Below are 47,398 nucleotides of genomic sequence, written 5' to 3'. Positions count from 1 at the left end.
GCCGGGGTGCGGCCGCGTTCACGACGCCACGGCGCCGCCCTTGAGGAGTGCGGCTCCCAGCGGGGTCACGGTGTGCAGGACCGCATTGCCGCGACGCAGGGTGGTCACCAGGCCCGCCTCGCGCATCACGCAGGCGTGCTGGCTCGCGGAGGCCAGTGAGACCCCTGCCCGGCGGGCCAGCTCGCTGGTGGTCGCACCGTCCCCTATGGCCCTCAGCACGACCGAGCGGGTGTGCCCGACCAGCTTGCCCAGGGTGCGCTGGCGCTGCTCCTCCACGGGGCGTGCCACCTCGCCGCTGCCCGGCGCGGAGGCCAGCTGCGCGGCCGCCGGGTAGACGAGCACCGGCGGCAGTTCGGGGTCGTGCAGGGTGACTGCGGTGCGCCGGCAGAAGAAGGAGGGCTGGAGGAGCAGCCCGCGCCCGCGCAGCCGTACGTCGCGGTCCACCGGGTAGTCGCACTCCAGCACCGGGGCCTGCCAGCGCAGCATGGGCGGCAGCGAGGCCAGCAGCTCGTCGGCGCCGCCGTCGAGCAACGCGCGGCCGCGTGCCGCCCGTTCGGCTTCTATCTGGGCCTGTATGTGGGTCCAGTACGGCTCCACGGCCGCCCGATGGTAGGCGCGCAGCTCGCCCATCAGCCTCGGGAGCTGCTGGGTGCCGCCCTCCATGAAGTCCCGCAGCCGTGGTGTCACGGGCGCTCCGGCTCCCAGCAGCTGGAGCTCGCGGCGCATCCGCTCGGGGCGGATCCCGCGCAACGCGTCGAGGCCCACGTCCCACCCGTACTGCCCCTCCACAGGGGTCAGGAAATCGGGGAAATAACCGCGACTCGGTATGAGCATACCGAGCGTGCGTGTTTCACTATTCAACCTGCTCCGGGTTTCCGTACGCCATTCACCGAACAACCGGGCATCGCGCCGGTCTCTTAAGCGGTGAAAGCTGAGAATCGTTTCCCACAACGCATCGGGACGCCCTGCCATCCGTACGCGTGCCAGGTCCACTCCAGTGAAATGGATACGCAGCACCGAACCCCCACCTGTGCAACCGCAATCCCCCCGCCCCATGAGTATGCACGCAGTCACACGTGGTCACCACGCCCTTTCGGCCACAGTTGAAACCCCTTTCGGCAGGGGCGTGACAACCGAAATGCTGTACTCCGCCGGGCACACTCCGGTGCGACCGAAACGCTCCGCGAAGGCCGTGGGGGGCTTTGCGGGGCCTGGCGGTCGGTCGCACCGGGAAGCGCCGACGTGCCCGGCAGAATGACAGCGGCGGTGGACGGGTGGGGATCCGTCCACCGCCTGCTGGCGTAAAGGTTTGTTGAACAACAAAACTGAGGCGCGCCCGCCCCCGGGCAGTCAGGGAACCCGGGGACAGGCGCGGTTCATGGGGCCCCGGCGCGGGGCCGGAGGGTCAGCGGCTGTCGCTGCCCTTCGCCTCGGCGGCGGCACGGCCGGCCTCCAGGCGCGCCACCGGAATCCGGAAGGGCGAGCAGGAGACGTAGTCGAGGCCGACCTCGTGGAAGAAGTGGACGGACTCGGGGTCACCGCCGTGCTCGCCGCAGACGCCGAGCTTGAGGTCGGGACGGGTGGCCCGGCCCTGCTTGACCGCGTGACGCACGAGGGAGCCGACGCCGTCCTTGTCGATGGTCTCGAAGGGCGAGACCCCGAAGATGCCCTTCTCCAGGTACGCGGTGAAGAAGCTGGCCTCGACGTCGTCGCGGGAGAAGCCCCACACCGTCTGGGTCAGGTCGTTCGTGCCGAAGGAGAAGAACTGCGCCGCCTCGGCGATCTGGGCGGCCGTCAGGGCGGCGCGGGGCAGCTCGATCATGGTGCCGATGGAGAGCTTGAGGGTGGTGCCGGTGGCGGCCTCGACCTCGGCGATGACCGCGTCGGCCTCCTCGCGGACGATCTCCAGCTCCTGGACGGTGCCCACGAGCGGGATCATGATCTCGACGCGGGGGTCGCCCTTGGCGTTCTTACGCTCGGCCGCGGCCTCGGCGATGGCCCGGACCTGCATGGCGAACAGGCCGGGGATGACCAGGCCCAGGCGGACGCCGCGCAGGCCCAGCATCGGGTTCTGCTCGTGCAGCTTGTGGACGGCCTGGAGCAGGCGCAGGTCGTTCTCGTTGGCGTCCTTGCGGGACTCGGCGAGAGCGACGCGCACCGACAGCTCGGTGATGTCGGGCAGGAACTCGTGCAGCGGCGGGTCGAGCAGGCGGACGGTGACGGGCAGGCCGTCCATCGCCTCGAAGAGCTCGATGAAGTCCTTCTTCTGGAGCGGCAGGAGGGCACTGAGTGCCTCGTCGCGCTCGCCGTCGGTGTCGGCGAGGATCAGGCGCTCGACCATCTCGCGGCGTTCACCGAGGAACATGTGCTCGGTGCGGCACAGGCCGATGCCCTGGGCGCCGAAGCGGCGGGCGCGCAGCGCGTCCTCGGCGTTGTCGGCGTTGGCGCGGACCCGCAGGCGGCGGACTCGGTCCGCGTACGCCATGATCCGGTGCACGGCGGCGACGAGCTCGTCGGCGTCGTCGGCGCCGGCGTGCATGCGGCCCTCGAAGTACTCGACGACCGGGGACGGCACGACGGGTACCTCACCGAGGTAGACCTTGCCGGTGGAGCCGTCGATGGAGACGACGTCGCCCTCTTCGATGACCGTCTCGCCGACCGTCATGCGGCGGCGCTTGGTGTCGACGTCGAGCTCCTCGGCGCCGCAGACGCACGTCTTGCCCATGCCGCGGGCGACGACGGCCGCGTGGGAGGTCTTGCCGCCGCGCGAGGTGAGGATGCCCTCGGAGGCGATCATGCCGTCGAGGTCGTCGGGGTTGGTCTCGCGGCGGATCAGGATGACCTTCTCGCCGGAGCGGGACCACTTGACGGCCGTGTAGGAGTCGAAGACGGCCTTGCCGACCGCCGCGCCCGGGGAGGCGGCGATGCCGCGGCCGAGCAAGGTGGTCCCCTTCTTGCCGCCGGCCCCCTCGTCGAAGCGCGGGAACATCAGCTGGGCCAGCTGGTGTCCGCTGACGCGCTGGAGGGCCTCGGCCTCGTCGATCAGGCCCTGGTCCACGAGCTGGGTGGCGATGCGGAAGGCGGCCCCGGCGGTGCGCTTGCCGACACGGGTCTGGAGCATCCACAGCTGGCCGCGCTCGATGGTGAACTCGATGTCGCAGAGGTCCTTGTAGTGCGTCTCCAGCGTCGTCATGATCGTCATGAGCTGGTCGTACGAGGCCTTGTCGATGGCCTCCAGGTCCGCGAGCGGCACGGTGTTGCGGATGCCCGCGACGACGTCCTCGCCCTGGGCGTTCTGCAGGTAGTCGCCGTAGACGCCCGCGTGGCCGCTGGCGGGGTCGCGGGTGAAGGCGACGCCGGTGCCGGAGTCCGGGCCCAGGTTGCCGAAGACCATGGAGCAGACGTTGACCGCGGTGCCCAGGTCGCTCGGGATGCGCTCCTGGCGGCGGTAGAGCTTGGCGCGGTCGGTGTTCCACGAATTGAAGACGGCCTCGACGGCGAGGTCCATCTGCTCGCGGGCGTCCTGCGGGAACTCGCGGCCGGCCTCCTTCGCCACGATCTTCTTGAAGGCCTTGACGAGCTTCTTGAGGTCGGCGGCGTCGAGGTCGGTGTCGACGGTGACCTTCTTGGCGGCCTTGGCCTCGTCGAGGGCGTCCTCGAAGAGCTCGCCCTCGACGCCGAGGACGGTCTTGCCGAACATCTGGATCAGGCGGCGGTAGGAGTCCCACGCGAAGCGCTCGTCACCGGCTTGGGCGGCGAGGCCGGCGACCGACTCGTCGGAGAGGCCGATGTTCAGGACGGTGTCCATCATGCCGGGCATGGAGAACTTGGCGCCGGAGCGTACCGAGACCAGCAGCGGGTCGTCCGACTGCCCGAGCTTCTTGCCCATCTTCGACTCGAGGGCGGCAAGGTGGGCGCTGACCTCGTCGCGCAGCGCGGCCGGGGCCGAGCCGCTCTCGAGGTAGACCTTGCAGGCCTCGGTGGTGATGGTGAAGCCGGGAGGGACCGGCAGCCCCAGGTTGGTCATCTCGGCGAGGTTGGCTCCCTTGCCGCCGAGAAGGTCCTTGAGGTCCCGGTTGCCCTCGGTGAAGTCGTAGACGAACTTCTGATCTTTGTTTTCCGACACGGGTCTCGACTCCTCGAGGCTCGGTGGCTGCCCTGACGGCCAGGAACATACCCAGATCGAAGGCTTCTGGGTACGTCCACTTGGCCGTCATACGGCTGTAACCACCCGTGCGCCAGCAGATCGAAAGTAACTCAAGGGTAACCAGAAAGTACGAAGAGCGTTCAGATCCCGAAGAGTGAAGGGACCCCTGAGGCCTATTCACGCTCGGATGAGCGATCATCGATACATTTGCGTTCAACTCTTGAACACACAAAGGGTGGCACCCAGTGCCACCCTTTGAAAGTCTTACCCGTGACTTACGTGCTCATCTGAGCGAAACCCCTCCCATGCGTGGCGTATATCACGCACCACGGAGGGCGATTTGTCAGCCTCCGGAGGTGTCCAGTTCGGCGTCCTCACTCACGCCCGCGCAGTCGTACGGGTCCTTCAGCCAGCCGTCCGGCAGGACAACTCGGTTGTTTCCGGACGTCCGGCCGCGCGGGCCGTCGGCACTCTCCGGCCACGCCTGATCCAGATCGAGCTCGCTCAGATGAGCGTTCAGCTCGGCCAGCGACGAGGTCACCGCGAGCTTCTTGCGCATCTCGGACCCGACCGAGAAGCCCTTTAGGTACCAGGCGACGTGCTTACGGAAGTCGATCACGCCACGCGTCTCGTCCCCGATCCACTCCCCCAGCAGCTGGGCGTGCCGGTGCATGGTCTGCGCGACCTCGCGCAGCGCCGGCCGATGGAAGTCCTCGGGTCGCCCCTCGAAGGCCGCCACCAGGTCGTTGAACAGCCACGGCCGCCCCAGGCAGCCGCGGCCCACGACCACGCCGTCGCAACCGGTCTCGCGGACCATGCGCAGCGCGTCCTCGGCGCACCAGATGTCGCCGTTGCCGAGGACCGGTATCTCCGGGACGTGCTCCTTGAGCCGCGCGATGGCGTCCCAGTCGGCGGTGCCGCCGTAGTGCTGCGCGGTGGTCCGCCCGTGCAGGGCGATGGCCGTGACCCCCTCCTCGACGGCGATGCGGCCGGCGTCGAGGTAGGTGAGGTGGTCGTCGTCGATGCCCTTGCGCATCTTCATGGTCACCGGCAGGTCGCCGGCCCCGGCGACGGCCTCGCGCAGGATCGCGCGCAGCAGGTGGCGCTTGTACGGCAGCGCCGAGCCGCCACCCTTCCGGGTGACCTTGGGGACCGGGCAGCCGAAGTTGAGGTCGATGTGGTCGGCGCGGTCCTCTTCGACGATCATGCGGACGGCTTTGCCGACCGTCACCGGGTCGACCCCGTACAGCTGAATCGACCGGGGCTTCTCGGTCTCGTCGAAGTGGATCAGCTGCATGGTCTTCTCGTTGCGCTCGACCAGGGCGCGGGTGGTGATCATCTCGCTCACGAACAGGCCCTTGCCGCCCGAGAACTCCCGGCAGAGGGTGCGGAACGGGGCGTTGGTGATGCCGGCCATGGGTGCGAGCACCACGGGGGGCTGCACGGTGTGCGGGCCGATCGCGAGGGGCGGGGGGAGCGTGGTCATCCGCCCATTGTCCCGCATGCCGAGGGGGTCGTGCGGACGTAGCATCGGCGCATGATCGAGCCGAGTCACCGGCAGCGCAGGATCGTCCTGGCGATCTGCTGCATGAGCCTGCTCATCGTCAGCCTCGACAACACCGTGCTCAACGTCGCCCTCCCGTCGATGCGCCGCGAGCTCGACGCCTCGGTCGCGGGACTGCAGTGGACCATCGACGCGTACACGCTCGTCCTGGCCTCGCTGCTGATGCTCGCGGGCTCCACGGCCGACCGGATCGGCCGCCGCAAAGTGTTCGTCGCCGGTTTGCTCGCCTTCGGTCTCGGCTCGCTGCTGTGCTCCCTCGCCCCGAGCCTCGACTGGCTGATCGTCTTCCGGATGGTGCAGGCGATCGGCGGTGCGATGCTCAACCCGGTCGCGATGTCGATCATCACCAACACCTTCACGGATCCGGCCGAGCGAGCCCGGGCCATCGGGGTGTGGGGCGCGGTCGGTGGCGTCTCCATGGCGGCCGGCCCCCTGATCGGCGGAGTGCTGGTGGACTCCGTGGGCTGGCGCTCGATCTTCCTGATCAACCTGCCGATCGGCCTGGCGGCGCTCGTACTGACCCTGCGCCACATCCCCGAGTCGCGGGCGGCCCGGCCGCGCCGTCCCGACCCGCTGGGCCAGGTGCTGGTGATCGCGCTGCTCGGCAGTCTGACGTACGGAATCATCGAGGCGCCCGCCGCCGGCTGGCGCTCGCCGCTGATCATGGGCTGCGCGGTGGTGGCCGCCGCGTCCTTCGTCGGGCTGCTGGTGCACGAGCCCAGGCGCACGGAGCCGTTGATCGACCTCCGGTTCTTCCGGAGCGCTCCGTTCAGCGGCTCGACGATCATCGCGATCAGTGCCTTCGCGGGGCTGGCCGGCTTCCTCTTCCTCAACACCCTCTACCTGCAGGACGTACGGGGGCTCAGCGCCCTGCACGCCGGGCTGTACATGCTGCCGATGGCCGGGCTGACCGTGCTGTTCGCTCCCCTGGCTGGACGGCTGGTGGGCAGCCGGGGGCCGCGGATCTGCCTGCTGATCGCCGGAGTGGCGATGGCGTCGAGCGGCCTGCTGTTCGCCCTGTTCGAGGCCGAGACGTCCAACCCGCTCCTGTTCACCGGATACGTGCTGTTCGGACTCGGCTTCGGCATGGTGAACGCGCCGATCACCAATACCGCGGTGTCCGGGATGCCGCGGTCCCAGGCGGGTGTCGCGGCCGCCATCGCCTCCACCAGTCGGCAGACGGGCGGCACGCTGGGGGTCGCGATCATCGGCTCGGTCCTGGCGGCCGGACTCGCGGGCGGCGCCGACTTCTCCGGGGCGGCCCAGCCGGCCTGGTGGATCATCACGCTGTGCGGGCTGCTCGTCCTCGTCGTAGGCGCGGCGACCAGCGGGAGCTGGGCACGGGCGACGGCGGAACGCACGGCCCGCACCCTGGAGGGCTCCGCCGAGCCCGCGGCGGCCGTGGGGTCTCCGCGCGGCTGAGGCCCGAGGGCTGCCCCGGCACGGGCGACGCGGGGAGGCGGCCGCCCCGGGCGGACGCGCGCCGCGGTCGAAGTCCTCGTTCGAGGCGCCGCCCGGCCCCGAGGGGGCTCGGGGGCGCGTCCCTTGAGCCTGCGGGCTCGCCGACACGCCGTCCGGGCCTCGTCGAGGGCGGAGGCGGTGTCACGCCCGGGACGCCGCTCCGGTCGGAGTGACGCCCACGTTCCACCCACCTCGGGCCCGCCTCGCGGCGACGGCCTCTGAGGGGCAAGGGTCGGCGTCCGTTCGGCAGGGCCTTCGCCCGCCAGGTCGTCCGCGACCGGGGCGAGCACGCTCGGGCCGCCCCGGTCAGCGGGCGATCGCCGGCGGTCCTGCACGCCCACCCGACCCCAACGGGTGACAGATATTGAAATCTGTCACCCGTCATGCCATTCTCGTTCCATGACGAAGAACGAGAGCACCGACACGACCACCGCCCCCGCTTCCCGGCGCCTGGGCACCACCGGCCCGTCCGTCTTCCCTCTCGGGCTGGGCTGCATGGGGATGTCCGCCCTCTACGGAGAGGCCGACCGCGCCGAGTCCATCGCGACCATCCACGCGTACCTGGAAGCCGCCCCCGAAGGCACCGACACGCTGCTCGACACCGGCGACTTCTACGGCATGGGCCACAATGAACTGCTGATCCACGAAGCCCTGCGGACAGCTCCGACCGCGGCCCGCGACCGGGCGCTCACCAGCGTCAAGTTCGGCGCGCTGCGCACGGTCGAAGGCGGCTTCACCGGTTACGACGGCCGCCCCGAGGCCGTCAGGAACTTCCTCGCCTACTCGCTCCAGCGGCTCGGCCGGGACCACATCGACGTCTACCGGATCGCCCGCGTGGACCCGGACGTCCCCATCGAGGAGACCGTCGGAGCCATCGCCGAAGCCGTCCAGGCCGGGCACGTGCGCCACATCGGTCTCTCGGAGGTCGGCGCCGACACCCTGCGGCGAGCCGCGGCCGTGGCCCCGATCTCCGACCTCCAGATCGAGTACTCCCTGGTCTCCCGCGGGATCGAGGCGGAGATCCTCCCGGCCGCGCGCGAGCTCGGCATCGGCATCACGGCATACGGCGTGCTGTCGCGCGGCCTGATCAGCGGCCACTTCACCCGCGACCGCGCCCTGGCCCCCGGCGACTTCCGCGGGATGAGTCCCCGCTTCCAGGGCGAGAACCTCCACCGGAACCTGGACCTTGTCGACGCCTTGCGCAAGGTCGCCGAGGACAAGGGCGTGAGCGTCGCCCAGACCGCCATCGCCTGGGTGCTCTCGCGCGGTGCGGACATAGTGCCGCTGGTCGGGGCCCGGCGCCGGGACCGCCTCGGCGAGGCACTGGGTGCCATGGACGTCACCCTCAGCCCTGCCGACCTGGCCGCCATCGAGGAGGCGGTGCCCGTGGGCGCGGTGGCGGGCGAGAGGTATCCGGCGGCGCAGATGGCCCACCTCGACAGCGAGCACTGAGCTGGCGGTACGGTCGTACCCATGCCACCCGCTGCCGCCGAGCCCCTCACCCCCGAGCGCATCCTCGAGACCACCGAGGAGGTGCTGCGCCGTTTCGGCCCGGCCAAGGCGACCGTGGTGGACGTGGCGCGGGCCCTGGGCGTCAGCCACGGCAGCGTCTACCGGCACTTCCCCTCGAAGGCCGCGCTGCGCGAGGCGGTCACCGACCGCTGGCTCGCCAAGAGCGTCGTCATGCTGGAAGAGATCACCGCGGCTCCGGCCGGGAGCGCACCCTCGAAGCTGGAGGCGTGGCTGGAGGCGCTGTTCGAGGCCAAGCGGCACAAGGCGGGCGGCGATCCCGAGCTGTTCGCCACGTACACGGTCCTCCTCGCCGAGAACAGCGGGACGGTGGAAGACCATCTGACCCAGCTGATCGGCCAGTTGACCCGGATCATCGCCCAGGGCGTCGCCGACGGTTCGCTCGCGGCCCCCGACGTACCGGCCGCGGCCCGTGCGGTCTTCGACGCGACCGGCCGTTTCCACGACCCGCAGTACGCGGCCGAGTGGTTCTCCCCCACCATCGTCGCGGAGTTCGAGGCGGTCACCGCGCTGGTGATCCGGGGCCTGCGCGCCTGAGGCGGGCCGGGATCATCCCGATCAGGCCGCCTCGCTCGGCTTTGTGATCATTTTGGACACGGCGCGCTTGTTTGAGTGCAGTCAAGATTCATACGGTTCCCCTACCGACCCATCAGGCACTTCACGGGGGAACCATGTCCACGCAAGAAGTTCAAACGGAGCGGCCCGAGCCTCCGGCACGCAAGGGCGGCGCGGCCGCCCTTGGCTGGATCCTGACCATTGGGCTCAACGTGGTCGCGCCGATCATCACCTACAACCAGCTGCGCGACCACGGCTGGAGCGAGTTCGCAGCGCTCCTGCTCAGCGGCGCGTGGCCCGTGGTCGACAGTGCGATCAGCCTGGCCTGGCGCCGCAAGCTCGACGAGTTCGCCGTCGTCACCCTGGTCTTCCTGGTGATCACGGCGGTGGTCTCGCTGACCGGCGCGCACTCGGCCCGCGCTCTGCTGATCAAGGACTCCGGGGTGACCGGGCTGTTCGGCCTGCTCTGCCTGGCCACCCTGCTCGCGCCCCGGCCCCTGATGTTCTACTTCGGGCGCACGTTCGCCACCGACGGCACTCCCGCGAGCACGGCCTGGTGGAATGACCTGTGGCAGTACGAGGGCTTCCGTCGGACGATGATCGTGATGACCACCGTCTGGGGCGTGGCCTACCTGTTCGAGGCAGGGGTGCGGATCGCCCTGGCCTATCTCCTGGACACCGACACGATGGTCGTGGTCAGCCCGATCATGATCTACACGGTTCTGGGCTGTCTGGCCGTGTGGACCGCGCTGTACGGCAAGCGTTCACGGGCCGAGGGCGAGAGGCGGGCCGCCGCCGCGGCCCAGGCCGCTGCCGGGGCGTCGGCCGGCACCGGGACCGCCTCGGCCTGACCGCGGCCGGCACGACAACGACCGGTGGCCCGGTGCGCGCTGTGCGCACCGGGCCACCGGTCGTCGTACGGCGCTCGTCAGCAGCCGAGCAGACGGCTGCCCAGGTAGGCCTGGATCTGGTCCAGGGAGACGCGCTCCTGCTTCATGGTGTCGCGCTCGCGCACGGTCACCGCGTTGTCGTCCAGGGTGTCGAAGTCGACGGTGACGCAGAACGGCGTGCCGATCTCGTCCTGGCGGCGGTAGCGGCGGCCGATGGCACCCGCGTCGTCGAACTCGATGTTCCAGAACTTGCGCAGGTCGGCGGCGAGGCCCTTGGCCTTCGGCGACAGCTGCGCGTTGCGGGACAGCGGCAGGACGGCGACCTTGATCGGGGCCAGGCGCGGGTCGAGGCGCATCACGGTGCGCTTTTCCATGACGCCCTTGGCGTTGGGGGCCTCGTCCTCGTTGTAGGCGTCGAGCATGAAGGCGAGCATGGCGCGGTTGACACCGGCCGCCGGCTCGATCACGTACGGGGTGTAGTGCTCACCGGCCTCCTGGTCGAAGAAGCGGAGGTCCTGGCCGGAGGCCGCGGAGTGCGCCTTGAGGTCGTAGTCGGTGCGGTTGGCGACGCCCTCCAGCTCGGAGAACTCGCTGCCGCCGAAGTTGAAGCGGTACTCGATGTCGGCGGTGCGCTTCGAGTAGTGGGACAGCTTCTCCTTCGGGTGCTCGTACCAGCGGATGTTCTCCTCGCGGATGCCGAGGTCGCGGTACCAGTTCCACCGCTCCTGCATCCAGTACTCCTGCCACTGCTCGTCCTCGCCGGGCTTGACGAAGAACTCCATCTCCATCTGCTCGAACTCGCGGGTGCGGAAGATGAAGTTGCCCGGGGTGATCTCGTTGCGGAAGGACTTGCCCATCTGCGCGATGCCGAACGGCGGCTTCTTGCGCGAGGTGACCTGGACCTGGGCGAACTGCGTGAAGATGCCCTGGGCGGTCTCGGGGCGCAGGTACGCCTTGGAGCCGGTGTCCTGGGTCGGGCCGAGGTGGGTCTCCAGCATGCCGGAGAACTGCTTGGGCTCGGTGAACTGGCCCTTCACACCGCAGTTGGGGCAGTTGACGTCGGCCAGGCCGTTGGCGGGGAGGCGGCCGTGCTTGGCCTCGTACGCCTCTTCCAGGTGGTCGGCGCGGTGGCGCTTGTGGCAGGAGGTGCACTCGGTCAGCGGGTCCGAGAAGGTCGCGACGTGGCCGGAGGCCACCCAGACCTCGGGGGCCAGGATCACGGACGAGTCGAGACCGACGACGTCCTCACGCCCGGTGACCATCGCCTTCCACCACTGGCGCTTGATGTTCTCCTTGAGCTCGACACCCAGCGGACCGTAATCCCAGGCGGCCTTGGAGCCGCCGTAGATCTCACTGCACGGGAAAACGAAGCCACGGCGCTTGCTCAGGCTGACGATGGTGTCGATCTTGTCGGCGGCCACGGTGCTCTCTTCATTACGAGGACGAACGGCGAAGCCCTTAGGTTACCGGCGCCCGCACCCCCCCTTTCAAATCGGTTCCCCTTCCCTGCCTGGCCACCCGCCCCATCCCACCTGGGTTTTTGACAATCGTTTCCATCTTTGATGAAAATGGATGTCATGAACGTACGACGCCTCATACCCACCGCCGCCCTCGCCGGCGCCGTCGCCCTCGGCGCCACGGCCCTGACCGCCTGTTCCGGAGCGGGGGCCGCCGGCGGCGAGGACGGCAGGCTCGGCGTGACGGCGTCGTTCTACCCGCTCCAGTTCCTCGCCGAGCAGATCGGCAAGGACCACGTGAAGGTCGACGGCCTGACCAAGCCCGGCGTCGAGCCGCACGACCTGGAGATCACCCCCCGGCAGACCGCGCAGCTCGGCGAGGCCGACGTGGTCCTCTACCTCAAGAACCTGCAGCCCGCCGTCGACAAGGCCGTCGCCCAGTCCGGCGTGAAGAACGTCGTCGACGCCGCCACCCTCACCACGCTGGAGACCCACGGCACCGAGCCGGGCCACGGCGAGGAGGGCCACGCCCACCAGGAGGGCGACGAGCACGCCGAGGACCACGCAGGCGAGCACGAGGGCCACGACCACGGCGGCAGCGGCACCGACCCGCACGTCTGGCTCGACCCGGTCAAGTACGCGGAGATCGCCAAGGGCGTTGGCGCAGCCCTGGAGAAGGCCGACCCCGGCCACGCGGCGGACTACCGGAAGAACACCGACGAACTGGTCGGCAAGCTCGGCGCGCTGGACACCGAGTTCCGGGACGGCCTGAAGAACACGGCCTCCCGCACCTTCATCACCACCCACTCCGCCTTCGGCTACCTCGCCGAGCGCTACGGCCTCGACCAGGAGGGCATCGCCGGCGTCGACCCCGAGTCCGAGCCCAGCCCGGCCCGGATGAAGGATCTTCAGGCCGTCGCGAAGAAGGACAATGTCACCACCGTGTTCTTCGAGACGCTGGCCAGCGACAAGACGGCGAAGACCCTCGCGACGGACACCGGCCTGAAGACCGACGTCCTCGACCCGATCGAGGGCATCACCGAGAAGTCCCAGGGCGCCGACTACTTCGAGGTCATGCGGTCCAACCTGAAGAACCTCCAGAAGGCACTCGGAGCCAAGTGATGACAGCAGCAACGGAGGCACGAGCCATGCAGTCCCCGCTCCGGCCGGCCGACGATCGGCCCGTCATATCCCTGCGCGGGGCCAAGGCCTCGCTCGGCTCGCGCCCCGTGCTGCGCGGAATCGACCTCGCCGTCCACCGCGGCGAGGTCGTCGCCCTGCTCGGCGCCAACGGCTCCGGCAAGTCCACCGCGGTCCGCGCCGTGGTCGGCCAGGTCCCGCTCACCGACGGCTCCCTCAGCCTCTTCGGCACGGACTTCAAGCGCTTCCGCGACTGGTCGCGCATCGGGTACGTCCCGCAGCGCACCACCGCCGCCGGCGGCGTCCCGGCCACCGTGCGCGAGGTCGTCTCCTCCGGCCGGCTCGCCCGCACCCGCTTCGGCCTCCTGCGCAAGGCCGACCGGGCCGCCATCGAGCACGCCCTGGCCCTGGTCGGCATGGACGCGCACGCCGACGTCTCGGTGGACGCCCTCTCCGGCGGCCAGCACCAGCGCGTCCTCATAGCCCGGGCACTCGCCGTCGAACCCGAACTGTTGATCATGGACGAGCCGATGGCCGGCGTGGACCTCGCCAACCAGGAGGTCCTGGCGAACGCGCTGCGTGCCCAGGTCGCGGCGGGGTCCACCGTCCTGCTGGTCCTGCACGAGCTGGGCCCGCTGGAGCCCCTGATCGACCGCGCCGTCGTCCTGCGCGACGGCTGCGTCGTCCACGACGGCCCGCCGCCGGAGGCCGTGGGCCAGCACGCCCTGCCCGGCCACGACCACGTACACCCTCACGCGGCGCACGACGCCGAGCCCCTGCGGACGGGACTGCTGAGCTGATGGACATCCTCGACTACGCCTTCATGCAGCGAGCGCTGATCGCGGCCGCCCTGGTCGGCATCACGGCCCCCGCCATCGGCACGTACCTCGTCCAGCGCCGCCAGGCGCTCATGGGCGACGGCCTCGGCCACGTCGCCATGACCGGTGTCGCCCTCGGCTTCGTGCTCCAGACCAGCCCGGTCTGGATGGCCACCCTCGTCGCCGTCGTCGGCGCCGTCGGCATGGAGCTGATCCGCGCCCGCGGCAGGACCAGCGGGGACGTCGCCCTCGCCATGCTCTTCTACGGCGGCCTCGCCGGCGGCGTCATGATCATCAATCTCGGCGGCGGCCAGACGGCCAGCCTCCTGGGCTCCATGTTCGGCTCGATCACCACGGTCGCCGCCGAGGACGTGACCGCGATGGCGCTCCTCGCCGCCTTCGTCCTCGCCGTCGCCATCGGCCTGCGCAGGCAACTCTTCGCCGTCTGTCAGGACGAGGAGTTCGCCCGGGTCACCGGGCTGCCCGTGCGCGCCCTGAACCTGCTGATCGCGGTCACCGCCGCGGTCACCGTCACCGTCGCCATGCGCATCGTCGGCCTGCTGCTGGTCAGCGCGATGCTCGTGATCCCGGTCGCCGCCGCCCAGCGGCTGACGCGCAGCTTCGCCACCACGCTGGGACTGGCCATGGCCATCAGCGTGACCGTCTCCCTGACCGGCACCGCAGCCACCTACTACATCAACGTGCCCTCGGGCGCGACGATCGTGCTGCTCGCGATCGGCGTCTTCATGGTGCTGACCGCCCTCTCCGCTCCGCTCGCCCGCCGGCGGGCCAGAGCCGCACTGGCGGCCGAAGAGGTCTGCACGCGCGACGATGTGAAGGTCTAGCGGGCTGGCACAATGGCCGCAGGCCTACACGAGGAGGAACCGGTGGCGACTGCGCCTGGCGAGACGAATACCGCGCCAGTACGAGGACGATCCACCCGCCAGCGGGCCGCAGTGGCGGCGGCGCTGGACGAGGTGGACGAGTTCCGCAGCGCCCAGGAACTCCACGACATGCTCAAGCACCGTGGCGACTCCGTGGGCCTGACCACCGTCTACCGCACTCTGCAGTCCCTGGCGGACGCAGGCGAGGTCGACGTCCTGCGCACCAGCGACGGCGAGTCCGTCTACCGCCGCTGCTCCACCGGTGATCACCATCACCACCTCGTCTGCCGCAAGTGCGGCAAGGCCGTCGAGGTGGAGGGCCCGGCGGTGGAGAAGTGGGCGGAGTCCATCGCCGCCGAACACGGCTACGTGAACGTCGCCCACACGGTGGAGATCTTCGGCACCTGCGCCGACTGCGCCAAGGCCTGAGCTCCGGCGCCAGCGGCCAGGACGCTGCCGGCCCGGACCCGCGGCCGACAGCTGGTGCCGCCGACCCGGCGGACCCCGCCGCCGCGCCGAAGCCGTTCCTCGATCCCGATACGGCGGATCCCCGCCCGTGGTGTCCGCGAGCGGGGATCCGGGGCGCAGGGTGTCAGGAAGCCGTGCCCGGGCCGTCGGGCTGGTTGGGCACGGCGCCGCCGAAGCGGCGGTCGCGCTGGGCGTACTCCAGGCACGCCGCCCAGAGGTTGCGCCGGTCGAAGTCCGGCCACAGCACGTCCTGGAACACCATCTCGGCGTAAGCGCTCTGCCAGATCAGGTAGTTGGACGTGCGCTGTTCGCCACTCGGGCGCAGGAACAGGTCCACGTCCGGCATGTCCGGGTAGTAGATGTACTTGGCGAAGGTCTTCTCGTTGACCTTCGCCGGGTCCAGTTTGCCGGCCGCCACGTCACGCGCGATGGCCTGCGCGGCGTCGGCGATCTCCGCGCGGCCGCCGTAGTTCACGCAGAAGTACAGGGTCATGGCGTCGTTGTCGACGGTCTGCTCCTGCGCGACCTGGAGCTCCTGGACGACCGACTTCCACATCTTCGGCATACGGCCCACCCAGCGGATGCGGATGCCCAGCTCGTTCATCTCGTCGCGGCGACGGCGGATGACGTCGCGGTTGAAGTTCATCAGGAAGCGGACCTCGTCGGGCGAGCGCTTCCAGTTCTCCGTCGAGAAGGCGTACAGGGAGAGGTTCTTGACGCCCATCTCCAGGCAGCCCTTGAGCACGTCGAGCACGACGCCCTCACCGACCTTGTGCCCCTCGGTGCGGGGCAGGCCGCGCTCCTTGGCCCAGCGGCCATTGCCGTCCATGACGACCGCGACGTGGTTCGGGATCAGCTCGCCGGGGATCTTCGGCGGGACCGCACCGGAGGGGTGCGGCTCGGGAATCTTGTACTCCCGGCGAGAGCGTCCCAGAATCCCGCGTCGTGCCATGTGCCCAGCTCCTATTTCTCGACGTATCGCAGGGAGCGTAGCCCGCGCTCCAGATGCCAGTGCAAATAGGCGGAGACCAGCCCACTACCCTCCCGCACGTGACGCGCCTCACACGCGTCGGCATGCCCCCAGTCGCCCGTCAGCAGGGCGCTGAGCAGGGCGATGGCCTCCGACGAGGGTACGACGCTTCCTGGCACCCGGCAGTCCCCACAGACGACCCCGCCGGCCGCGACGGAGAAGTGCCGGTTGGGGCCGTGGATCCCGCACTTCGCGCAGTCCTCGAAACTGGGCGCGTAGCCGTTGACGGCGAGCGAGCGCAGCAGGAAGGCGTCCAGGACGAGGTTCGGTTCGTGTTCGCCGCGCGAGAGCGTGCGCAGGGCCCCCACCAGCAGCAGGTACTGCTGCACCGAGGGCTCGCCCTCGTTCTCGGTGAACCGCTCGGCGGTCTCCAGCATGGCGGTGCCGGCGGTGTAGCGGGCGTAGTCGGTGACGATGCCGTTGCCGTACGGGGCGATGATCTCGGTCTGGGTGCAGAGCGGGAGGCTGCGGCCGACCAGTTCACTGCCCCGGGCGAAGAACTGCACGTCGGCATGGGAGAAAGGTTCCAGCCGGGCGCCGAACTTGGACTTCGTGCGGCGCACCCCGCGGGCCACGGCCCGCACCCTTCCGTGCCCCCGGGTCAGCAGCGTGATGATGCGGTCCGCCTCACCCAGCTTCTGGGTGCGCAGCACGATGCCGTCGTCGCGGAACAGACTCATGCGCCCATTGTCCCGTACGGGGACCGGGCGGCGGGGCCCGGCACAGCGCCGACCCCTCGCCCGGACCGGGGTCCGGGCGAGGGGTCGGCACCCCTTGGGAGGGTCAGGGAGCGGACGGGGACGGCGAGGGGTCGGCGTCGTCCGCCTTCTCGGCCGCGGCGGCTGCGGCTGCCGGGGCCGCCGGGGCGGCGGCCTGGGCCGGCACCGCCGCGGGAACGTCGGCGGGGACATCGGCGGGGACCTTGGCGGCAACCTCGTCGGCCGCGGCGCCGGTGCCGGGCGCCGTGTCGGCCGCGGCCTCGGCGAGGGCCACGGCCCCGGCGGCCGGGACGTCGTGGGCGTTGTCCTTCGCCAGGCCGTTGAAGACGAGGTTGAGCACGATCGCGGCCGTGGCGCCGAGCGTGACACCGCTGTTGAGCAGCGAGGAGAGGTCCGCGTCCATGTGCTGGGTGAAGAAGACCGGCACGGTCGCGGGGAGCAGGGCGAAGGCGAGGGAGACGCCCACGATCAGCGCGTTCTTCTCCTCCTTGAGGTCCACCTTGGCCAGCGTCTGAATGCCGGCCAAGGCGACCATGGCGAACATGACGGTCGCGGCGCCGCCGAGGACGCCGTGCGGGACGGAGGCCACGATCGCGGCGGCCTTGGGCAGCAGACCCAGGATGATCATGAAGACACCGGCGGCGACGACCACGAACCGACTCTTCACCTTGGTCATCCGCACCAGGCCGACGTTCTCGGCGAAGGCGACGTACGGGAAGGAGTTGAGGACACCACCGAGGGCGGTGGCGGCGCCGTCGGCGCGCAGGGCGCGGGCCACGGTCTCGCTGTCGACCTCCTTGCCGACGATGTCGCCGACGGCGTAGGTGTCGCCGGTCGTCTCGACCATGGTGATCAGCATGACGATGAGCATCAGGACGATCGGGAACCACTCGAACTTCGGGACACCGAAGTGGAAGGGGGTGGTGACACCGATCCAGTCGGACGTGCCCACGTCGCCGAACTTCGCGTCGCCCAGGAGGAAGGCGACGCCGGTGCCGGCCACCAGGCCGAGCAGGATCGCGATGCTGGAGAGGAACGGCCTGCCGAGCTTCATCAGGATCAGGATGAAGAGCATCGTGCCGCCGGCGTAGGCGAAGTTCTTCGGCTCGCCGAAGTCCGGGCTGCCGAGACCGCCGGCCGCGTCGTTGAGGCCGACCGGGATCAGGACGATGCCCAGAACGGTGATCACCGTACCGGTGACGACGGGCGGGAAGAGCCGCATGACCATGCGGAACGCCTTGGCGGGCAGCCAGGCGAAGGCGAAGGTCGCGATACCGGCGGTGATGACCGCGCCGTAGATGACCAGCAGGGCGGCCGTTCCACCGCCCGCACCGAGGCCGATGGCGATCATCGGGGACACGGCGGTGAAGGTAACGCCCTGGATCAGCGGCAGCCGCGCGCCGATCCGGCCGATGCCCCAGGCCTGGATGATCGACGCGATGCCACAGGTGAAGAGGTCCGCGTTGATCAGGTAGACCAGCTGTTCAGGGCTCAGCTTGAGCGCGCTGCCCACGATGATCGGGACGATCACCGCGCCGGCGTAGAAGGCGAGTACATGCTGGAAGCCGTACAGCGCGAGCTTGGGGACGGGGAGCACCTCGTCGACCGGGTGCGTGCTCTGCTTTCCTTCGGTGGAAAGCCGGGCGGCGACACGTGCCATCTCAGCCTTGCCCTTCAAGGTAGGTAAGTGAGAGGAGATCTGGTTATCCCTGGGCGAAGTGGGTCGTTAACCCGTTGGTTCGCCAGGGTTTTCAGTACGTTCACGTGGGTCGAAGTCCCGCTGTGCGGGGCGGCGGCTTCTCGGCGTGTGACCGGAATTGAACGCCTGTGGGTGGCCTCACAGATATCGTCGACTTCTACAAACTGTTGACCCTCATCGCCTCCAGATCTGTAGATTTCTCCAGTGGTGGAGGAGTGGCCGCAGGGGTATGAGCCAAGCCTCCCGGGCGACGCCTTCTCCCTTACGCGACCGCGAAGCACACGGGCATTGAGCTGCCACGACATGCTTCACAAGTCTTCGCGTAAGCAAAAAAGAAGGGCCCGTTCCGCCACCCTCACGGGCGGCCCGAACGGGCCCGGAGCTGTTGGCTCCGCTGTTCACAACGTGTTCACCAGGCGAGATTTCGCCCCTCGTGAGGCCGGATCGTTACGTCGGCCCCGGGCGTTCCGGACGGCTCCGCGGCGGTGGAGGCTCCGCTCAGGGCGCGCGCACCGCCGACAGCAGCCGCGCCACCTCGTCGGCGCCGATCCGCAGTGCCGATCCGACGGTGGCGAGCACCTCGCGCTCGGCCGGGATGTACGGGCCGTCGGCGAGGGCGATCCGGGCGCCCTGGAGCAGGATCGACTCGCGGCCCGGACCGGCCAGGTGCGGGGCGAGCGGCTCCAGTGCCTCGTGGAGCTCTATCGACAGCGCGGCCCCGCAGCACTCCGGGATGTCGTACAGCCCGAGTCGACCCTCGTCCGAGGACAGCGCCTCCACGAGGGACTCCAGCTGTTCCTCGGTGCAGTCCTGGAAGCCGGCGGCCCGTACGGCGCACACGGCGGCCTCCAGCGCGCTCCGCGAGGCCGTCCCTCCCGCCGTGAGCACCGCCAGCGCCACGGTGTGCACGGCGTCCCGCAGGAGGGCCGTGAACCGGGTGGTGGTGAGGTGGTCGAGGACCTCGGTGCCGAAGCGCTCGCGGCAGCAGTGGCACTCGACGACGGGCCCCGCCTGCCCGCGCGGCAGCAGTGGCACCCCGAGGACGGTGAACCGGCGGCGGCCGGTGCGCTTGCGGTAGTTGCGGTCCCCACCGCAGTCCGGGCAGAAGAACTCCCCGTCACCCACGGTGCTCCAGGTGGTACGGATGCCCCAGACCGTTAGCTTCCGGCCGTCCCCACCCCGAACTGGCAGCACGTCGCACCTCCGTGGTCGTCCGGCAGCATCGCCGGGTTGGCGTGATGTTAGCCACATCGGTGAGGATGCGTCAGTCGTGCGACAAGACAACATGTGCCGCGCGCGGGACTTGGCCGGTCTGCGCCCCCGGTTCCGCCCGGGGTCTGCCGCGTGGACGGGGCGTCGCCTCTGGTGACCGGCCGGCGAGCGGGACCGGCCGGGGCACCGCCGCCCCACCCGCCCGCCGCGGAGCCCGGCGGGGGCGGCCGGTATCGACGGCCCCGCGGTGGCCGCACGGCGTACGGATCCGGCCGCCGGGAGCGACGGGGTCGGCGTGGTGGGCGGTGGCGTCTGCGGTCGGGACGGCGGCCGCCCGCCCGGGTGGCCGCGGAACGGAGCCGTGGAACGGCGGAACCCCGCCCCGCCGGAAGGCGGAGCGGGGTTCACCTGCGCGTGGTCAGCGGCCCGCGCGGTTGACGGCGGAGATGACCGCCTTCAGGGAGGCGCGGGTGGTGTTGGCGTCGATGCCGATGCCCCACAGGACACGGCCGTCGATCGCGCACTCGATGTAGGAGGCGGCCACGGCCGACGCGCCCTCGCTCATGGTGTGCTCGGTGTAGTCCAGCAGGCGGGCGTCGACCCCGATGCCGGCCAGCGCGTCGAAGAAGGCCGAGATCGGGCCGTTGCCCGTGCCGTTCAGGACCGTCTCGACGCCGTCCACGACCGCCTCGACGGTCAGCGTGTCCGTGCCGTCCTTGTCGGTGGCCGTCGAGCCGGAGCGCAGCTGGATGCGGCCCCACGGGTTCTCGGAGTTCGGCAGGTACTCGTCGCAGAACACGTCCCAGATCGCCTTCGGCGTGACCTCGCCGCCCTCGGCGTCGGTCTTGGTCTGGATGATCTTCGAGAACTCGATCTGCATGCGGCGCGGCAGGTCCAGCTTGTGGTCGTTCTTCAGGACGTACGCGATGCCGCCCTTGCCGGACTGCGAGTTGACCCGGATGACCGCCTCGTAGGAGCGGCCGACGTCCTTGGGGTCGATGGGCAGGTACGGAACCGCCCACTCGAGATCGTCGACGGTGACGCCCGGGCCCTGGGCGGCCGCGTCGGCCTCCATGGCGTCGAAGCCCTTCTTGATGGCGTCCTGGTGGGAGCCGGAGAAGGCGGTGTAGACCAGGTCGCCCGCGTAGGGGTGGCGCGGGTGGACCGGCATCTGGTTGCAGTACTCGCTGGTGCGGCGGATCTCGTCGATCTGCGAAAAGTCGATCTGCGGGTCGATGCCCTGGGAGAACAGGTTCATGCCCAGCGTGATCAGGTCGACGTTGCCGGTGCGCTCGCCCTGCCCGAACAGGCAGCCCTCGATGCGGTCGGCGCCGGCCATCAGGGCCAGCTCGGCGGCCGCGACGGCGGTGCCGCGGTCGTTGTGCGGGTGCACCGAGATGCAGATGTGCTCGCGGCGGGTGAGGTGGCGGGCCATCCACTCGAAGCGGTCCGCGTGGGTGGACGGCGTCGAACGCTCCACGGTGGCGGGCAGGTTCAGGATGATCTCGCGGCCCTCGGAGGGCTGCCAGACGTCGCAGACGGCCTCACAGACCTCCAGGGCGAAGTCCAGCTCGGTGTCGGTGAAGATCTCCGGGCTGTACTGGTAGCCGAAGATGGTCTCCGGGCCCAGCAGCTTCTCGGCGTACTCCATGACCAGGCGGGTGCCGTCGACCGCGATCTGCTTGATCTGCTCCTTGGAGCCGCGGAAGACGACCCGGCGGAAGGTGGGTGCGGTCGCGTTGTACAGGTGCACGGTGGCGCGCCTGGCCCCGATCAGGGACTCCACGGTCCGCTCGATCAGGTCCTCACGGGCCTGGGTCAGTACGGAGATGGTGACGTCGTCCGGGATCGCACCCTCTTCGATGATGGAGCGCACGAACGCGAAGTCGGTCTCGCCGGAGGACGGGAAGCCGACCTCGATCTCCTTGTAGCCCATGCGCACCAGCAGGTCGAACATCTCGCGCTTGCGGGCGGGGGTCATGGGGTCGATCAGCGACTGGTTGCCGTCCCGCAGGTCGGTGGACAGCCAGCGGGGGGCCTTGGTGACACGGGCGTCGGGCCAGGTGCGGTCCGGGATGTCCACCTGTTCGTACCGGCCGTACTTGTGGATCGGCATCCCGGAGGACTTCTGGGTGTGGGTCGCGTTCGTGATGGGCGTGGGGCGGCCGACAAAAGGCTGCTGGCTCATGGTGTGGGGCTCCTCGCGTGTCCGCGGTAGTTCGCTGGGACGGCCGACGGCGGTAGTGAAAACCGCAACACCAAACTCCGCGGGGAGGGGGCCGGCCTACGACTACAGACCCTCGCCGCGGCAGCTAAGGAGAAGCAGCCCGAAACGCATGATGGGCCGAGCCTAGCCGAGCCGCGCCGTGACGCGAGGACCTGTTTCAGTATGCAAGACCCGCGCGTCCGATTTGCACCAAATGTGAGCCAAGCCTCTTCCCCTCCGACCGAGTCGGGGTGATCGCCCGAAAGCCCCCCGACCCCGCCGTGCGATGACACCAGGCACGTTTCTGCGGCGGGGCGGGGTGACACAACCGAATGAATCATGGTTGCAGCTAGTGACACCGACGTGACTCGGTGCCACATTGCCGGGCATGGACGCCTCCCACGCTCACCGCCACCCCGTCTTCTGCACGGTCGTGCCGCCGTACCTCCTCGACAGGGCCGCCCTGTCCGGGGACACCCGGCGCGCCGACCTGGCCCAGCGCACCCTCGAACGCGACTCCCTGCTGCGCACCCGGCGCCAGGTCACCGCCGTGCGCGGGATCGCTGCCGCGCTCGCCGCGCCGGCGGGCGACGGCCCGCAGCGGACGATCTTCGACGCCGGGCACCGTACGCAGCTCCCCGGGACGAAGGTCCGCGAGGAGGGCGACCCGCCGGGCAAGGACGCCACCGTCAACCGCGCCCACGCGGGGCTCGGGGCGACGTACGAACTGTTCCTGAAGGCCTTCGGGCGCCGCTCGATCGACGACTCCGGACTCCCGCTGGACGCCACCGTCCACTACGGCGAGGACTACAACAACGCCTTCTGGGACGGGCAGCGGATGGTCTTCGGTGACGGCGACGGCGACCTCTTCCTCGACTTCACCGTGTCGGTGGACGTCATCGGGCACGAGCTGACCCACGGCGTCACCCAGTACACGGCGAACCTGCGCTACCGCGGCCAGTCGGGCGCACTGAACGAGTCCATGTCGGACGTCTTCGGCTCCCTGATCAAGCAGTACTCGCTGGAGCAGGCGGCCGACGAGGCCGACTGGCTGATCGGAGCCGGACTGCTCGGCCCCAGCGTGACGGGGGTCGCGCTGCGCTCGATGAAGGCGCCCGGCACCGCGTACGACGACGACGAGCTCGGCAAGGACCCCCAGCCGGCCACCATGGACGACTACGTCAACACCCACAGCGACAACGGCGGGGTGCACATCAACTCCGGCATCCCCAACCACGCCTTCTACATCGCGGCGACCGAGCTCGGCGGCAAGGCCTGGGAGCGGGCGGGACAGATCTGGTACGACACCCTGACCGGCGGGGACCTCACCCCGAGGGCCGACTTCGCGGACTTCGCCCGCCTCTCGACGGCGGCCGCCGCCACTCGGTACGGAGACGGAGGGGCGGAGCACCAGGCGCTGCAGAAGGCGTGGTCGCTCGTGGGCGTCCCGTTCGCGGGGTAGGGGTAGACGACTCCCATGCGGATTCTGGTGGTACGGACGGGCGGCTTCGCGGGCATCGAGCGACGGGCCGAGGTGGACACCACCGGCATGCCGGACGAGGCCGAGTGGCAGGCCCTGGCCCAGCTCGCGCTGCACCCCGGCCCGCCCGGCGACCCCGCCGAGCGGGTGCGGGACGGCTTCTCGTACCGGATCACGGTGGACGGGCGGACGGTCTCCTGCGCCGAGCCGCGCCTGTCGGAGGCCCAGCGGGCACTGATCTCCCGCGTGCTGAAAGAAGGTGCCTGAGGACGGGCCTCTTTGCTTGGATGACCGGATGACCAAACCCGTGATCGACTCCACGCTGGCCGAGCTGGAACGGTACTACGACGCCGTACCCCGGGTGGGTGGCGCCCGGGCCGAGGACTTCGGGCCGCTGACCCTGTTCGTCCAGGAGGGCGAGGGCTGGCCGTACTATGCGCGGCCCGCGCTCGGCAGCAACGGAGCGACCGCCGCGGACGTGGAGCGGGTGCTCGATCGCCAGCGTGAGCTCGGCGTGCCCGAGGCCTTCGAGTGGGTCGCCGAGACCAGCCCCGCACTGCGCGCCGCTGCGGAGGAGGCGGGGCTCCGCGTCCACGCCCACCCGCTGATGGTGCTGGAGGCCGGCGAGGAGCCGCCCCCGCACCCGGAGGTGCGGCTGCTCGACGCCGGGGACCCGCTGTTGGCGGCCGCGCTGATGGTGCCGGCGCTGGCCTTCTCGGCCCCGGGGACCGCGGTGGGCGAGGCAGGTCCGGCGGAACTGGCGGCCGCGCTGGCGGACCCGCCGGTGGAGACCCGCCGGGCGAGCGTCTCGGCGAGGCTCGCGGCGGGCACCTCGGGGATGGCCGCGGCCGTGCGCGACGGCGTGGTGCTGTGCTCGGGCATGTTCAACCCGGTCGGGGACGTCGCCGAGGTCGTGGGCGTCGGCACCCTGCCGTCCGCCCGCCGCCAGGGCCTGGCCCTCGGCGTCACGGCGGCGCTCGTCGCACAGGCCCGCGCGCGGGGTGCCCGTACGGTCTTCCTCTCGGCCGGTGACGAGGACGTGGCCCGGATCTACCGCCGCGTCGGCTTCCAGCGGGTGGGCACGGCCCTGATCGCGGAGCCGTCGCCATGATGCGCCTGCTCGGCCGGCTGAGGGCGGCACTCGGAGCACCGGCGCCCGCCCCGACGGCCGGAGGGTGGCCCACGCCGGGGCCCGCGCCGGACCACCCGCCGCTGACCGAGGCCGAGGTGGCCGAGGCGGAGGCCGAACTGGGGATCCGCTTCCCGCCCGCCTACCGCGCGTACCTGACCGAGGTGAGCTCGGGCGGCCGCGTGCACCGCCTGGCCCGGGGCCCCGCCGGGTGGTGGTGGGAGGGGAACGGCGACACGCGGCGGGACCTGCTTCCCGTGCCCTTCCCGCATCCCGACTCCTACGCGGCCGAGGACGACGAGCTGTGGGCCCGGATGCCGCAGAGGGCGGACTTCCCGGACGACGCGGCCCACCAGGCCGCCCTGCGGGCCTGGGACGAGGACGAGGCCCACTACGAGTTCGAGGAGCGCAAGACGGCCGGCGCCGTCGTCCTCCAGGAGAACGGCTGCGGCTTCTCCACGCTGCTCGCGCTCACGGGGCCGCTGGCCGACACGGTGTGGTGGGACGGCCGCGCCACCTGTGACCTGATCGTGCCGCTGTCATTCGACCACCCCCGCGGCGCGCCCCCGCTGACCTTCCGGGAGTGGCGGGAGATGGGCCTGACGGACCCCTCGCGCCTGCTCGGACCCGACTGGGGCGCGCCGGCGGACTTCTGACCGCACCCGGCACCCGTTTGCTGGTTCGGCAAGAATGTTTGCCGGAGGGGGTGGGGTGGGCGCAGCATCGGGGTACCGGACCCCGAGCGGAAGAGGATCCCATGCCGCAGCACGGCCACACGCACGAGAACGACCACGGAATCGACCACGAGAGCGCGCACGAGAACGCCCCCGTCGCCGGCAGCGCGGAGTTCTGGGACGGGCGCTACAGCGAGAGCACGCGCATCTGGAGCGGCAAGCCGAACGCCCTCCTGGTCCGCGAGGCCGAGGACCTCGTTCCCGGCCGGGCGCTCGACCTCGGCTGCGGAGAGGGTGCCGACACGGTCTGGCTGGCCCGCCGCGGGTGGCGCGTCACCGCCACCGACATCTCGACGGTGGCCCTCGGTCGGGCCGCGGAGCACGCCGCCGAGGCCGGGGTCGGCGAACGCGTCGAATGGCAGCAGCACGACTTCGCGCGGTCCTTCCCCGAGGGGGAGTTCGACCTCGTCTCGGCGTGCTTCCTGCACAGCCACGGCGACTTCCCGCGTGAACGGATCCTGCGCAGGGCCGCCGCCGCCGTCGCCCCCGGCGGGACCCTCCTCGTGGTGGGCCACGCGGGAGGGCCGTCGTGGAACCCGGAGGCCCTCGCGGACATCCACTTCCCCACCCCGGAGGAAGTCCTCGCACAGCTGGAGCTGCCGGAGGGCGGCTGGGAGGTCCTGACCGCGGCGGAGCACGTCCAGCCCATGACCGACCCCGAGGGTCGTCCCGGGACCCGCCCCGACAACGCCCTCAGAATCCGGCGCGTCGTCTGAAGGCAGGGTGCCCGGGGCGTGGGCGGGCCGCCGGTCAGAAGCCGAGCTTGCGCAGCTGCTTGGGGTCCCGCTGCCAGTCCTTGGCGACCTTCACGTGCAGGTCGAGGAAGACGGGGGTCCCGAGCAGCGCCTCGATGTGCTTGCGCGACTTCATCCCGACCTCCTTCAGGCGGGAGCCCTTCGGGCCGATGATGATGCCCTTCTGGCTCGGCCGCTCGATGTAGACGTTGGCGTGGATGTCAAGGAGCGGGCGGTCCGCCGGGCGGTTCTCGCGCGGGATCATCTCCTCGACGACCACGGCAATGGAGTGCGGGAGCTCGTCCCGCACGCCCTCCAGCGCCGCCTCGCGGATCAGCTCCGCGACCATGACCATCTCGGGTTCGTCGGTGAGGTCGCCCTCCGGGTACAGCGGCGGGGACTCCGGCAGCAGCGGCGCGATCAGGTCCGCCAACAGCTGCACCTGGCTGTCGCCGACCGCCGAAACGGGGACGATCTCGGCCCACTCGAAGCCCAGCTCCTCGGCGAGCCGGTGGACGGCGATGAGCTGCTCGCCCACCACCTTCGACTCGACGAGGTCGGTCTTGGTGATGATGGCGATCTTGGGGGTCTTCTTGATCCCCGCGAGCTCCTTGGCGATGAACTTGTCGCCGGGGCCGAGCTTCTGGTCGGCCGGCAGGCAGAAGCCGATGACATCGACCTCGGCCCAGGTGGTGCGCACGACGTCGTTGAGGCGCTCGCCGAGGAGGGTGCGCGGCTTGTGCAGACCGGGCGTGTCGACGAGGACGAGCTGCGCGTCGGGGCGGTGCACGATGCCGCGGACGGTGTGCCGGGTGGTCTGCGGCCGGTTGGAGGTGATCGCGACCTTCGTGCCCACGAGTGCGTTGGTGAGGGTCGACTTCCCGGCGTTGGGACGGCCGACGAAGCAGGCGAAACCCGCACGGTGCGGGACGGTGGACTCGGGGGAACGATCGCTCATACGGGCCATTCTCCCCGATGCGACCCCCAGCGCCGACCAGGCCGGGGCGGTGACGGCGAGCACAGCCGTGAGCCGCGGGTGCGCGGCCCGGGCGGGAGGCCCTGCACGCGCGGTCCCGGCGGACCGCGCGTGCACGGTCGTCCGGGCCCCTTCCGCCACGGGCGGGCCGTCGGGCGGGGTGTACGCCGGCACGTGCGGGGTGACTTCGGCGACGCGGGCGGTTCCGGGGCCGCGCAGGTGACCGGTGCGGGGGCGCAGGGGACCGGGACCGGGGCGATCCCGCCGGGGGCGTTGACGGTGGGGGTCCCGGTCGTGGGAAGGGCGGGCGGGGGACGGCGGACAGGGGCGCCCCGGCCGGGGCGCGAGGCGTTGCGCCGCCGGGCCCCCAGCCTTCACCCGCCTCCTCCCCCGTCCCCGCCTTCTCCGGTGGCTCGGAAGGTGCGCCGGTAGGCCGTCGGGGTCACGCCCAAGGCCGCCTGCACGTGCTTGCGCAGGGACTGCGCCGTCCCGAAGCCGCTCTCCCGCGCGACCTGCTCCATCGACAGCTCCGTCCGCTCCAGCAGCCGCCGTGCCCGCTCCACCCGCCGACCGGTGATCCACTGGCCGGGGCTGACGCCCGCCTCCTCGCGGAAGCGGCGCGTGAAGGTCCGTACCGACATGGCCTCCTGCCGGGCCATGTCGGTGAGCCGGAGCGGCTCGTGCAGCCGGTCCAGCACCCAGGCCCGGGCCGCCGTGGTGGTCGCGAGCTGCGGCTCCGGCACCGGGCGGTCGACGAACTGGGCCTGCCCGCCCTCACGGTGGGGCGGTACGACGGTCCGCCGGGCGGCCTCGTTCGCGACGGCCGCTCCGTGGTCACGGCGCACGATGTGCAGGCACAGGTCGATGCCTGCGGCGACGCCCGCCGAGGTCAGCACGTCCCCGTCGTCGGTGTAGAGCACGTCGGGGTCCACCCTCACGGCGGGGAAGAGCCGCTGGAAGTGCTCGGCGGAGGCCCAGTGGGTGGTGGCCCGCCTGCCGTCGAGGAAGCCGGCGGCGGCCAGCACGTAGCCGCCCGTGCAGATCGAGACGAGCCGGGTGCCGGGCCTGATGTGCGCGAGGGCCGCGGCGAGCTCGCCGGTCAGTCTGCCCTCCTCGTGAACCGGGCCCAGCTCGTACGAGGCGGGCACGACCACTGTGTCGGCGGTGGCGAGCAGCTCGGGGCCTCGCGCGACGTGGACGGCGAAGTCGGCGTCCGTGGGCACCGGGCCGGGAGCGAGCCCACAGGTGCGGATCTCATAGAGCGGCTGTCCGGCCCTGTCCCTGGCCCGGCCGAAGATGCGGTGGGGGATGCCAAGCTCGAAGGGCAGCAGCCCCGGCAGGGCCAGGACGACCACGCGGTGCGGCGGAGCTTCCATGGCCCGATCGTATCGAAGCATGACAGTCGGGCCACTGTCGTAGGCCGCCCCGTCGGCCGGAGGCTGTCGGCGTGACCCAGACAGCCCCCACCCCCGGCACCCTCCCCGCCCCCGCCCCGCGGCGGACCGGCCGTGTGCACCGAGCCTGGTACGTCGCCTCCGTCACCTTCGTGACGATCATCGGCGCCGCCGGATTCGCCTCCCTGCCCGGACTGCTCATCGAGCCGCTGCATGAGGAGTTCGACTGGTCGCGAGGCACCATCGGCGCGGCCGTCTCGGTGAACCTGGCCCTCTACGGCATCACCGCGCCCTTCGCTGCGGCGCTGATGGACCGCTTCGGCATCCGCAGGGTCGTGGCGGTGGCCCTGACCGTCATCGCGGTCGGTGCGGCGGCCACGGTGTGGATGACCGCGCCCTGGCAGCTGGTGCTGTGCTGGGGCGTGCTGGTGGGGCTGGGCAGCGGCTCGATGGCCCTGGCGTTCGCCGCGACGGTGACCGGTCGCTGGTTCACCGCCCGGCGCGGCCTGGTCACCGGCATCCTGACCGCCGCCGGGGCCTCGGGGCAGCTGGTCTTCCTGCCGCTGCTGGCCTGGCTGGTGGACCGCCACGGCTGGCGCCCGGCGACGGTGACGGTCGCCGTGGCCGCGCTGGCCGTCGTCCCCTTCGTCTGGCTGCTGCTGCGCGACCACCCCGCGGACGTCGGGCTCGCACCGTACGGCGGCACGTACGCGCCCCGGCCCGCCCCGGCCGCGGGTGCGGCCCGGCGGGCGCTGAAGGTCCTCGCCGACGCGGCCCGGAGCGGCCCCTTCTGGCTGCTCGCGGGCACCTTCGCGATCTGCGGTGCCTCGACCAACGGACTGGTGCGGACACACTTCGTGCCGGCCGCGCACGACCACGGCATGCCGGTGACGGCGGCCGCGGGGCTGCTGGCGGTGATCGGCGTCTTCGACGTGGTCGGCACGGTCGCGTCGGGCTGGTTCACCGACCGCTTCGAGCCCCGGCGGCTGCTGGCCGTCTACTACGCCCTGCGCGGGGTGTCGCTGCTGTTCCTGCCGATCCTGCTGGCGCCGTCGGTGCGGCCGCCGCTGGTCTTCTTCATCGTCTTCTACGGTCTGGACTGGGTCGCGACGGTTCCCCCGACGATCGCCCTGTGCCGCGAGCACTACGGCGACGACGGCGCGATCGCGTTCGGCTGGGTACTGGCCTCGCACCAGATCGGTGCGGCGGTGGTGGCCTTCCTGGGCGGCCTGGTCCGCGACCTCACGGGCTCGTACGACGTGGTCTGGTACGCCTCGGGCGCGCTGTGCGCGGTGGCGGCGCTGATGGCGATGGTCATCCGCCGGCGGCCTCCCGGCGGGGCGCGCCACACGTGACGGCGGCGGTGCCGGGCCGGGCCCGGCCCCGTCGGCGGCGCGGGGCCCGGGGCGCGATCTTGGGGAACCGGGCGTCCGCCGGGCAGGGCGGGCCCGGATCGGACCCGCGCCCCACCCGTCGGCGAGGCCGGACCGGCGGCTACGCCCCGGCCGGGGTGGTGGACTTCAGGGTGCCGTCGGGGGCAGCCAGGAGCACCGGGGTGCCCGGGCCGCCGAGGTCGCGGACGGCGGCGCGGTCCGCGTCGGCCGGAGCCTCCGCGGCGCTCACGACGGCGGCGGCCTCCAGCGACCGGGCCCCGCTCGCCACGGCCATCGCGACCGCGGTCTGCAGCGCGCTCAGCTTCAGGGAGTCGAGCTCCACCGTGCCCGCGACGTACGTCCGTCCCGTCTCGTCCCGCACCGCCGCCCCCTCGGGCACCCCGTTGCGGGCCCGGGCGCTGCGCGCCAGGGTGATGATCTTGCTGTCCTCGGGGTCGATCCCGGTGCTCTCCGTCATGGTCGAAAGCATAGGGAGCCCCCGCCCAGGGCGCGCAACGCCCCCGCCGCGGCCGGGACCGGGCCCGGATCAGGGCCGGTCGAGCTTCAGCCGCTCCGCCCGCGGCAGCCCCGCCACCACCAGGTCGTAGGAGTCCTCGACGAGCTCGCGCAGCATCGCGTCGGGAATCCCGCCCACGGTGACCGTGTTCCAGTGCCGCTTGTTCATGTGGTAGCCCGGCGCGATCGCCTCGTGCTCCTCGCGGAGCCGCACCGCCAGCTCCGGCTCGCACTTGAGGTTGACCGTCAGCGGCTCGGCGTCCAGCCGGCTGAGCGCGAACATCTTGCCCCTCACCTTGAACACCGAGGTCTCCGGGGTGAAGGGGAACTCCTCCACCGCCGCGTTGAAGCCCAGACAGAACTCCCGCAGCTGCTCCGGGGTCATTCCCCCTCCTCCCCCGCGGCCTCCGCCGCGGCGACCGGTTCCACCAGTACCGTCACGATCCTGTTCCGCCGGCCCGCCGGAGCCTCGGCCGTCAGCCGCAGGGGACGGCCGTCGGGCAGTTCGACCAGGGCCGAGGCACCCGCGATCGGCACCCGGCCCAGCGCCTTCGCCAGCAGCCCGCCGACCGTCTCGACGTCCTCGTCGTCGAAGGCCTCGACCTTGAACAGTTCACCGAGGTCGGTGATGTCCAGGCGCGCCGTGACCCGGTAGCGGTCCTCGCCCAGGTCCTCGACCGGCGGGAGCTCCCGGTCGTACTCGTCCGTGATCTCACCGACGATCTCCTCGAGGATGTCCTCGATGGTGACGATGCCGGCCGTGCCGCCGTACTCGTCGATCACGACGGCCACATGGTTGCGCACCTGCTGCATCTCGCGCAGCAGATCGCCCGCGTTCTTGGTGTCCGGAACGAAGACGGCCGGCCGCATCGCCGTCGACACCAGGTCGGCCTCGGACTCCCGGTTGATGTGCGTCTTGCGGACCAGGTCCTTCAGGTAGACGATCCCGACGATGTCGTCCTCGTTCTCCCCGGTGACCGGGATGCGCGAGAAGCCGGACCGCAGGGCGAGGGTGGTCGCCTGACGCACCGTCTTGTAGCGCTCGATGCAGACCAGGTCGGTGCGCGGCACCATCACCTCGCGCACGAGGGTGTCACCGAGCTCGAAGATCTGGTGCACCATGCGGCGCTCGTCGTCCTCGATGAGCGACTCCTTCTCGGCGAGGTCGACCATCGCCCGCAGCTCGGCCTCGGAGGCGAAGGGGCCCTTGCGGAAGCCCTTGCCGGGGGTGAGCGCGTTGCCGACGAGGATCAGCAGCTGCGGGATCGGCCCCATGATCCTGGCGAGCGGTACCAGGACGTAGGCCGCCGCGGTCGCCGTGTTCAGCGGGTGCTGGCGGCCGATCGTGCGGGGGGAGACGCCCACGGCGACGAAGGAGACCAGCACCATCACGGCGATGGCCACGAGCAGCGCGGTCCAGTTCTCGCCGAACTCGTCGAGGCAGACGTAGGTGACGAGGACCCCGGCCGCCATCTCGCAGGTGACCCGGACCAGCAGCGCCACGTTGAGATAGCGGGTCGGGTCGCCGGCGACCTGGGCGAGCTTCTCGCTGCCGCGCCTGCCCTCCCGTACGGCCTGCTCGGCGCGGAAGATCGAGATGCGGGCGATGCCGGACTCCGCGCACGCCGCGAACCAGGCCACGACCACCAGCAGCACCGCGCCGGTGATCAGTTGCGGGGCGCTCACGAGACGGTGGGGGCCGGGGACGGGCCGGTCAGCCCGCGCTCACCGCGCCAGCTGTCCACGATAGCCGCCTGGAGGCCGAACATCTCGGCCTTCTCGTCCGGCTCCTCGTGGTCGTAGCCGAGCAGGTGCAGCACTCCGTGGACGGTCAGGAGCTGGAGCTCCTCGTCCATGGAGTGCTGCGTCGGGGCTTCCTCGCCCTGCTTCTTCGCGACCTCGGGACAGAGCACGATGTCGCCGAGGAGCCCCTGCGGGGGCTCCTCGTCGTCCTTCGACGGCGGACGGAGCTCGTCCATCGGGAAGGACATGACGTCGGTCGGGCCCGGCAGGTCCATCCACTGGATGTGGAGCTGCTCCATGGCGTCCTCGTCGACGACGATGACGGAGAGCTCCGAGAGCGGGTGGATCCGCATCCGGGTGAGTGCGTAACGGGCGATGTCGAGGATCGCGTGCTCGTCGACCTCGGTTCCGGACTCGTTGTTGACGTCGATCGACATGGTGCGCTGGGTTCTACTTCCGCTGGTAGCCGTTGGCGGCCTGTTGGCCGTCGTCGTACTTCTCGTACGCGTCGACGATACGGCCGACCAGCTTGTGCCGGACGACATCCTCGGACGTGAGCCTCGAGAAGTGGATGTCCGGTACCCCGTCGAGGATTTCCTGGACCTGGCGCAGACCGCTCCTGGCCCCGCCGGGGAGGTCGATCTGGGTGATGTCACCGGTGATCACGATCTTCGAGTCGAAGCCGAGCCGGGTCAGGAACATCTTCATCTGCTCGGTGGTCGTGTTCTGGGCCTCGTCGAGGACCACGAACGCGTCGTTGAGCGTGCGGCCGCGCATGTACGCGAGCGGCGCGACCTCGATCGTGCCCGCCGCCATCAGCCGCGGGATCGAGTCGGGGTCGAGCATGTCGTGCAGCGCGTCGTAGAGCGGGCGCAGATACGGGTCGATCTTGTCGAAGAGGGTGCCGGGGAGGAAGCCGAGCCGCTCCCCCGCCTCGACGGCGGGCCGGGTCAGGATGATCCGGCTGACCTGCTTGGACTGGAGGGCCTGGACCGCCTTGGCCATGGCGAGGTAGGTCTTTCCGGTACCGGCGGGGCCGATGCCGAAGACGATCGTGTTCTTGTCGATCGCGTCGACGTACCGCTTCTGGTTGAGGGTCTTGGGGCGGATGGTGCGGCCGCGGTTGGAGAGGATGTTCTGGGTGAGCACCTCGGCGGGCGTCTCGGGCCCGTCGCCGTCGCCGTTCGCGCTCGCCTTGAGCATGGCGATCGAGCGTTCCACTGCATCCTCCGTCATCGGCTGCCCGGTGCGGAGCACCAGCATCATCTCGTCGAACAGTCGCTGGATCAGAGCGACTTCCGCCGCTTCCCCGATCGCGCTGACCTGGTTGCCCCGAACATGGATGTCGGCCTTCGGGAAGGCCTTCTCGATCACGCGCAACAGGACGTCGCCCGAGCCCAGCACCGTCACCATCGGGTGCGTCGCCGGTACGGTGAAGTGCGCTCGCGCCTGCCCCGGCGCGGGGATGTGGGCTGTCGATGTCTGAGTCATGGGCCGGCACTGTGGCCTGCGCACACCTCCCGCTGAGGGGCCGCGCCGATCGGCGGCCTCCGGAGTACCAAGCGTACGTCGCCGCCGCGCCGTCCCCGAGAGGTTTTCGGCCCCTCCCCTGCCGCCGGGCGGGCTCCGCGGTCCGCCGGCTACGCGGAGTGCCGGAAACCGATGGTCGGCACGGCCCGGCGCCGGGCGGCCGGGGTCGCGGCCGGCGGGATCAGGTCGTCCAGGAAGCCGTAGCGGCCGCGCAGCGCGTGCGGGGCGGCCCGCCACCAGTGGGCCACTTCGGGCCAGCCGGGGGCGGAGAGCGACCCTCCGAACTCCTGGACCGACAGGGCTGCGGTCAGCCCGGCGAAGGCCAGCCGGTCCGCCAGCGGCCAGCCCGCCAGGGTGCCGGTGACGAAGCCCGCCACGTAGACGTCGCCCGCTCCCGTCGGGTCCAGTGCCTCCACGGCGATCCCGGGGACGTGCGCACTCTCCCCGGTACGTCCGTCGACCGCGTACGAGCCCTCCGCGCCCATGGTCACCACCGCGATGGGCACCTTCCGGGCGAGTGCCCGGGCCGCCGCCCGCGGACAGTCGGTGCGCGTGTAGCGCATCGCCTCGCCCGCGTTCGGCAGGAAGGCCTCGCAGTGCTCCAGGTCGGCCAGGGCCCCCAGGTCCCACCGCCCGCTCTCGTCCCAGCCCACGTCCGCGAAGACGCGCGAACCGCGCCGGGCCGCCTCGCCGATCCACTCCTCGCCGCGGCCGGGCCCCAGGGATGCCACGGCGGCGCGGGCTCTCGGCGGGCACTGCGGGAAGGGCCCGGAGCCGGCCGGCGGCGGGGCCTCGTGGCCGTGCGAGACCATCGTGCGCTCGCCCTCGTAGGCCATCGAGACCGTGACGGGGCTGTGCCAGCCGGGGACGGTCCGGGACATGGACAGGTCGATGCCCTCGCCCTGTTCCAGGGCGTCCCAGCAGTACTCCCCGTAGTGGTCGTCGCCGAAGGCAGCGGCCAGCGAGGTGCGCAGACCCAGCCGGGCCAGGGCGGTGGCCATGTTGGCGACGCCGCCGGGACTCGAACCCATGCCGCGCGCCCAGGACTCCGTACCGCGGACCGGTGCCGAGTCCAGGCCGGTGAAGATGATGTCGAGGAAGACCGTACCGGTCAGGAAGACGTCGCAGCCCGGGTCCTCCGGGTCGCGCAGCGGACCGAGCGGGTCCACGGCTGCGGTGCGGCTGTCAGGGTCCCGACTGGTCACGGTGGTCTCCCCTGTTGATCTCGAAGGGCCGTTTCTCGGTGAAATCTGCGAGGCATCCCCACCCGGGGCGGGATCCAAACCCAGTGTGGCGCAGGTCACCCACAACGTGCCGTGCGGCCCAGGCTCGGGGAGCCGCGGAGGGTCGGGCCCGGGCACCGTGCCGCCCGGGGCCGCCCGTGTCAGCCCCGCTTCGGCAGAGGCACCCGCGTCAGGTCCGCGGCCACGGTGAGTTCGCCCTCGAAACCCGCCGCCCGGGCCTGGCGCTCGAATGCGGCCGGGTCGGTGTAGCGCTGCGAGAAGTGCGTCAGCACGAGGTGCCGTACACCCGCGTCCCGCGCCGCCCGCGCCGCCTGGCCGGCGGTGAGGTGCCCGTGGTCGGTGGCCAGCCGTTCGTCCTCGTCGAGGAAGGTCGACTCGATCACCAGCATGTCGCAGCCCTCGGCGAGCTCGGTCACACCGGTGCAGAGCCGGGTGTCCATCACGAACGCGAAGCGCTGCCCGGGCCGTGGCTCGCTGACCTCCTCCAACGTGACGCCGCCGAGGTGCCCGTCCCGCTGGATCCGGCCCACGTCGGGGCCCTTGATCCCGTGCCGGGCGAGCAGTTCGGGCACCATCCGGCGCCCGTCGGGCTCGGTGATCCGGTAGCCGAAGGACTCCACCGGGTGCGAGAGCCGCCGGGTCTCCAGGACGTAGGAGACCCCATGCGCCACGGTTCCGTCCGCGGCCACCGGCTCCTCGCGGATCGGCACGGTCTCGCGGTAGGCCGTGGCGTACCGGAGCCGGTCGAAGAACTTCTGCCCCGACGCCGGGTAGTGCGCGGCGACCGGGTGCGGGACCTGGTCGAGGTTGATCCGCTGGATCACCCCGGCGAGGCCGAGGCTATGGTCACCGTGGAAATGGGTGATGCAGATCCGGTTGATGTCGTGCGCGGCCACCCCAGCACGCAGCATCTGCCGCTGCGTGCCCTCGCCCGGGTCGAAGAGGATGCCCTCGCCGTCCCAGCGCAGCAGGTAGCCGTTGTGGTTGCGGTGGCGGGTGGGCACCTGGCTGGCGGTGCCCAGCACCACGAACTCCCTGACGGACACGCGCTATCCCGGGGGCCACTGGAGGCCGCGGCCGCCCAGGACGTGCGCGTGGGCGTGCCATACGGTCTGGCCGGCCCCGGAGCCGGTGTTGAAGACGATCCGGTAGCCGTGGTCGTCGATCTTCTCGTCGGCGGCGACCCGTGCGGCCTCACGCAGTATGTCGGCGGCGACGCCCGGCTCGGCGGCCGCGAGCGACGCGGCGTCGGGGTAGTGCACTTTGGGGATGACGAGCACGTGTGTGGGCGCCTGCGGGTTGATGTCCCGGAAGGCGACGGTGGTTTCGGTCTCCCGGACCACGGTCGCCGGGATGGACCCCTCGACGATCTTGCAGAACAGGCAGTCGGCCTGCGGTTCCCCGGCCATTGCGCACCCTCCCGTGACGTTGATCGGTTTGGGCATCGTATCCAGCCGGGGCCGGCGGCGGGCGTGCGTTCCGGCCGGTCAGGCCCAGCGTCCCGTCAGGCCCAGCGTTTGATCAGGCCCAGCGTCCGGTCCGGGCCAGCAGGACCGCCACGGCCGCGGTGCCGGCCGTGGAGGTCCGCAGGACAGAACGGCCCAGGCGGTAGGGGTGCGCCCCCGCCGCGGCGAAGACCGCGAGCTCCTCCGGGGAGACCCCGCCCTCCGGGCCGACCACCAGGACGACGGAGCCGGTGACGGGCAGCTCGGCCGTGGCCAGGGCCTGCGAGGGGGTGTCGCGGTCCTCGTGCAGGACCATCGCCAGATCGGCGTCCGCCAGCAGCGCCGCGACCTGCTTCGTGGACAGGGCCTCGGCCACCTCCGGGAAGCGGACCCGGCGGGACTGCTTGCCCGCCTCGCGGGCCGTGGCCCGCCACTTGGCGAGGGACTTGGCCCCGCGGTCGCCACGCCACTGCGTGATGCAGCGCGAGGCCTGCCAGGGCACGATCGCGTCCACGCCGGTCTCGGTCATGGTCTCGACGGCCAGCTCGCCCCGGTCCCCCTTGGGCAGGGCCTGGACCACGGTGATGCGCAGCGCGGGCTCCTCCTCCCGCCCGGCGGCGGCGACCGCCACGACGAGTCGGTCCTTGCCCTCGGCCGCCTCGACCACCGCCTCCGCCCAGCCGCCGCGGCCGTCCGTCAGGACCACCTGCTCACCCGGGTTCAGCCGCTTCACGGACACCGCGTGCCGGCCCTCCGGGCCGTCCAGGACGAACTCCGCCCCCGCGGGGACCTCTTCGACCACGAACACCGGGGCCGTCATGACGCACTCCTCATCTTCATTTCCTTCAACATCGCCTGTGCCTGCGCCAGTTCGGCCGCCAGTACCTCCACCAGCTGCGCCGCCGGCAGCGCCCGCGCGAGCCGGTGCCCCTGGCCCGCCCACAGGGCCATGCCCTGCGGGTCGCCGGCCGCCGCGGCCGCCTTGCGCAGCCCCGAGGTCAGGTGGTGGACCTGGGGGTAGGCGGCCGGGGCGTAGGGGCCGTGCTCCCGCACGAAACGGTTGACCAGCCCCCGCGCCGGCCTCCCGGAGAAGGCCCGGGTCAGCTCCGTCCGGACGAAGAGCGGGTCGGTCAGCGCCTTCTTGTGCACGGGGTCGGCGCCCGACTCCGGACACGCCAGGAAGGCCGTCCCGAGCTGCGCCGCCGCCGCGCCGGCCGCCAGCAGGGCGGCGATCTGCGCGCCGCGCATGACCCCGCCCGCGGCGACGATCGGCAGGGCGACCGCCTCCCGTACCTGCGCCACCAGCGCCAGCAGTCCGACCGCCGCCGTGCCGTCCGTCTGCGGGTCGTCCCGGTGGGTGCCCTGGTGGCCGCCCGCCTCGACGCCCTGCACGCACACGGCGTCGGCGCCCGCCCGCTGGGCGCTGCGGGCCTCCTCGGCGGAGGTCGCCGTGACGATGGTGTGGGTCCCGGCCTTGCGCAGGGCGGCGAGGACCTCGGGGGCGGGACAGCCGAAGGTGAACGACACGACCGGGACCGGGTCCTCCAGCAGGATGGCGAGCTTGGCGTCGTAGCCGTCGTCGCTGGTGCCGATGACGTCCTCCTCGGCGAGCGAGATCTCGTACCAGCTGGCCTCGCCGGCCAGCTGCCCGCGGTACGCCTCCACCGCGGCCGGGTCGACGTACCCGGTCTGCGGCATGAAGAGGTTGACGCCGAAGCGGTGCCGGGTGAGCGCCCGCACCTGCTTGATCTCCTGGTACATCCCGTCGGCGGTCTTGTAGCCGCCGGCCAGGAAACCCAGCGCGCCCGCCTCGCACACGGCGGCGACGAGCGGCGGGCAGGAAGCGCCGCCGGCCATGGGAGCCTGCACGATCGGATGGAGGGAGAGACCGTTCGCGGCGGTGGACATGGCTGCATCGTGCCACGTCCCGCCCAGGGCGCCGAATCACCGCATTCGCCTGGCATAGTCCCGTTCCCGGCGGGCGGACGGCCGGCCTCGCGGGCACGCGAAGAGCCCGGCCCGGGGTGTCCCCGGACCGGGCTCGAAAGCGGCGTCCGCCGTGCGGTCAGCGACCGTTGAAAGCATCCTTCAGACGGCTGAAGAGGCCCTGCTGGCCCGGCGCGAACTGGCCCATGGGCCGCTCCTCACCGCGCAGCTTCGCCAGCTGGCGCAGCAGTTCCTCCTGCTGGGCGTCCAGCTTGGTCGGGGTGGTGACCTCGACGTGGACGATCAGGTCTCCGCGCCCGCCGCCGCGCAGGTGGGTGACGCCGCGCCCGTGCAGCGGGATCGCTTGGCCGGACCCGGTGCCGGGCCGGATGTCGATCTCCTCCAGGCCGTCCAACGTCTCCAGCGGACATTTGGTGCCGAGCGCGGCCGCCGTCATCGGGATGGTGACGGTGCAGTGCAGGTCGTCCCCGCGCCGCTGGAAGGTCGGGTGCGCCAGTTCGTGGATCTCCACGTACAGGTCGCCGGCGGGGCCGCCGCCGGGGCCGACCTCGCCCTCGCCCGCGAGCTGGATCCGGGTGCCGTTCTCCACACCGGCCGGGATCTTGACCGTGAGGCTGCGGCGGGAGCGGATCCGGCCGTCGCCCGCGCACTCGTGGCACGGGGTCGGGACGACGGTGCCGAAGCCCTGGCACTGGGGGCAGGGGCGCGAGGTCATGACCTGGCCCAGGAAGGACCGGGTGACCTGGGAGACCTCACCGCGTCCACGGCACATGTCGCAGGTCTGCGCCGAGGTCCCGGGGGCCGCGCCCTCACCGGAGCAGGTGGTGCAGACGACGGCCGTGTCGACCTGGATGTCCTTGGTCGTCCCGAAGGCCGCCTCGTCCAGCTCCAGGTCGAGGCGGATCATGGCGTCCTGGCCGCGCCGGGTCCGCGAGCGCGGTCCGCGCTGCGAGGCCTGGCCGAAGAAGGCGTCCATGATGTCGGAGAAGTTGCCGAAGCCGCCCGCCCCGAATCCGCCGGCTCCGCCGCCGCCCGAGGAGGACAGCGGGTCGCCGCCGAGGTCGTAGACCTGCTTCTTCTGCGGGTCCGACAGCACCTCGTAGGCCGCGTTGATCTCCTTGAAGCGCTCCTGCGTCTTCGGGTCCGGATTCACATCCGGGTGGAGTTCACGCGCGAGGCGCCGGAAGGCCTTCTTGATCTCGTCCTGCGATGCGTCGCGGCGCACGCCGAGAACGGCGTAGTAGTCCGTGGCCACTTACGACTCCGCCAGGATCTGTCCGACGTAACGTGCCACTGCGCGTACCGCTCCCATCGTTCCGGGGTAGTCCATGCGGGTCGGTCCGACCACGCCGAGTTTGGCGACGGTTTCGCCGCCCGAACCGTAACCGACCGAGACGACCGACGTGGAGTTGAGCCCCTCGTAGGCGTTCTCGTGCCCGATCCTTACGGCCATTCCCGACTCGTTGGCCTCGCCGAGGAGCTTGAGGAGCACGACCTGCTCCTCCAGCGCCTCCAGCACCGGCCTGATCGTCAGGGGGAAATCGTGTCCGAAGCGGGTGAGATTGGCGGTACCGCCGATCATCAGCCGCTCCTCCGCCTCCTCGACCAGGGTTTCGAGGAGCGTCGAGAGCACGGTGGACACCGTGCCCCGGTCCTCGGCCTCGAAGGACTCGGGGAGGTCCTGGACGAGCGGGGGGACATCGGTGAAGCGCCGGCCGACGACCCGGCTGTTGAGCCGGGCCCGCAGGTCGGCCAGCGAGGCCTCGCCGAAGGGGCTCGGGCAGTCGACGAGCCGCTGCTCGACGCGCCCGGTGTCCGTGATCAGTACGAGCATCAGCCGCGCGGGGGCGAGCGAGAGCAGCTCCACGTGCCGGACGGTCGACCGGGTCAGGCTGGGGTACTGCACGACCGCGACCTGACGGGTGAGCTGCGCGAGCAGCCGCACCGTACGGCCGACGACGTCGTCGAGGTCGACGGCCCCGTCGAGGAAGTTCTGGATGGCGCGACGCTCGGGCGTCGACAGCGGCTTGACCCCCGCGAGCTTGTCGACGAAGAGGCGGTAGCCCTTGTCGGTGGGGATCCGGCCGGCGCTGGTGTGGGGCTGGGCGATGTAGCCCTCTTCCTCCAGCACCGCCATGTCGTTGCGCACGGTGGCGGGCGAGACGCCGAGCCGGTGCCGCTCGGTGAGCGCCTTGGAGCCGACCGGCTCCTCCGTCCCGACGTAGTCCTGGACGATGGCGCGCAGCACTTCGAGTCTGCGTTCGCTGAGCATCGCGCACACCTCCAGCCTGATCCGTTGCCGTGTTCTGCCGTGTTCTGCCGTTCGTTGGCACTCTGTGCGTTCGAGTGCCAGAGATCCCCCGCTCAGTGTACGGCCGGGTGGTGAGACCGTGGCAAGGGAGGCCCGCCAGGGTAGCGTCGCGGCATGGACGTGCATTGGGAAGAGGCGGGCTGGGAACGGCTCACCGCAAGGACCGGCCGGCGGCGTCTGCCGGTGTGGGACTGCACGGTGGGACTGGTGGTGGGGGACGGGTCCGTCCTCCTCGTCGACCCCGGATCGTGCGTGCGCGAGGGCACCGAGGTGCGGGCCGAGGCCGAGCGACTGACGGGCCGGAGCGTGACCCATATCGCATTCACGCACGGTCATTTCGATCACGTCCTGGGCGCGTCCGCCTTCCCCGGGGCCCAGGTCTTCGGCGCGGTCGGGCTGGCCGCGCTGCTCGCCACGGGCCGCGAGGAGCTGCGCCGGGACGCGGTGCGGCACGGGCTCGCGCAGGCGGAGGCGAGCGAGGCGGTGGACCGCCTGGTGCTGCCCGGCCACCAGGTGTCGGGCGAGTGGACCCTGGACCTGGGCGGGGTGCAGGTGCTGCTGGCCAACGTGGGGCCCGGGCACACCGGACACGACCTGGCCGTCTTCGTCGCGGGTGACCGCGAGACCGTGTTCTGCGGGGACCTGGTCGAGGAATCGGGCGAGCCGGTGGCCGGCCCGGACGCCGTGCCGCGGCAGTGGCCCGCGGCCCTGGACCGGCTCCTGGCGCTGGGCGGCGAGGACGCACTGTACGTACCCGGTCACGGAGCAGTGGTCGACGCGCGGTTCGTGCGTGCGCAACGCGCCACACTGGCGGCCCGTTCCGGCGTGTCGTAGCGGGGAGGGCCACCGCTCTCCTAGTGTCGACCGGATGCGCGAGTACTCCCCCGACCTGACCCCGCAGTGGAAGCGCCCCAAGGCCGTCCCGGAGGTCGCCGCGGACCCGGACCTGGTCGTCGAGGTGGCGGGTACGGACTTCTGCGGCGCGGTGGTGGCCTGCGAGGCGGGGACGGTGACCCTGGAGGACCGGTTCGGCAAGCGCCGGGTGTTCCCCATGGAGCCGCGGGCCTTCCTGCTGGACGGCGCGGTGGTCACCCTGGTCCGCCCGTCGCGGGGCCCGTCGGCGCCGGCCCGGACGGCATCGGGGTCGATCGCCGTCCCCGGCGCGCGGGCGCGGGTGGCCCGGGCGGGCCGGATCTACGTGGAGGGCCGCCACGACGCCGAGCTGGTGGAGCGGGTCTGGGGCGACGACCTGCGCATCGAGGGCGTCGTGGTCGAATACCTGGAGGGCGTCGACGACCTCCCCGCGGTGGTCGCGGAGTTCGGTCCGGCGCCGGACGCCCGGCTGGGGGTGCTGGTGGACCACCTGGTGCCGGGCTCGAAGGAGTCCCGTATCGCCGCCGCTGTCGCCGCCACCTCGCCCGACGTGCTGGTGGTCGGCCATCCGTACGTGGACGTCTGGCAGGCCGTGAAGCCCTCCGCGCTGGGCATCGCCGCATGGCCGGTGGTCCCGCGCGGCCAGGACTGGAAGACGGGCGTCTGCCGCGCCCTGGGCTGGCCGGAGAACACCGGGGCCGCCTGGCAGCACATCCTGTCCCGGGTGGGCTCCTACAAGGACCTGGAGCCGACCCTGCTGGGCCGCGTGGAGGAGCTCATCGACTTCGTCACGGGTGACGGCGGGGCCTGACGCCGTCGAAGGTTTCCGAAGTCGCTCGTGTCCAGCTCGATGGCGAGCAGTTCCGGCGGCAGCGGCTCGCCGCACTCCGAGACCGGCCGGGAGCGGTCCACGGCGTCGTTACCCCGACCGGCCGGGATCGTCAGCGGGGCGCACTGCGCGACGACGGGTCGGCGGCGGCCCGGGGACGGCGCGGCAGTCCGAACGAGGATCCGGTGGTCTTCACCCCGGCGGGTGATCAGTCCACCAGGTCCCGCACCACCGCATCGGCCAGCAGCCGCCCACGCAGGGTCAGCACGGCCCGCCCGGCCTCGTAGGGGCCCGGCTCCAGCAGCTCGTCGGCGAGGGCCTTGCGGGAAGCGGCCAGACCGGCCGGGGCGAGCAGGGACAGCGGGACGCCGTCCACGAGGCGCAGCTCCAGCAGGATCCGCTCCACGCGGCGGTCCTCCGCCGAGAGCAGCTCGCGCCCCGCCCCCGGGGAGCGCCCCTCGGCGAGGGCGGCGGCGTAGGCACCGGGGTGCTTGACGTTCCACCAGCGCACCCCGCCCACATGCGAGTGCGCCCCCGGTCCGGCGCCCCACCAGTCGGCGCCGCGCCAGTACAGCTCGTTGTGCAGGCAGCGCCCGGCGTCCGAGGTGGCCCAGTTCGACACCTCGTACCAGGAGTACCCCGCCTGGGCCATGACCTCGTCGGCGATCAGGTAGCGGTCGGCGTGGACGTCGTCGTCCGTCATGGGGACCTCGCCGCGGCGGATCCGGCGGGCCAGCTGGGTGCCCTCCTCGACGATCAGCGCGTAGGCACTGACGTGGTCCGGGCCGGCCCCGAGGGCGGCGGCGAGGGAGTCGCGCCAGTCCCGGTCCGTCTCGCCCGGGGTGCCGTAGATCAGGTCGAGGTTGACGTGCTCGAAGCCCGCCGCGCGGGCCTCCGCCACGCACGCCTCGGGGCGCCCGGGTGTGTGGGTGCGGTCCAGGACCTTCAGGACGTGCTGCTTGGCGCTCTGCATGCCGAACGAGATCCGGTTGAAGCCGCCGGCCCGCAGCTCCGCCAGGTAGGCCGGGTCCACGGACTCCGGATTGGCCTCCGTGGTGATCTCGGCGTCGTCGGCCAGGCCGAACTCGTCCCGGATCGCCGCGAGCATCTGTACGAGGTCCCCGGCGGGCAGCAGCGTCGGCGTGCCGCCGCCGACGAAGACGGTGCGGACGGACCTCGGGTCGTCGCCGAGCACCTTCCGTGCGAGCCGGACCTCGTCGATCAGGGTGGCGGCGTAGTTCTCGCGGGAGGCGAGCACGCCTCCCGTGCCCCGTAGCTCGGTCGCCGTGTAGGTGTTGAAGTCGCAGTACCCGCAGCGTGTGGCGCAGTACGGGACGTGCAGGTAGAACCCGAGCGGCCGCTCCCCCGCGCCCGCCAGGGCGTGCGACGGCAGCGAGCCGTCTTCGGGCATGGGTTCACCGTCGGGGAGTGCGGAAGGCATACCCCCATCATCCCGCACGCGGCAGCCCGCCCTGCCCGCCCGCCCCACGGCCGCCGGCGCCCCGGCGGGCGTGGGGCGGGGCGTGGGGTGCGGGCCGACGCCCCGCACCGCCGGGCCCGCGGCGGGCGTCAGGCCTCGCGGGCTCCCTCGTACATCTCTTCGATCAGGTGCTTGAACTCACGCTCGACCACCGGCCGCTTGAGCTTCAGGCTGGGCGTGAGGTCGCCGTGCTCGACGTCGAGGTCGCGCGGCAGGATCCGGAACTTCTTGACCGTCTGCCACCGCTGGAGGCCCTCGTTCAGGGTCTGGACGTAGGTCTCGATCAGCCGGTCGGTCTCCGGCGCCGCCAGGACCTCCTGGTACGTGCGGCCCTCCAGCCCGTTCTCGGCCGCCCAGCCGAGGATCGACGGCTCGTCGAGGGCGATCAGCGCCGAGCAGAAGTTCCGGTCGGCGCCGTGCACGACGATGGTCGACACGTACGGGCAGATCGCCTTGAACTGGCCCTCGATCTCGGCCGGGGCGACGTACTTGCCGCCCGAGGTCTTGATCAGGTCCTTCTTGCGGTCGGTGATGCGCAGGTAGCCGTCGGGCGACAGCTCGCCGATGTCGCCGGTGTGCAGCCAGCCGTCGGACTCCAGGACCTCGGCGGTCTTGTCCGGCTGCCCGTGGTAGCCCTCCATGATGCCGGGGCCGCGCAGCAGGACCTCGCCGTCGTCGGCGATGCGGACCTCGGTGCCGGGGAGCGGCTTGCCGACCGTGCCGGTGCGGTACGCCTCGCCGGGGTTGACGAAGGAGGCCGCGCTGGACTCCGTCAGGCCGTAGCCCTCCAGGATGTGGATGCCCGCGCCGGAGAAGAAGAAGCCGATGTCGGGGGCCAGGGCCGAGGCACCGGACACGGCAGCGCGCAGCTTCCCGCCGAAGGCGTCGCGGAGCTTGGAGTAGACGAGCGCGTCGGCGATCTTGTGCTTGGTGGTGAGGCCGAGGGGGGCGGTCGCCCGCCCGGTGCGGCGGTAGTTGTCCTGCGTGACCCTGGCGTACTCGCGGGCGACGCCGGCGGACCACTGGAAGATCTTGTACTTGGCGCCGCCGGCGGCCCGGGCCTTGGCGGCCACGCCGTTGTAGACCTTCTCGAAGATGCGCGGGACGGCGGCCATGTAGGTGGGCTGCACGACCGGCAGATTCTCGATGATCTTGTCGATGCGGCCGTCGACGGCCGTCACGTGACCGGCCTCGATCTGGCCGGAGGTCAGCACCTTGCCGAAGACGTGGGCCAGCGGCAGCCAGAGGTACTGGACGTCCTCCTTGCCGATCAGGCCGGTGGCGACCATGGCCTTGGCGAGGTACGACCAGTTGTCGTGCAACAGGCGCACGCCCTTGGGGCGGCCGGTGGTGCCGGAGGTGTAGATGAGGGTGGCGAGCTGGTCGGAGGTGATGGACGCGATGCGCTCGTCGACGGCCCCGGGGTGCTTGGTGAGGTGCTCCTTGCCTCTCTCCTCCAGCTCGGCCAGCGAGAGCACCCAGCCCTCCGGGTCACCCTCGACGGCGACCGCGTCGTCGGCGTCCAAGACCACGACGTGCCGCAGGCCCGGCAGGTCGGCGCGGCGCTCGCGCGCCTTCGCCAACTGCTTCGCGTCCTCGGCGATGAGCACCCGGCTCTCGGAGTCCGCGAGGATGAACGCCGACTCGTCCGCGTTGGTGCTGGGGTAGATCGTGGTGACCGCGCCGCCGGCGCACATCACACCGAGGTCGGAGAGGATCCACTCGACCCGGGTGTTGGAGGCGAGCGCCACACGCTGTTCCGTTTCGAGGCCGAGGGAGATCAGCCCGGCCGCGATGGCGAAGACCCGGTCGGCGGCCTGACTCCAGCTCAGGGACTTCCAGTCGTCCGGTGCGCCCTGGCCGCCGGCCGCCGGCACCGGATACCGGTAGGCCTCGTCGTTCGGCGTCGCGGCGACGCGCTCACGGAAGAGCACCGCCACGGTGGGCGGGCGGTTCTCGAGATAGGTCTGTGTGTCGCTCACGACATCCTCCGGACCGGTCCACGCGGCAGAGCGTGGGCGTGGGGCGCTGGGTGCGCTTGGGACTGGCGGGTTTGCAGCCGCTGACTTTTTAAACTGACGAGTAACCGTTGAGCAGTGATCAGCCTAGAGCGCCTCCGGCGTGCGCGTAAGAGCCAGTGAGCGGCCGGTTCATAACGAAACAGGCCCCTGCGCCGATGCGCGGGGGCCTGTGTACGCCGGGTGACGGAGGGACGGCTACTTCTTCTTGCCGCCGGACTCGTCACTGGAGAGGACGGCGATGAAGGCCTCCTGCGGGACCTCCACGGAGCCGACCATCTTCATGCGCTTCTTGCCTTCCTTCTGCTTCTCCAGCAGCTTCCGCTTGCGGGAGATGTCACCGCCGTAGCACTTGGCGAGGACGTCCTTGCGGATGGCGCGGATGGTCTCGCGGGCGATGACGCGGGAGCCGATCGCGGCCTGGACCGGCACCTCGAAGGCCTGCCGCGGGATCAGCTCGCGCAGCTTGGCGACGAGGCGCACGCCATAGGCGTAGGCGGCGTCCTTGTGGCAGACGGCGGAGAAGGCGTCGACCTTGTCGCCGTGCAGCAGGATGTCGACCTTGACCAGGCTGGAGGCCTGCTCGCCGGTGGGCTCGTAGTCGAGGGAGGCGTAGCCGCGCGTCTTGGACTTCAGCTGGTCGAAGAAGTCGAAGACGATCTCGGCGAGCGGGAGGGTGTAGCGGATCTCGACGCGGTCCTCGGAGAGGTAGTCCATGCCGAGGAGGGTGCCGCGGCGCTGCTGGCACAGCTCCATGATCGCGCCGATGAACTCGGTCGGGGCGAGCACGGTGGCCCGGACGACCGGCTCGAAGACGTCCTTGATCTTGCCTTCGGGGAACTCGCTCGGGTTGGTGACGGTGACTTCCTTGCCGTCCTCCAGGACCACCCGGTAGACCACGTTGGGCGCGGTGGCGATCAGGTCGAGGCCGAACTCGCGCTCCAGGCGCTCGCGGACCACGTCCAGGTGGAGCAGGCCGAGGAAGCCGACGCGGAAGCCGAAGCCCAGCGCCGCCGAAGTCTCGGGCTCGTAGACCAGCGCGGCGTCGTTGAGCTGGAGCTTGTCCAGGGCCTCGCGCAGGTCGGGGTAGTCGGAGCCGTCCAGCGGGTAGAGGCCCGAGAAGACCATCGGCTTCGGGTCCTTGTAGCCGCCGAGGGCTTCGGTCGCGCCGTTGTTCAGGCTGGTGATGGTGTCACCGACCTTGGACTGGCGGACGTCCTTCACGCCGGTGATGATGTAGCCCACCTCGCCGACGCCGATGCCGTCGGCCGGGGTCATCTCCGGGGAGGAGACACCGATCTCCAGCAGTTCGTGGGTGGCGCCGGTGGACATCATCTTGATGCGCTCGCGCTTGTTGAGCTGGCCGTCGACCACACGGACGTACGTCACGACGCCGCGGTACGAGTCGTAGACCGAGTCGAAGATCATCGCGCGGGCGGGGGCGTCCTTGACGCCGACCGGGGCCGGGACGGTGGCGACGACCTTGTCCAGCAGGGCGTCGACGCCCATACCGGTCTTGGCCGAGACGCGCAGCACGTCGTCGGGGTCACAGCCGACCAGGTTCGCGAGCTCCTCGGCGAACTTCTCCGGCTGGGCGGCCGGCAGGTCGATCTTGTTGAGGACCGGGACGATCGCGAGGTCGTTCTCCATCGCCAGGTACAGATTGGCGAGGGTCTGCGCCTCGATGCCCTGGGCGGCGTCCACCAGCAGGATCGTGCCCTCGCACGCGGCGAGCGAGCGCGAGACCTCGTAGGTGAAGTCGACGTGCCCAGGGGTGTCGATCATGTTGAGGATGTGGGTGCTGCCCTGACCCTCGCCCGTGGTGGGCGCCCAGGGCAGTCGCACCGCCTGGGACTTGATCG

The 47,398-nt window shown here is 71.3% G+C and carries 42 protein-coding genes (1 of these 42 running past the window's edge); 16 read left to right on the top strand and 26 right to left on the bottom strand.

The features are described 5' to 3' along the window. Window positions 1-18 precede the first annotated feature (18 nt). The 3 genes from ACFW2G_RS15830 to dusB form a co-directional block, all read right to left on the bottom strand. A complete protein-coding gene (locus tag ACFW2G_RS15830) occupies window positions 19-1,017 on the bottom strand; it encodes a helix-turn-helix domain-containing protein (RefSeq protein ID WP_384456404.1) in 999 nt (332 codons plus the stop codon). Between the two features lie 388 nt (window positions 1,018-1,405). Continuing rightward, window positions 1,406-4,126, bottom strand: coding sequence for a pyruvate, phosphate dikinase (gene ppdK, locus ACFW2G_RS15825; protein WP_037923884.1), 2,721 nt, complete (start codon window positions 4,124-4,126; stop codon window positions 1,406-1,408). Window positions 4,127-4,490: 364 nt separating this feature from the next. Continuing rightward, window positions 4,491-5,633, bottom strand: coding sequence for a tRNA dihydrouridine synthase DusB (gene dusB, locus ACFW2G_RS15820; protein WP_037923881.1), 1,143 nt, complete (start codon window positions 5,631-5,633; stop codon window positions 4,491-4,493). Between the two features lie 51 nt (window positions 5,634-5,684). Between dusB and ACFW2G_RS15815 the strand changes: the two genes are divergently transcribed. The 4 genes from ACFW2G_RS15815 (at window position 5,685) to ACFW2G_RS15800 (ending at window position 10,108) form a co-directional block, all read left to right on the top strand. Next, window positions 5,685-7,133, top strand: coding sequence for an MFS transporter (locus ACFW2G_RS15815; protein ID WP_384456400.1), 1,449 nt, complete (start codon window positions 5,685-5,687; stop codon window positions 7,131-7,133). Between the two features lie 438 nt (window positions 7,134-7,571). Then, window positions 7,572-8,624 carry an aldo/keto reductase gene (locus ACFW2G_RS15810; protein ID WP_052030877.1) on the top strand — a complete coding sequence of 351 codons (1,053 nt, stop codon included), beginning with the start codon at window positions 7,572-7,574 and terminating at the stop codon, window positions 8,622-8,624. A gap of 21 nt (window positions 8,625-8,645) precedes the next feature. Beyond that, window positions 8,646-9,239: a TetR family transcriptional regulator gene (locus ACFW2G_RS15805; RefSeq protein WP_384582269.1), complete on the top strand. Its 594-nt coding sequence runs from the start codon at window positions 8,646-8,648 to the stop codon at window positions 9,237-9,239. Between the two features lie 134 nt (window positions 9,240-9,373). Then, entirely contained in the window at window positions 9,374-10,108 is a 735-nt protein-coding gene (locus tag ACFW2G_RS15800; protein WP_384582267.1) for a VC0807 family protein, read from the top strand. A 77-nt stretch (window positions 10,109-10,185) separates the two neighbouring features. On the opposite strand, the gene ACFW2G_RS15795 is transcribed toward ACFW2G_RS15800, so the two are convergent. After that, window positions 10,186-11,568 (bottom strand): glycine--tRNA ligase, encoded by a 1,383-nt coding sequence (locus ACFW2G_RS15795; RefSeq protein WP_384451108.1) that lies wholly within the window; start codon window positions 11,566-11,568, stop codon window positions 10,186-10,188. A 156-nt stretch (window positions 11,569-11,724) separates the two neighbouring features. On the opposite strand from ACFW2G_RS15795, the gene ACFW2G_RS15790 reads away from it, so the two are divergent. From ACFW2G_RS15790 to ACFW2G_RS15775, 4 genes are read left to right on the top strand one after another with little or no spacing between them, the layout of a single operon-like run. Continuing rightward, a complete protein-coding gene (locus ACFW2G_RS15790) occupies window positions 11,725-12,726 on the top strand; it encodes a metal ABC transporter substrate-binding protein (RefSeq protein ID WP_037923871.1) in 1,002 nt (333 codons plus the stop codon). Then, a complete protein-coding gene (locus ACFW2G_RS15785) occupies window positions 12,726-13,544 on the top strand; it encodes a metal ABC transporter ATP-binding protein (protein WP_370466537.1) in 819 nt (272 codons plus the stop codon). The genes ACFW2G_RS15790 and ACFW2G_RS15785 overlap by 1 nt, the downstream gene beginning before the upstream one ends. Then, complete coding sequence (locus ACFW2G_RS15780) at window positions 13,544-14,407, top strand: metal ABC transporter permease (RefSeq protein ID WP_037923866.1); 864 nt, start codon at window positions 13,544-13,546, stop codon at window positions 14,405-14,407. Before ACFW2G_RS15785 ends, ACFW2G_RS15780 begins: the two co-directional genes overlap by 1 nt. Window positions 14,408-14,449: 42 nt before the next feature. Beyond that, window positions 14,450-14,875, top strand: a complete 426-nt coding sequence (locus ACFW2G_RS15775; protein WP_037923863.1) for a Fur family transcriptional regulator — start codon at window positions 14,450-14,452, stop codon at window positions 14,873-14,875. Window positions 14,876-15,038: 163 nt separating this feature from the next. Here the strand turns inward: ACFW2G_RS15775 and ACFW2G_RS15770 are convergent, their stop codons facing one another. From ACFW2G_RS15770 to leuA, 5 genes are all read right to left on the bottom strand, one after another. Continuing rightward, entirely contained in the window at window positions 15,039-15,866 is an 828-nt protein-coding gene (locus ACFW2G_RS15770) for an isoprenyl transferase (RefSeq protein WP_384582265.1), read from the bottom strand. A gap of 11 nt (window positions 15,867-15,877) precedes the next feature. After that, window positions 15,878-16,624 carry a DNA repair protein RecO gene (recO, locus tag ACFW2G_RS15765; protein WP_037923857.1) on the bottom strand — a complete coding sequence of 249 codons (747 nt, stop codon included), beginning with the start codon at window positions 16,622-16,624 and terminating at the stop codon, window positions 15,878-15,880. 103 nt (window positions 16,625-16,727) lie between these two features. After that, window positions 16,728-18,323: a nucleobase:cation symporter-2 family protein gene (locus ACFW2G_RS15760; RefSeq protein WP_384584034.1), complete on the bottom strand. Its 1,596-nt coding sequence runs from the start codon at window positions 18,321-18,323 to the stop codon at window positions 16,728-16,730. A 537-nt stretch (window positions 18,324-18,860) separates the two neighbouring features. Next, window positions 18,861-19,556 carry a TerB family tellurite resistance protein gene (locus ACFW2G_RS15755; protein ID WP_384584032.1) on the bottom strand — a complete coding sequence of 232 codons (696 nt, stop codon included), beginning with the start codon at window positions 19,554-19,556 and terminating at the stop codon, window positions 18,861-18,863. A gap of 436 nt (window positions 19,557-19,992) precedes the next feature. Further along, complete coding sequence (gene leuA, locus ACFW2G_RS15750) at window positions 19,993-21,762, bottom strand: 2-isopropylmalate synthase (protein ID WP_037923850.1); 1,770 nt, start codon at window positions 21,760-21,762, stop codon at window positions 19,993-19,995. A 406-nt stretch (window positions 21,763-22,168) separates the two neighbouring features. Here leuA and ACFW2G_RS15745 point away from each other — a divergent pair, with 406 nt between their 5' ends. From ACFW2G_RS15745 to ACFW2G_RS15725, 5 genes are all read left to right on the top strand, one after another. Beyond that, window positions 22,169-23,242 carry a M4 family metallopeptidase gene (locus ACFW2G_RS15745; protein ID WP_384451093.1) on the top strand — a complete coding sequence of 358 codons (1,074 nt, stop codon included), beginning with the start codon at window positions 22,169-22,171 and terminating at the stop codon, window positions 23,240-23,242. A gap of 15 nt (window positions 23,243-23,257) precedes the next feature. Then, window positions 23,258-23,527, top strand: a complete 270-nt coding sequence (locus ACFW2G_RS15740; RefSeq protein WP_037923846.1) for a protealysin inhibitor emfourin — start codon at window positions 23,258-23,260, stop codon at window positions 23,525-23,527. Window positions 23,528-23,555: 28 nt separating this feature from the next. After that, window positions 23,556-24,371 (top strand): GNAT family N-acetyltransferase, encoded by an 816-nt coding sequence (locus ACFW2G_RS15735; RefSeq protein WP_384584029.1) that lies wholly within the window; start codon window positions 23,556-23,558, stop codon window positions 24,369-24,371. Next, the gene (locus ACFW2G_RS15730; RefSeq protein ID WP_384451087.1) at window positions 24,368-25,045 is read left to right on the top strand and encodes an SMI1/KNR4 family protein; all 678 of its coding nucleotides are present in this window, start codon (window positions 24,368-24,370) and stop codon (window positions 25,043-25,045) included. Before ACFW2G_RS15735 ends, ACFW2G_RS15730 begins: the two co-directional genes overlap by 4 nt. Before the next feature lie 101 nt (window positions 25,046-25,146). Next, window positions 25,147-25,839: a class I SAM-dependent methyltransferase gene (locus tag ACFW2G_RS15725; RefSeq protein WP_384584026.1), complete on the top strand. Its 693-nt coding sequence runs from the start codon at window positions 25,147-25,149 to the stop codon at window positions 25,837-25,839. Between the two features lie 34 nt (window positions 25,840-25,873). Here ACFW2G_RS15725 and era read toward each other — a convergent pair whose 3' ends face one another. Both era and ACFW2G_RS15715 read right to left on the bottom strand, forming a co-directional pair. Further along, complete coding sequence (gene era, locus ACFW2G_RS15720) at window positions 25,874-26,824, bottom strand: GTPase Era (protein WP_037924391.1); 951 nt, start codon at window positions 26,822-26,824, stop codon at window positions 25,874-25,876. Between the two features lie 383 nt (window positions 26,825-27,207). Further along, window positions 27,208-28,209 carry a GlxA family transcriptional regulator gene (locus ACFW2G_RS15715; RefSeq protein ID WP_384584023.1) on the bottom strand — a complete coding sequence of 334 codons (1,002 nt, stop codon included), beginning with the start codon at window positions 28,207-28,209 and terminating at the stop codon, window positions 27,208-27,210. A 71-nt stretch (window positions 28,210-28,280) separates the two neighbouring features. Between ACFW2G_RS15715 and ACFW2G_RS15710 the strand changes: the two genes are divergently transcribed. Next, window positions 28,281-29,582 carry an MFS transporter gene (locus ACFW2G_RS15710; RefSeq protein ID WP_037923839.1) on the top strand — a complete coding sequence of 434 codons (1,302 nt, stop codon included), beginning with the start codon at window positions 28,281-28,283 and terminating at the stop codon, window positions 29,580-29,582. Window positions 29,583-29,721: 139 nt separating this feature from the next. Here the strand turns inward: ACFW2G_RS15710 and ACFW2G_RS15705 are convergent, their stop codons facing one another. The 12 genes from ACFW2G_RS15705 to hrcA form a co-directional block, all read right to left on the bottom strand. Beyond that, window positions 29,722-30,090 carry a cytidine deaminase gene (locus tag ACFW2G_RS15705; RefSeq protein WP_370466535.1) on the bottom strand — a complete coding sequence of 123 codons (369 nt, stop codon included), beginning with the start codon at window positions 30,088-30,090 and terminating at the stop codon, window positions 29,722-29,724. A 57-nt stretch (window positions 30,091-30,147) separates the two neighbouring features. Then, window positions 30,148-30,501: an MmcQ/YjbR family DNA-binding protein gene (locus tag ACFW2G_RS15700; RefSeq protein ID WP_384451075.1), complete on the bottom strand. Its 354-nt coding sequence runs from the start codon at window positions 30,499-30,501 to the stop codon at window positions 30,148-30,150. After that, the gene (locus tag ACFW2G_RS15695) at window positions 30,498-31,802 is read right to left on the bottom strand and encodes a hemolysin family protein (protein WP_384451072.1); all 1,305 of its coding nucleotides are present in this window, start codon (window positions 31,800-31,802) and stop codon (window positions 30,498-30,500) included. The genes ACFW2G_RS15700 and ACFW2G_RS15695 overlap by 4 nt, the downstream gene beginning before the upstream one ends. Further along, window positions 31,799-32,296, bottom strand: coding sequence for an rRNA maturation RNase YbeY (gene ybeY / locus ACFW2G_RS15690; protein WP_037923832.1), 498 nt, complete (start codon window positions 32,294-32,296; stop codon window positions 31,799-31,801). The genes ACFW2G_RS15695 and ybeY overlap by 4 nt, the downstream gene beginning before the upstream one ends. A 13-nt stretch (window positions 32,297-32,309) precedes the next feature. Continuing rightward, window positions 32,310-33,350 (bottom strand): PhoH family protein, encoded by a 1,041-nt coding sequence (locus tag ACFW2G_RS15685; RefSeq protein ID WP_384451069.1) that lies wholly within the window; start codon window positions 33,348-33,350, stop codon window positions 32,310-32,312. Between the two features lie 149 nt (window positions 33,351-33,499). After that, the gene (locus ACFW2G_RS15680) at window positions 33,500-34,594 is read right to left on the bottom strand and encodes a PfkB family carbohydrate kinase (protein WP_384451066.1); all 1,095 of its coding nucleotides are present in this window, start codon (window positions 34,592-34,594) and stop codon (window positions 33,500-33,502) included. A gap of 179 nt (window positions 34,595-34,773) precedes the next feature. After that, complete coding sequence (locus ACFW2G_RS15675) at window positions 34,774-35,679, bottom strand: ribonuclease Z (RefSeq protein ID WP_384451063.1); 906 nt, start codon at window positions 35,677-35,679, stop codon at window positions 34,774-34,776. Window positions 35,680-35,682: 3 nt separating this feature from the next. Further along, on the bottom strand, window positions 35,683-36,042 hold the full coding sequence (locus ACFW2G_RS15670) for a histidine triad nucleotide-binding protein (RefSeq protein WP_037923825.1): 360 nt from the start codon (window positions 36,040-36,042) through the stop codon (window positions 35,683-35,685). A 112-nt stretch (window positions 36,043-36,154) separates the two neighbouring features. After that, window positions 36,155-36,898, bottom strand: a complete 744-nt coding sequence (locus ACFW2G_RS15665) for a 16S rRNA (uracil(1498)-N(3))-methyltransferase (protein ID WP_037923821.1) — start codon at window positions 36,896-36,898, stop codon at window positions 36,155-36,157. Continuing rightward, window positions 36,895-37,986 carry a nitronate monooxygenase gene (locus ACFW2G_RS15660; protein WP_384451058.1) on the bottom strand — a complete coding sequence of 364 codons (1,092 nt, stop codon included), beginning with the start codon at window positions 37,984-37,986 and terminating at the stop codon, window positions 36,895-36,897. Before ACFW2G_RS15660 ends, ACFW2G_RS15665 begins: the two co-directional genes overlap by 4 nt. A 157-nt stretch (window positions 37,987-38,143) precedes the next feature. Further along, window positions 38,144-39,280 carry a molecular chaperone DnaJ gene (gene dnaJ, locus ACFW2G_RS15655; protein WP_037923817.1) on the bottom strand — a complete coding sequence of 379 codons (1,137 nt, stop codon included), beginning with the start codon at window positions 39,278-39,280 and terminating at the stop codon, window positions 38,144-38,146. Continuing rightward, window positions 39,281-40,297 (bottom strand): heat-inducible transcriptional repressor HrcA, encoded by a 1,017-nt coding sequence (hrcA, locus tag ACFW2G_RS15650; RefSeq protein WP_037923815.1) that lies wholly within the window; start codon window positions 40,295-40,297, stop codon window positions 39,281-39,283. Between the two features lie 153 nt (window positions 40,298-40,450). Here hrcA and ACFW2G_RS15645 point away from each other — a divergent pair, with 153 nt between their 5' ends. After that, a complete protein-coding gene (locus ACFW2G_RS15645; protein ID WP_384584019.1) occupies window positions 40,451-41,170 on the top strand; it encodes an MBL fold metallo-hydrolase in 720 nt (239 codons plus the stop codon). A gap of 34 nt (window positions 41,171-41,204) precedes the next feature. Continuing rightward, window positions 41,205-42,020, top strand: a complete 816-nt coding sequence (locus tag ACFW2G_RS15640) for a DUF3097 domain-containing protein (protein ID WP_037923811.1) — start codon at window positions 41,205-41,207, stop codon at window positions 42,018-42,020. 226 nt (window positions 42,021-42,246) lie between these two features. On the opposite strand, the gene hemW is transcribed toward ACFW2G_RS15640, so the two are convergent. The 3 genes from hemW to lepA form a co-directional block, all read right to left on the bottom strand. Then, entirely contained in the window at window positions 42,247-43,479 is a 1,233-nt protein-coding gene (gene hemW, locus ACFW2G_RS15635) for a radical SAM family heme chaperone HemW (protein WP_384584016.1), read from the bottom strand. A gap of 128 nt (window positions 43,480-43,607) precedes the next feature. Next, a complete protein-coding gene (locus ACFW2G_RS15630; protein WP_384451048.1) occupies window positions 43,608-45,500 on the bottom strand; it encodes an AMP-dependent synthetase/ligase in 1,893 nt (630 codons plus the stop codon). A 234-nt stretch (window positions 45,501-45,734) separates the two neighbouring features. Next, window positions 45,735-47,398, bottom strand: the 3' portion of a protein-coding gene (lepA, locus tag ACFW2G_RS15625; RefSeq protein WP_037923804.1) for a translation elongation factor 4. It continues 202 nt past the right edge of the window; the window shows 1,664 of its 1,866 coding nt (coding positions 203-1,866); its start codon lies off the right edge, out of view — the gene reads right to left on this strand; the stop codon is at window positions 45,735-45,737.

The sequence above is a fragment of the Streptomyces sp. NPDC058880 genome, from assembly GCF_042742535.1.
Lineage (GTDB): Bacteria > Actinomycetota > Actinomycetes > Streptomycetales > Streptomycetaceae > Streptomyces.
The sequence above is the reverse complement of the archived record's forward strand: the minus strand, read 5'-3'. Positions and strand labels throughout refer to the sequence as shown.

Excerpts from the sequence above, each read along its gene's own strand:
- ACFW2G_RS15805 (WP_384582269.1), top strand. The coding sequence starts at position 8,646 with ATGCCACCCGCTGCCGCCGAGCCCCTCACCCCCGAGCGCATCCTCGAG.
- ACFW2G_RS15665 (WP_037923821.1), bottom strand. The coding sequence starts at position 36,898 with ATGACGGCCCCGGTGTTCGTGGTCGAAGAGGTCCCCGCGGGGGCGGAG.
- ACFW2G_RS15815 (WP_384456400.1), top strand. The coding sequence starts at position 5,685 with ATGATCGAGCCGAGTCACCGGCAGCGCAGGATCGTCCTGGCGATCTGC.
- ACFW2G_RS15745 (WP_384451093.1), top strand. The coding sequence starts at position 22,169 with ATGGACGCCTCCCACGCTCACCGCCACCCCGTCTTCTGCACGGTCGTG.
- ACFW2G_RS15670 (WP_037923825.1), bottom strand. The coding sequence starts at position 36,042 with ATGGCCGGGGAACCGCAGGCCGACTGCCTGTTCTGCAAGATCGTCGAG.
- hrcA (WP_037923815.1), bottom strand. The coding sequence starts at position 40,297 with ATGCTCAGCGAACGCAGACTCGAAGTGCTGCGCGCCATCGTCCAGGAC.
- ACFW2G_RS15760 (WP_384584034.1), bottom strand. The coding sequence starts at position 18,323 with ATGGCACGTGTCGCCGCCCGGCTTTCCACCGAAGGAAAGCAGAGCACG.
- ACFW2G_RS15800 (WP_384582267.1), top strand. The coding sequence starts at position 9,374 with ATGTCCACGCAAGAAGTTCAAACGGAGCGGCCCGAGCCTCCGGCACGC.
- ACFW2G_RS15730 (WP_384451087.1), top strand. The coding sequence starts at position 24,368 with ATGATGCGCCTGCTCGGCCGGCTGAGGGCGGCACTCGGAGCACCGGCG.
- ACFW2G_RS15790 (WP_037923871.1), top strand. The coding sequence starts at position 11,725 with ATGAACGTACGACGCCTCATACCCACCGCCGCCCTCGCCGGCGCCGTC.
- era (WP_037924391.1), bottom strand. The coding sequence starts at position 26,824 with ATGGCCCGTATGAGCGATCGTTCCCCCGAGTCCACCGTCCCGCACCGT.
- ACFW2G_RS15715 (WP_384584023.1), bottom strand. The coding sequence starts at position 28,209 with ATGGAAGCTCCGCCGCACCGCGTGGTCGTCCTGGCCCTGCCGGGGCTG.
- ACFW2G_RS15705 (WP_370466535.1), bottom strand. The coding sequence starts at position 30,090 with ATGCTTTCGACCATGACGGAGAGCACCGGGATCGACCCCGAGGACAGC.
- leuA (WP_037923850.1), bottom strand. The coding sequence starts at position 21,762 with ATGAGCCAGCAGCCTTTTGTCGGCCGCCCCACGCCCATCACGAACGCG.
- dusB (WP_037923881.1), bottom strand. The coding sequence starts at position 5,633 with ATGACCACGCTCCCCCCGCCCCTCGCGATCGGCCCGCACACCGTGCAG.
- ACFW2G_RS15740 (WP_037923846.1), top strand. The coding sequence starts at position 23,258 with ATGCGGATTCTGGTGGTACGGACGGGCGGCTTCGCGGGCATCGAGCGA.
- ACFW2G_RS15735 (WP_384584029.1), top strand. The coding sequence starts at position 23,556 with ATGACCAAACCCGTGATCGACTCCACGCTGGCCGAGCTGGAACGGTAC.
- ACFW2G_RS15725 (WP_384584026.1), top strand. The coding sequence starts at position 25,147 with ATGCCGCAGCACGGCCACACGCACGAGAACGACCACGGAATCGACCAC.
- hemW (WP_384584016.1), bottom strand. The coding sequence starts at position 43,479 with ATGCCTTCCGCACTCCCCGACGGTGAACCCATGCCCGAAGACGGCTCG.
- ACFW2G_RS15640 (WP_037923811.1), top strand. The coding sequence starts at position 41,205 with ATGCGCGAGTACTCCCCCGACCTGACCCCGCAGTGGAAGCGCCCCAAG.
- ACFW2G_RS15770 (WP_384582265.1), bottom strand. The coding sequence starts at position 15,866 with ATGGCACGACGCGGGATTCTGGGACGCTCTCGCCGGGAGTACAAGATT.
- ACFW2G_RS15785 (WP_370466537.1), top strand. The coding sequence starts at position 12,726 with ATGACAGCAGCAACGGAGGCACGAGCCATGCAGTCCCCGCTCCGGCCG.
- ACFW2G_RS15700 (WP_384451075.1), bottom strand. The coding sequence starts at position 30,501 with ATGACCCCGGAGCAGCTGCGGGAGTTCTGTCTGGGCTTCAACGCGGCG.
- ACFW2G_RS15660 (WP_384451058.1), bottom strand. The coding sequence starts at position 37,986 with ATGTCCACCGCCGCGAACGGTCTCTCCCTCCATCCGATCGTGCAGGCT.
- ACFW2G_RS15645 (WP_384584019.1), top strand. The coding sequence starts at position 40,451 with ATGGACGTGCATTGGGAAGAGGCGGGCTGGGAACGGCTCACCGCAAGG.
- ACFW2G_RS15810 (WP_052030877.1), top strand. The coding sequence starts at position 7,572 with ATGACGAAGAACGAGAGCACCGACACGACCACCGCCCCCGCTTCCCGG.
- ACFW2G_RS15780 (WP_037923866.1), top strand. The coding sequence starts at position 13,544 with ATGGACATCCTCGACTACGCCTTCATGCAGCGAGCGCTGATCGCGGCC.
- recO (WP_037923857.1), bottom strand. The coding sequence starts at position 16,624 with ATGAGTCTGTTCCGCGACGACGGCATCGTGCTGCGCACCCAGAAGCTG.
- ACFW2G_RS15685 (WP_384451069.1), bottom strand. The coding sequence starts at position 33,350 with ATGACTCAGACATCGACAGCCCACATCCCCGCGCCGGGGCAGGCGCGA.
- ybeY (WP_037923832.1), bottom strand. The coding sequence starts at position 32,296 with ATGTCGATCGACGTCAACAACGAGTCCGGAACCGAGGTCGACGAGCAC.